This window comes from Nitrincola alkalisediminis (genome assembly GCF_009821115.1).
GTDB lineage: Bacteria > Pseudomonadota > Gammaproteobacteria > Pseudomonadales > Balneatricaceae > Nitrincola > Nitrincola alkalisediminis.
Genome location: NZ_VYTY01000004.1, coordinates 57672 through 114753, shown reverse-complemented (window position 1 = coordinate 114753; position 57082 = coordinate 57672). Strand labels below are relative to the sequence as shown.

Annotated in this window: 57 protein-coding genes (2 of these 57 only partly in view); 16 read left to right on the top strand and 41 right to left on the bottom strand. The window is 50.0% G+C overall.

The features are described 5' to 3' along the window. The 3 genes in view from F5971_RS08235 to F5971_RS08225 are tightly spaced (each overlapping or abutting the next) and all read right to left on the bottom strand, a layout consistent with a single transcriptional unit that may run on beyond the window. Positions 1–760: the 5' portion of an ABC transporter permease gene (locus F5971_RS08235; RefSeq protein ID WP_193494695.1), read on the bottom strand. Its footprint begins 38 nt before the window's first position; the window shows 760 of its 798 coding nt (coding positions 1–760); its start codon is at positions 758–760; its stop codon lies beyond the left edge, outside the window. After that, positions 757–1692 carry an ABC transporter permease gene (locus F5971_RS08230; protein WP_036511045.1) on the bottom strand — a complete coding sequence of 312 codons (936 nt, stop codon included), beginning with the start codon at positions 1690–1692 and terminating at the stop codon, positions 757–759. The genes F5971_RS08235 and F5971_RS08230 overlap by 4 nt, the downstream gene beginning before the upstream one ends. Further along, positions 1692–3248: an ABC transporter substrate-binding protein gene (locus F5971_RS08225; protein ID WP_193494694.1), complete on the bottom strand. Its 1557-nt coding sequence runs from the start codon at positions 3246–3248 to the stop codon at positions 1692–1694. The genes F5971_RS08230 and F5971_RS08225 overlap by 1 nt, the downstream gene beginning before the upstream one ends. 193 nt (positions 3249–3441) lie before the next feature. On the opposite strand from F5971_RS08225, the gene F5971_RS08220 reads away from it, so the two are divergent. Next, the gene (locus F5971_RS08220; protein ID WP_036511043.1) at positions 3442–4749 is read left to right on the top strand and encodes an NAD(P)/FAD-dependent oxidoreductase; all 1308 of its coding nucleotides are present in this window, start codon (positions 3442–3444) and stop codon (positions 4747–4749) included. Position 4750: 1 nt separating this feature from the next. Here the strand turns inward: F5971_RS08220 and fdxB are convergent, their stop codons facing one another. The 15 genes from fdxB to nifH all read right to left on the bottom strand — a co-directional run bounded on the left by fdxB (position 4751) and on the right by nifH (position 16487). Next, positions 4751–5026 (bottom strand): ferredoxin III, nif-specific, encoded by a 276-nt coding sequence (gene fdxB, locus F5971_RS08215; RefSeq protein WP_193494693.1) that lies wholly within the window; start codon positions 5024–5026, stop codon positions 4751–4753. Beyond that, on the bottom strand, positions 5023–5247 hold the full coding sequence (locus F5971_RS08210; protein WP_193494692.1) for a CCE_0567 family metalloprotein: 225 nt from the start codon (positions 5245–5247) through the stop codon (positions 5023–5025). The genes fdxB and F5971_RS08210 overlap by 4 nt, the downstream gene beginning before the upstream one ends. Before the next feature lie 24 nt (positions 5248–5271). After that, entirely contained in the window at positions 5272–5730 is a 459-nt protein-coding gene (locus F5971_RS08205; RefSeq protein ID WP_193494691.1) for a NifX-associated nitrogen fixation protein, read from the bottom strand. Then, on the bottom strand, positions 5727–6269 hold the full coding sequence (locus F5971_RS08200) for a SoxR reducing system RseC family protein (RefSeq protein ID WP_193494690.1): 543 nt from the start codon (positions 6267–6269) through the stop codon (positions 5727–5729). The genes F5971_RS08205 and F5971_RS08200 overlap by 4 nt, the downstream gene beginning before the upstream one ends. After that, positions 6263–6757 (bottom strand): NifB/NifX family molybdenum-iron cluster-binding protein, encoded by a 495-nt coding sequence (locus F5971_RS08195; protein ID WP_193494689.1) that lies wholly within the window; start codon positions 6755–6757, stop codon positions 6263–6265. The genes F5971_RS08200 and F5971_RS08195 overlap by 7 nt, the downstream gene beginning before the upstream one ends. Then, positions 6735–8174, bottom strand: a complete 1440-nt coding sequence (gene nifN, locus F5971_RS08190; RefSeq protein ID WP_193494688.1) for a nitrogenase iron-molybdenum cofactor biosynthesis protein NifN — start codon at positions 8172–8174, stop codon at positions 6735–6737. Before nifN ends, F5971_RS08195 begins: the two co-directional genes overlap by 23 nt. Then, a complete protein-coding gene (nifE, locus tag F5971_RS08185) occupies positions 8167–9567 on the bottom strand; it encodes a nitrogenase iron-molybdenum cofactor biosynthesis protein NifE (protein ID WP_193494687.1) in 1401 nt (466 codons plus the stop codon). The genes nifN and nifE overlap by 8 nt, the downstream gene beginning before the upstream one ends. A gap of 293 nt (positions 9568–9860) precedes the next feature. Beyond that, a complete protein-coding gene (locus tag F5971_RS08180; protein ID WP_193494686.1) occupies positions 9861–10835 on the bottom strand; it encodes a hypothetical protein in 975 nt (324 codons plus the stop codon). Positions 10836–10861: 26 nt separating this feature from the next. After that, complete coding sequence (locus tag F5971_RS08175; protein ID WP_193494685.1) at positions 10862–11137, bottom strand: DUF6129 family protein; 276 nt, start codon at positions 11135–11137, stop codon at positions 10862–10864. Then, positions 11134–11841 carry a dinitrogenase iron-molybdenum cofactor biosynthesis protein gene (locus F5971_RS08170; RefSeq protein WP_193494684.1) on the bottom strand — a complete coding sequence of 236 codons (708 nt, stop codon included), beginning with the start codon at positions 11839–11841 and terminating at the stop codon, positions 11134–11136. The genes F5971_RS08175 and F5971_RS08170 overlap by 4 nt, the downstream gene beginning before the upstream one ends. A 78-nt stretch (positions 11842–11919) precedes the next feature. Further along, positions 11920–12111 carry a 4Fe-4S binding protein gene (locus F5971_RS08165; protein ID WP_193494683.1) on the bottom strand — a complete coding sequence of 64 codons (192 nt, stop codon included), beginning with the start codon at positions 12109–12111 and terminating at the stop codon, positions 11920–11922. A gap of 39 nt (positions 12112–12150) precedes the next feature. Next, complete coding sequence (nifT, locus tag F5971_RS08160; protein ID WP_193494682.1) at positions 12151–12366, bottom strand: putative nitrogen fixation protein NifT; 216 nt, start codon at positions 12364–12366, stop codon at positions 12151–12153. Positions 12367–12393: 27 nt separating this feature from the next. Then, positions 12394–13965, bottom strand: coding sequence for a nitrogenase molybdenum-iron protein subunit beta (gene nifK / locus F5971_RS08155; RefSeq protein WP_193494681.1), 1572 nt, complete (start codon positions 13963–13965; stop codon positions 12394–12396). 59 nt (positions 13966–14024) lie between these two features. After that, the gene (gene nifD, locus F5971_RS08150; protein WP_193494680.1) at positions 14025–15494 is read right to left on the bottom strand and encodes a nitrogenase molybdenum-iron protein alpha chain; all 1470 of its coding nucleotides are present in this window, start codon (positions 15492–15494) and stop codon (positions 14025–14027) included. A 117-nt stretch (positions 15495–15611) separates the two neighbouring features. Beyond that, positions 15612–16487, bottom strand: coding sequence for a nitrogenase iron protein (nifH, locus tag F5971_RS08145; protein ID WP_193494679.1), 876 nt, complete (start codon positions 16485–16487; stop codon positions 15612–15614). 355 nt (positions 16488–16842) lie between these two features. Between nifH and F5971_RS08140 the strand changes: the two genes are divergently transcribed. The 5 genes from F5971_RS08140 to modC all read left to right on the top strand — a co-directional run bounded on the left by F5971_RS08140 (position 16843) and on the right by modC (position 20820). Then, positions 16843–17703, top strand: a complete 861-nt coding sequence (locus F5971_RS08140; RefSeq protein WP_193494678.1) for an SIR2 family protein — start codon at positions 16843–16845, stop codon at positions 17701–17703. A gap of 15 nt (positions 17704–17718) precedes the next feature. Further along, positions 17719–18162 carry a bacteriohemerythrin gene (locus F5971_RS08135; protein WP_193494677.1) on the top strand — a complete coding sequence of 148 codons (444 nt, stop codon included), beginning with the start codon at positions 17719–17721 and terminating at the stop codon, positions 18160–18162. A gap of 114 nt (positions 18163–18276) precedes the next feature. Further along, positions 18277–19023 (top strand): molybdate ABC transporter substrate-binding protein, encoded by a 747-nt coding sequence (gene modA, locus F5971_RS08130; RefSeq protein ID WP_193494676.1) that lies wholly within the window; start codon positions 18277–18279, stop codon positions 19021–19023. 3 nt (positions 19024–19026) lie between these two features. Next, positions 19027–19713, top strand: coding sequence for a molybdate ABC transporter permease subunit (gene modB / locus F5971_RS08125; protein ID WP_193494675.1), 687 nt, complete (start codon positions 19027–19029; stop codon positions 19711–19713). A gap of 12 nt (positions 19714–19725) precedes the next feature. Next, positions 19726–20820, top strand: coding sequence for a molybdenum ABC transporter ATP-binding protein (modC, locus tag F5971_RS08120; protein ID WP_193494674.1), 1095 nt, complete (start codon positions 19726–19728; stop codon positions 20818–20820). 22 nt (positions 20821–20842) lie between these two features. On the opposite strand, the gene F5971_RS08115 is transcribed toward modC, so the two are convergent. The 4 genes from F5971_RS08115 to nifL form a co-directional block, all read right to left on the bottom strand. Then, complete coding sequence (locus F5971_RS08115) at positions 20843–21094, bottom strand: 4Fe-4S binding protein (RefSeq protein WP_193494673.1); 252 nt, start codon at positions 21092–21094, stop codon at positions 20843–20845. A gap of 27 nt (positions 21095–21121) precedes the next feature. Further along, on the bottom strand, positions 21122–22606 hold the full coding sequence (gene nifB / locus F5971_RS08110) for a nitrogenase cofactor biosynthesis protein NifB (protein ID WP_193494672.1): 1485 nt from the start codon (positions 22604–22606) through the stop codon (positions 21122–21124). A 168-nt stretch (positions 22607–22774) separates the two neighbouring features. After that, a complete protein-coding gene (gene nifA / locus F5971_RS08105; protein ID WP_223116292.1) occupies positions 22775–24346 on the bottom strand; it encodes a nif-specific transcriptional activator NifA in 1572 nt (523 codons plus the stop codon). Continuing rightward, positions 24339–25877, bottom strand: coding sequence for a nitrogen fixation negative regulator NifL (nifL, locus tag F5971_RS08100; protein WP_193494671.1), 1539 nt, complete (start codon positions 25875–25877; stop codon positions 24339–24341). Before nifL ends, nifA begins: the two co-directional genes overlap by 8 nt. 274 nt (positions 25878–26151) lie before the next feature. Between nifL and rsxA the strand changes: the two genes are divergently transcribed. Genes rsxA through F5971_RS08065 form a run of 7 tightly spaced genes read left to right on the top strand, consistent with a single transcriptional unit; the run spans position 26152 to position 31497 of the window. After that, positions 26152–26727, top strand: a complete 576-nt coding sequence (rsxA, locus tag F5971_RS08095; protein WP_193494670.1) for an electron transport complex subunit RsxA — start codon at positions 26152–26154, stop codon at positions 26725–26727. A gap of 19 nt (positions 26728–26746) precedes the next feature. Then, positions 26747–27271: an RnfABCDGE type electron transport complex subunit B gene (locus F5971_RS08090; RefSeq protein ID WP_193494669.1), complete on the top strand. Its 525-nt coding sequence runs from the start codon at positions 26747–26749 to the stop codon at positions 27269–27271. Between the two features lie 12 nt (positions 27272–27283). Then, complete coding sequence (gene rsxC / locus F5971_RS08085; RefSeq protein WP_193494668.1) at positions 27284–28768, top strand: electron transport complex subunit RsxC; 1485 nt, start codon at positions 27284–27286, stop codon at positions 28766–28768. Continuing rightward, a complete protein-coding gene (locus F5971_RS08080) occupies positions 28765–29850 on the top strand; it encodes an RnfABCDGE type electron transport complex subunit D (protein ID WP_193494667.1) in 1086 nt (361 codons plus the stop codon). The genes rsxC and F5971_RS08080 overlap by 4 nt, the downstream gene beginning before the upstream one ends. Beyond that, the gene (gene rsxG / locus F5971_RS08075; RefSeq protein ID WP_193494666.1) at positions 29847–30518 is read left to right on the top strand and encodes an electron transport complex subunit RsxG; all 672 of its coding nucleotides are present in this window, start codon (positions 29847–29849) and stop codon (positions 30516–30518) included. The genes F5971_RS08080 and rsxG overlap by 4 nt, the downstream gene beginning before the upstream one ends. Continuing rightward, on the top strand, positions 30511–31203 hold the full coding sequence (locus F5971_RS08070; protein WP_193494665.1) for an electron transport complex subunit E: 693 nt from the start codon (positions 30511–30513) through the stop codon (positions 31201–31203). Before rsxG ends, F5971_RS08070 begins: the two co-directional genes overlap by 8 nt. A 15-nt stretch (positions 31204–31218) precedes the next feature. Further along, entirely contained in the window at positions 31219–31497 is a 279-nt protein-coding gene (locus F5971_RS08065) for an RnfH family protein (protein WP_193494664.1), read from the top strand. A gap of 124 nt (positions 31498–31621) precedes the next feature. Here the strand turns inward: F5971_RS08065 and nifM are convergent, their stop codons facing one another. From nifM to F5971_RS08025, 8 genes are all read right to left on the bottom strand, one after another. Then, entirely contained in the window at positions 31622–32461 is an 840-nt protein-coding gene (gene nifM / locus F5971_RS08060; protein ID WP_193494663.1) for a nitrogen fixation protein NifM, read from the bottom strand. Next, positions 32451–32912 (bottom strand): nitrogen fixation protein NifZ, encoded by a 462-nt coding sequence (locus tag F5971_RS08055; RefSeq protein ID WP_193494662.1) that lies wholly within the window; start codon positions 32910–32912, stop codon positions 32451–32453. The genes nifM and F5971_RS08055 overlap by 11 nt, the downstream gene beginning before the upstream one ends. Beyond that, complete coding sequence (nifW, locus tag F5971_RS08050; RefSeq protein ID WP_193494661.1) at positions 32909–33271, bottom strand: nitrogenase-stabilizing/protective protein NifW; 363 nt, start codon at positions 33269–33271, stop codon at positions 32909–32911. The genes F5971_RS08055 and nifW overlap by 4 nt, the downstream gene beginning before the upstream one ends. Positions 33272–33286: 15 nt before the next feature. Beyond that, entirely contained in the window at positions 33287–34465 is a 1179-nt protein-coding gene (nifV, locus tag F5971_RS08045; RefSeq protein ID WP_193494660.1) for a homocitrate synthase, read from the bottom strand. 8 nt (positions 34466–34473) lie between these two features. After that, complete coding sequence (gene nifS, locus F5971_RS08040; protein ID WP_193494659.1) at positions 34474–35673, bottom strand: cysteine desulfurase NifS; 1200 nt, start codon at positions 35671–35673, stop codon at positions 34474–34476. A 12-nt stretch (positions 35674–35685) separates the two neighbouring features. Beyond that, the gene (nifU, locus tag F5971_RS08035) at positions 35686–36621 is read right to left on the bottom strand and encodes a Fe-S cluster assembly protein NifU (protein ID WP_193494658.1); all 936 of its coding nucleotides are present in this window, start codon (positions 36619–36621) and stop codon (positions 35686–35688) included. A gap of 11 nt (positions 36622–36632) precedes the next feature. Continuing rightward, positions 36633–36956, bottom strand: coding sequence for a HesB/IscA family protein (locus F5971_RS08030; RefSeq protein WP_193494657.1), 324 nt, complete (start codon positions 36954–36956; stop codon positions 36633–36635). 220 nt (positions 36957–37176) lie between these two features. Next, positions 37177–37575, bottom strand: a complete 399-nt coding sequence (locus F5971_RS08025) for a GFA family protein (protein WP_036511040.1) — start codon at positions 37573–37575, stop codon at positions 37177–37179. Between the two features lie 59 nt (positions 37576–37634). On the opposite strand from F5971_RS08025, the gene F5971_RS18660 reads away from it, so the two are divergent. Next, complete coding sequence (locus F5971_RS18660) at positions 37635–37763, top strand: hypothetical protein (RefSeq protein ID WP_272944832.1); 129 nt, start codon at positions 37635–37637, stop codon at positions 37761–37763. A gap of 18 nt (positions 37764–37781) precedes the next feature. Here F5971_RS18660 and F5971_RS18500 read toward each other — a convergent pair whose 3' ends face one another. The 8 genes from F5971_RS18500 to F5971_RS07985 all read right to left on the bottom strand — a co-directional run bounded on the left by F5971_RS18500 (position 37782) and on the right by F5971_RS07985 (position 48885). Then, the gene (locus F5971_RS18500) at positions 37782–37916 is read right to left on the bottom strand and encodes a DUF4411 family protein (protein WP_081763821.1); all 135 of its coding nucleotides are present in this window, start codon (positions 37914–37916) and stop codon (positions 37782–37784) included. Then, the gene (locus F5971_RS08015) at positions 37913–39055 is read right to left on the bottom strand and encodes an ImmA/IrrE family metallo-endopeptidase (protein ID WP_237748589.1); all 1143 of its coding nucleotides are present in this window, start codon (positions 39053–39055) and stop codon (positions 37913–37915) included. Before F5971_RS08015 ends, F5971_RS18500 begins: the two co-directional genes overlap by 4 nt. 73 nt (positions 39056–39128) lie before the next feature. Then, on the bottom strand, positions 39129–44060 hold the full coding sequence (locus tag F5971_RS08010) for a DNA repair ATPase (protein WP_193494656.1): 4932 nt from the start codon (positions 44058–44060) through the stop codon (positions 39129–39131). An 81-nt stretch (positions 44061–44141) separates the two neighbouring features. After that, positions 44142–46181: a hypothetical protein gene (locus F5971_RS08005; protein WP_193494655.1), complete on the bottom strand. Its 2040-nt coding sequence runs from the start codon at positions 46179–46181 to the stop codon at positions 44142–44144. A 17-nt stretch (positions 46182–46198) separates the two neighbouring features. Beyond that, the gene (locus F5971_RS08000) at positions 46199–46831 is read right to left on the bottom strand and encodes a hypothetical protein (protein WP_193494654.1); all 633 of its coding nucleotides are present in this window, start codon (positions 46829–46831) and stop codon (positions 46199–46201) included. Between the two features lie 36 nt (positions 46832–46867). Then, positions 46868–47563 (bottom strand): PspA/IM30 family protein, encoded by a 696-nt coding sequence (locus F5971_RS07995; RefSeq protein WP_193494653.1) that lies wholly within the window; start codon positions 47561–47563, stop codon positions 46868–46870. Between the two features lies 1 nt (position 47564). Then, a complete protein-coding gene (locus F5971_RS07990) occupies positions 47565–48008 on the bottom strand; it encodes a YjfI family protein (RefSeq protein WP_036511027.1) in 444 nt (147 codons plus the stop codon). A gap of 301 nt (positions 48009–48309) precedes the next feature. Continuing rightward, complete coding sequence (locus F5971_RS07985) at positions 48310–48885, bottom strand: DNA-3-methyladenine glycosylase I (RefSeq protein ID WP_193494652.1); 576 nt, start codon at positions 48883–48885, stop codon at positions 48310–48312. Between the two features lie 284 nt (positions 48886–49169). Between F5971_RS07985 and F5971_RS07980 the strand changes: the two genes are divergently transcribed. Beyond that, positions 49170–51791: a DUF2339 domain-containing protein gene (locus tag F5971_RS07980; protein WP_193494651.1), complete on the top strand. Its 2622-nt coding sequence runs from the start codon at positions 49170–49172 to the stop codon at positions 51789–51791. A gap of 26 nt (positions 51792–51817) precedes the next feature. On the opposite strand, the gene F5971_RS07975 is transcribed toward F5971_RS07980, so the two are convergent. Both F5971_RS07975 and F5971_RS07970 read right to left on the bottom strand, forming a co-directional pair. Continuing rightward, entirely contained in the window at positions 51818–53869 is a 2052-nt protein-coding gene (locus tag F5971_RS07975) for a hypothetical protein (RefSeq protein WP_193494650.1), read from the bottom strand. Positions 53870–54012: 143 nt separating this feature from the next. Then, positions 54013–54450: a protein tyrosine phosphatase family protein gene (locus F5971_RS07970; RefSeq protein ID WP_193494649.1), complete on the bottom strand. Its 438-nt coding sequence runs from the start codon at positions 54448–54450 to the stop codon at positions 54013–54015. Between the two features lie 222 nt (positions 54451–54672). Between F5971_RS07970 and F5971_RS07965 the strand changes: the two genes are divergently transcribed. After that, entirely contained in the window at positions 54673–55299 is a 627-nt protein-coding gene (locus F5971_RS07965; RefSeq protein WP_193494648.1) for a peroxiredoxin, read from the top strand. Between the two features lie 44 nt (positions 55300–55343). On the opposite strand, the gene F5971_RS07960 is transcribed toward F5971_RS07965, so the two are convergent. Continuing rightward, on the bottom strand, positions 55344–57082 hold the 3' portion of the coding sequence (locus F5971_RS07960; protein ID WP_193494647.1) for a sensor domain-containing phosphodiesterase. 1555 nt of this gene lie beyond the right edge of the window; only the last 1739 of its 3294 coding nucleotides appear in the window; its start codon lies beyond the right edge, outside the window; it ends in the stop codon at positions 55344–55346.

Genomic DNA, 57082 nt, shown 5'->3' with positions numbered 1-57082 from the left:
CCAACATAAAAATGGCGACAAGGGGCTGAGCAATAATCCAAGGCGCTTCATCGAAGTAAGGTAAGAGCTCGACCACCATCAAACCCAACTCCGCCACCGGCGGTTGTAAACCGACATAGACAAAGCCAATCGATGCCAAGGCAAGAATCGAGTTAGCCGCTCCAAATGCAGCAAGGGTGAGTACAGAGGATTGGACACTTGGCCAAATATGGCGCTTAAACAGATAAAAACGCCCAAAACCCAATTGCCGCGAAGCCTCCATTTGCGGACTGCTCACCGCGACTCGGGTAAGCGCTCTCACCACTCGGTAGTATTCGAGCCATAGCACCAAGGAAATGGCAAAATACAGCATCACAAACGAACCCGGCATGATGGCGGCCAGCAACAGGACTAAAATCAACCCCGGCAAGGCCATTAGGATATTCACAACCCAATTTAATAGGCTATCCACCCAGCCCCCGTACCAGCCCGCCAACACCCCCAAGAAAGAGCCGAGCAACACCGATGTCAGCACACAAAAGAAGCTCAATAAAAAGGACAAACGTATCGCCGAGCCCATGCGAGCCATCATGCTACGTCCAAACTGATCGGTACCCAACCATTCTTGAGCATTCGGCATCATCAAATAATTGGCAAGATTTTGGGTTGCATAATGACCTGAGTGCAGCCACCCTTCCAATACCGCAAAGATCAAGAGGCTGAGTATCAGCGCCAATCCCAACCATTGAGAGGAGCGTAAACGAAGCGTAACAGGACTCATTGTAAACGCCCTCTTGGATCCAATTGATAACAGGCAATATCAATCACCGTGTTTAAACACACAAAAATCAGCCCCATCATTAACGCCGTGCCTTGAATCATCGGTACATCGCGCGAAAAAATAGCATGAGCCAAGCCATGCCCAATACCCGGCCACGAAAACAACGACTCGACCATCACAATTCCTTCAATCAACCCCACCAACTGAATCCCCATAAACGCCACTACAGGAACTGACAGGTTACGCAAACCATGTCGAGTAAAGGTTTGGGATGCAGACAAGCCCTTCACCCGAGCGAAGGTATAAAAAGAGGAGTGGATAACACGATGCGTACTGTCGCGAATCACACGACTGGAAACCGAGGCTAAAACCAAGGCCAATGCCAGAGCCGGCAAGACTATGTGAGCGGGTGTGCCAAAGCCTGCAACCGGAAAAATTCGCCAATTCACCGCAAACAGCAAAATTAATAACAAGCCGATAACAAACACAGGTTGTGCACGCAACACAGCAGACAGAATCAAGAGGCATCGATCAAACAGCCCCCCCACTCGCATACCCGACAGAATGCCCAAGGGCAACGCAATCATCGCCGACACGAGAATCGCGACGAAGGCCAGGCCTAACGAGTGTCCAAGCTGATGTTGTACTTCATGTATCACAGGTGCTCCGCTGATCAGCGAGGTTCCCAGATTCAACTGCACTAAATCCCAAAGCCAATTCACATAGGCCAACCAAGGTGATGACTCTAGATTCAGCTCTTGCCGAACCAACTCAGCGGCCTCAGCCGTCACATTGTCCTGACCGTAGCGGCCCGCCGCGATACGATATGCCATATCACCCGGCAGGGTTCGCATAAAAATAAAGGTTAGGGTCCCTACACCCCAAGCCACCATCACCGCCTGAATCAGGCGGTTGAGGAGAATTGACTTCATTACTTAGACAGCTCCATCTCGTTCACGTAATAATTACGCTCAAAGGGATCAAAGCGAAAGTGTTTAACTCGCGTATTCACCGCTGTCTGCTGAGTGTAAAACGTCACAGGGATTAGAGGTAATTCCTGAGCTAACACCTCAGCGACACGTTGCGATTTCTGCAGATACGCGTCCGTATCCTGTTCAACTTTTAAAGAAGTGATCAACTCAACCACTTCAGGGTTTTGCCAGTTCATCGCTCCCCAATCACCGCCACCAAGCTGACCAAAATCCGCAATCATCACCCCCAATGGATCTGCAATAAATCCGTAGTTACGTGCAATCAACGCCATTTCTAAACTGCCATCTTGATGGCCAGATGGAATTGCACTGGAGTTTGTTACTTCAACCTTCACTTCTACACCCAGCTCGGCTAACTGCGCTTGAATGGCCGTTGCCACCGTGGTTAACTCGGGACGGTCAGCATAGGTAATGAGCTTAAGACTAAAGCGCTCTCCCTCGCGCACCAACACGCCATCGGCACCGGCCTGCCAACCTAACTCAGTCAATAATGCTTTTGCCCTTTGTAAATCGCGCGCGGCTGGCGGTAAGTCTTGGCGATGCCAAGCGGCCAGTGATGAGGGCACCAATTGATTGGCCTCAGAGCCCGGCACACGTAAAATCGCATTGGCGATACCCGTTCGATCTAAGGCTAAACTTAATGCCTGACGGGCATCTATATGATCAAGAAACGGATGACCGCTGTTCAGTTTAATCAGAATGCTGCGCGGAATAAGATCCGAGTGCAGGGTTAAATGACGCTCACGATTCAGGCTATTCATGCTTGCAGGATCGAGTGTGAGCGTGATATCGGCTTGGCCACTGCGTGCTTGCAAGCTTCGGCTCTCGCCGCGATGCCCTGTCAAATACTCTGCGTACTCAATTGACGCCACCTGCCCCCAATAGCCATCAAAACGCTTTACAACAACTTTATGGGGGGGCTGAACGGTGTCTATTTGATACGGACCCGTCGCGAGCAATTGGTCAACGTGCCCCTCACTGTTATAAGCCTTGGGTGAAATAATCATTGTCGAGTAATGCGCCAATACCGCTGGGAGAAGGTTGTAAGGCTGCTCTAAGGTGATCTGCAGCGTTTGATCTGAGAGAGCCGATAACGACGCGATTGGCACTTGAGACAAAGGTCCATGTTTTTTTAACGCCTGCTCGATGCTGTTCAACACCGCGCTTGCATCCAGAGACTGTCCATCATGAAACACAACACCGTCACGCACCTTAAATTGCCAAATCAGACCGCTAGTATCAACGTCCCAAGACTCGGCCAGTCCTGGCAATAAGCGCCCATCCGGAGCGACATCGACTAGGGTTTCTGCAACTTGCATTCGTGTGAATAAATACCCCTGCTGCGAAGGCTCTTGGCTGGTAAATTCAAAGGGACCGCCAATCGACAGAGTATTCGCCTTCGTTGGACCTTGTGCAAAGGTATGTGCCGATACAAAAACAGCGCCAGACACGAGTAACGCAAGGCAACTTTTAACCAAAAAGCGTTGAGTTTTCATGCAGTTTTCCTTATTTAAAGAAACAAGAATCATTAATAATTGATATAATATAACATTCTAAAGACTCGAGTCGATGTCTCTTTTACCGCAGTCGCAAAAAACTAACCGCAAGTCGCATTAAATGAATACCGATCGACAGTGTTATTCCTGATAAAGAAGAGGATAATGTTTTTATTTTGAAGAGAGGTTAGCCATGTCTGATCGTCGAATCTTCGATAAACATGTCGTGATTGTTGGCGGTGGTGCAGGTGGATTGGAACTTGCCACCCGCTTGGGCCGTAAATACGCCCGCAAGGGATTACTGGTCACGCTTGTCGATGAAGACCCCACCCATATTTGGAAACCCTTATTGCATGAGGTTGCCACAGGCTCACTTGATCCGGGCATTGATGAACTCAGCTATCGAGCCCAAGCCCGCAGTGCACGTTTCAAATTCCAGATAGGCCGCTTAGAAAGTATCGACCGCTCACAAAAAACACTCAACCTAGCGGCCGTCAAAGGGATTGATGGCGAAGTTGTCCTCCCCGTTCGCACCCTTAACTATGACTACCTTGTGCTTGCCGTGGGCAGTCAGACTCATGACTTTGGTATCGACGGGGTTCGTGATCACTGTGCATTCCTGGACAATCGTTATCAGGCTGAGCGCTTTCACCATCATCTTCTGGAGGCATGGCTTCGCGCCAGCTCCGAATCCGAGGGACATTTACGCATCGCCATCGTGGGGGCCGGTGCGACGGGCGTGGAGCTTTCTGCCGAGATTTTTAACACGGCCAAAGAACTGAGCGCCTATGGTTTATCCAAGCTGAATCGCAGCCAATTGGAAGTCACGCTGATTGAAGCAGGGCCTCGCATTCTTGTTGCATTGCCTGAACGTCTTTCAAGCGCTGCACATTTTGAGTTGGAAAAACTGGGAGTCAAAATCAAAACCAGCACACAAGTTGCCTCAGTCACGGCCACTCACCTCATTACGCAATCCGGTGAGGAAATTCAAGCCGATCTAAAAGTCTGGGCCGCTGGCATCAAGGCACCTGACTTGTTAAAAACGCTCGATGGCTTAGAGGTGAATGGCCGCAATCAATTGCTTGTCCACCCCGATTTGCGCACAACACTCGACCCAAGTATTTTCGCGATCGGTGACTGTGCCGCGTGCTTGATGCCGGACGGAAAAAGCCTTGTGCCCCCTCGTGCTCAAGCAGCGCATCAAATGGCCAGTTTTGTCTTTAAACACTTTCGAAAAGTGCTTGAAGGTACAGAGGTTCCGGCCTACCAATACAAAGATTACGGATCAATGGTCTCCCTAAGTCAATACTCCACAGTGGGGAGCTTGATGGGGAACCTGAGTAAAGGCAGCATGATGGTCGAAGGACGTATTGCACGTATTGTGTATGTATCCTTGTATCGACTTCATCAATTGGCCCTCTATGGCTTCTTTAAAACGGCCTTAGTGACCTTGGTGGATCGTATTAATCGTGTGATACGGCCACGTTTAAAGCTGCATTAATTTAATCTAAGGCTCTGGCTTCATGGGTATGGCATTTTTTGGGGCATACCCTGGCGCAGGAGCCACAACCAATACAATCAGCGGCATTGGCAATCACCATGATGCTGACCACATCATCTGCATCATCATCGGGTTCGCGCTCGTCTAGCGTGAACACATCACGTGGGCAGACTTTGTAGCAGCGTCCACAGCCAATGCAGGTCTCTTCGTTCAGATGAATGACAAACTCAGGTATCCAAGTGCTGCCACCACGGGTTAAGCCCGTAATCGGATTCATGACCGGAGCTCCTCTGCTTGCTGGGCTTGCTCCAGGGTTTGACGAAGCAGATCCCACTCTTCACAGGCAACATAGGTTGCTGCAGCAAGCGTGGGTAATTTAGCATAGGCAGCGGGCAGCCCATCTTCGACCAAATCGTGCAGCTCCATTGCCTGTTCACCAGCGATACGTCGTGCTCGGCGCAGTTGTTTTTCCAGTGCTTTGATCTCTTTATCGTTCATTGTCAGGTGTCCTCTTTGCTCGTTTCAGGCGGCGGCCGCGTCTGGGTGCTGTCGGATAATACTCAAGGCTGCGTTAACCAAGGTATCGGCTTGTTCACATAACCCGTCCATCGATTCAAACCCGAAACGATGAACATCACGCAGAGAGCGATCCAGCACAAGGAGCTTGCCAACGCTGATGATGACACGGCCAAAGCCTTCGTGTGACAGACTGAACAGTGGAGTCGCCATGCTGCCGCAACCCGCCTCGATCCGCATGGCAATCGCGCTGTAATAGGCTTTCAAACGTGCGAGTATCTCTTCATCTGGATCGCCGATGATTGGCATTTCACGTCTTTGTGCTTTAGTGACGATATACGGCTGCAGCAACTCAAAAGGACTCAGCTGCTCATGGACACCATAGCTGTCAAACGCACGTGTCTGACGGATCATCTCAGCAATAAACGGGTGGTCAGGCCAGGTCGTTTCAGTCGTTGGGTTCATGGTCTTTCTCCTGCAGGTCGGGGGGTGGCATTTAAGAGGTTAGCATTTAAGGGATGAGCCTCTAAGGGATTCGCATCTAAAGGACTCGCATCTATCAGGGTATGCTTCGTCGGATCCCCCAAAGGGTTGATATTGGTATCGGGGTCTATCGGGGGTGTCATCAAGTGAACCCTTGGCGGCTTGTGTAAGGCAATCTGGCGACTGATCAGTATGCCCATGACTAGGCCCACCCCGCATCCGATGGCCGTGGCAACGTTGCCCCAAAACGATGCCAATACCGCCGTGATGATCATCATGATGCAGGGCAAACTGTAGACCAGCAAAGCGATGCGCAGCAGTTCGCCTTCTTCAATATGGGCTTGAACGCATTGCCCTTCTAGCCAGACATGTTCGGATGCTGGCAGGCTCAACAGCTGAGTGCGGCGACGTCCGGAGCAGAGTCTGTTAACGCCACACGCCTTACAGGACTCAAGGCACTCAGCCTGCATCAACAATCGACCGTCGTCTGAACGCACAATCCGGCCTTGAGAGGTCAACATGATGGCCCATCCTCTGTCCAGCCTTCGGCAAGCATGGCCGTAAAGCATTCATCAGACGGGACCGCGTTTTCCTGCTGGCGCAGAGCACGTGTTAACCAGACCGGCGCAGACAAAGGCCAAGACTCGATCAGTTGTTTAAGCAGATCTTCAATCAACACTCCCTGCTCTACTTTCAGTGGCTGTACCCCTGCGGCCAGGAGCTGTCGGATGGCAGAGGCCCCTACGGCATTGCAGTAGACGGCTGCACACCCCTGCAGGAGTTTAACTTTGGCGTCGAGCTTACCTTCCTGCTGGTCCTTTAGGGTGTCATTGCCGGAAAACTCAGCGATTTCAGCCACGCGATACTCCACAGCACTGATGCTGTAAATGACAAACGCCTCCGCTGCACCAAAATGCTGATTCACATGGCATCGATCACTACTGGCAAAAGCAATGTGCAATCGACGGGTATCGGACTTGGCTGAATCAATCAGCTTCAAATGCCGCATGGCTCACCTCCCTGGTTATGGAGTGATGTGTCTGCGTCGTTTTCTGAGTGGTATCGGCGCGATAGACTGTGCTGGCATAGATAGAGACGTAGGGCTTGATGGCGTGCTGATGCCCCTGCTCCAGCAACTCATTGGCCAGTCGCGTCAGAGTATTGCGAGTCCCTCGGTAACCGATCCAGAGCTGGTGCTGTGCCCCCAGACGATCATAGACTGGCCAGCCTGCTCGAACGAGCGGAATATGGAGTCTACTGGCAGTTTCGGCTGCATGGGCATTACTGATCAAGAGTTGTGCTTGATGCGTGCGTGCTGCGTGTTCCAGATCCTCTAAATCACCAATAAAGACTTCGTTAACGGGCAAATCCGACAACAATGGGGCATTGTGTGGGCTGACAGCCGCCACAACCTCCCCTCCCATACTGACCAACAACTGGCTGAGCGAAAGCAACAGATCTGGATCTGCCGCAACCGCATAGCGTGCAAATCCCAGCATAAAGTGGGTATCCAGCATACTGTCTTGCAGTTGACTGCGCTCGCGTTCTAATCGGCTGGACACTGCCTGCCCACTGAGCTGATGAAGCGTCTCCACCAGCCTATCCATGGCCTCTAATCCCATCAGGCTATCAAAACGGTAATCCTCAACGCCAGTCCGCTGGTGTAGCAGGTTGGCGGCTTTATGCAATGATCGACCTATAACGAGGGTGGCACGGGCCTTACCCAATGTGGCAAACGCATCGACGGGAGTGCCGCCAATGGTGACGGGTGTAAAGTCATCCTCCGTTAAGTGACCGTCCAATGCATCACCCACGTCGGGAAGTATGACGGGCTCCAGGGAGAAACGTTCGACCAGATCACGCAGATACTCCAAATCCGCGGCTGTCAGCATCGAGGACACCAGCACATTGATTTGCTTTGGGTTTTCTCCTGCATGACCTGCATCATCAGGGACGAGCCGGTCGATCAGGGCTTCAACCGCAAGTGCATAGCCACTTTCCAGACCACCGCTATAATCGGGCGTTACTATTGGAATAATCGGTGTCGAGGTGTATTCAGGGAATTGTTGATAGAAGCGTGTCACCAGCCCTTGGATATCACTGCCTTGGGTTTCCGATAAGCCCGTCGTGGGGATGCCAATTAGAGCGGGGTGGCGTTTTTCAATCAAGGTACGCAATCCCTGAAACACATTGTCATCCGCCCCCATAACGGTGGTTGTCTGGTCCATAGCGGTGGTTTGCAACGGAATAGGCTCACGAAAATGACGCACAAAAAACACCTTGGCAAACGCACTGCACCCCTGTGAACCGTGCAGCATTGGTAACGCGTGACGTATGCCCAACAAGGCCAACACAGCACCTGTTGGCTGACTCACCTTGAGTGGACTCACCGCAAGCGGTTTATGTCGCTTAATAATCTTAGCCATGTTGAACTCCTTTAGCCGACCTGTGCCAAGGGGCTGGGCTTCTCACGGACGACCAAATTGGCGATTCCAGCGTTAATGAAAGCTGACGAGCCAGCTCCAGCATGCCGTCATAACCGGCATAGCCAAACTCGCGTTCTTGGTTAATGTCTAGAAAAGGAATGCGAGCCTTCAATGCGGTATACATATTCCGGCCCCCGGCAATCAGCATATCGGCACGGTAATCGCGAAGGGTATCCAGCAAGGCACGAGGGCTGCCATCGTCCAGCATCCGAGCATTCTCTCCCATGATTTCGCGGATGCGCTGTTTGTCCTCTTCAGTGGATTTCTTTGTACCGGTTGCCACCACATCTATCCCTAAATCCTGTAAAGCCGACACAATCGACCAGGATTTCACTCCTCCGGTGTACAGCAGTACGCGCTTACCCTTTAATCTTTCCCGCCAGGGAGCTAGCAGAGTGTGGATACGTACCTCTTCCCGCGCGATAAGCGCCTCTGTGCGTTGGCTTAAATCAGAATCGTTGAGTAAGCGAGCTAGACTTCGCAGTGCCTCTGACGTGTCTTCAACCCCGTAGAAACTGCCCTCAAACCAAGGAATTCCATAACGTTCCTGCAGTTTGCGCGCAACATTTAACAGAGCCTTTGCACACACCACCATATTCACTTGAGCACGGTGCATGGTTTGCACTTGATGAAAGCGAGCATCGCCAGACAAAGTACAAAGGATGCGCAGACCCAGCTCATCAAGCAATGGCTGCACCTGCCAAAATTCGCCAGCAATGTTGTATTCACCAATCAAGTTGATGTCATGCACGCGAATACCGGGACGTTGGCTCTCTGCAGCGATGGGCTCTGGTTCAGCCGTACCGATGACATATTTAAACATGGCCTCACCGGCCAAACGATTGCCCAAGTTTTTGGTGCCGTAAAATCCAGCCGAATCCACTGGGACAACTGGCACCCCAAAATGGGTACTGGCCGCCCGACAAACGGCCTCAAAGTCATCCCCAATTAATGCTGGCACACAGGTGTTGTACACAAACACAGCAGCAGGTGAGTAATCCTTGATGGCTTGGGCAATGCTGTGAAAAAGACGCTTTTCGCCCTGCCCCATGATCACATCCTGCTCCGTTAAATCCGTGGTCATGCCAATCCGATAAAGGGTTGGGCCGGAGGAACGCGTACCGCGATTATCCCAAGAGCTGCCAGCACAGGCGATGGGACCGTGGACGATGTGCGCAACATCCGCAATAGGAAGCAAGGCGATCTGGGCTCCATCAAAAGCACACCCCCCATCAGACGCGCCAGGTTTGGGCGGTGTGCAGCCACTTTTTGCTTTGGTGTTGTGGCTGCAAGCGGGCTCATCCAGTAAGGCTGCCAGTTGTTTTGCCTGCATAGTTGCATCCTCTTTCTATTACGATGGCTGTCGCTGGCAAACTCAGTCTCTCCAGCGTAGGTACTTAGTATTTTGCAAGGCCTGTGCCATAGCCAAAAAACGCAAGACGTTTACTTTTTTAGAGTTAAAACAATTGGTTATAATTTTCAATCAAGCCTGATCTCTGTGTTGGGTCAGACCTAACCAACAAAATGTCTTAAATACGACAAAGAGGCGCAACTCAGAAACCCAATCTAGAGATAAAGAGAGGCTGAACAACCCACTAAGCGGTTGTCAGCCTCGATGGGGGGGAACTATAGGCTATAGGGTTGGTGCAGCCATTTGTGAATCCAAAGGGATTGGCGTTCAGAGATATAGCGATAATTGTTGATCCAGTCATGCTGTAAACGCTCTGCCAGTGCCTTAGGCACGAGATTGCCCGTCACCATGCAAAAATACCAAGCACCAAAAAAACCTGCTGTTTTATCAAAAGACCGTAACTGGTCGGCCATTTCCGTTGCATTGGCATTTAGATCCCAAGAGTGCTCCCTCAGTGCATCCGCTTTAATGGCCTGAGGCAGTAGACGCAGCGCTTGGACACCATAGTGGTTTTGAACTTCCTGCCGCTGAAAAAACCAGTGATGATGAAAGTCAGGCAGTCGGCTTTCTGACCATTCATTAAAAAAACGCTGTAAGGACGGCGCATTAACAGCGATGGCGAGTGCGAGATGCAGATTGATCAGACTGCCAAGTCGATACACAGGAAAGCCAACGGGCTGCCCATCCAGCGTTGCCGGATGCAATGGATCTGTCAGGTCAGACACATCCAGCGGTTCAGTGGCGGCAGGATTGAGCAAATGTCGGTCCATCACTTCTTGTAACTCCTCCACTTCCAACTGCCAACAAGCCTCCGGTGCATTGCCGTAGCTGGCTGTAAAAAAATGGGTCACTCCGTTAAAGCGCGTCACTAAGGGTTGCAAAGCTTCAAGATCCATCAGCAACTGTTCAAAGTCACCGCTTTGCCGAAGCGATGTTTCTAGCCACGATTCGATATTCTGGCTAATCAAAGTGCCATCTTGATGTCGAACCCCTCCGCTCCTGAACCAGCCTGAGCGGGTAAACCGATGCTGAAATTGGGCTTCGGGCCAGTAAGTGCTGAGATAGCTTAACAATGTGGTGTGATGGGGACGCGGTGGAAGGCGAGCAATGCCCTCAGCCAACTCGTCAACACTGGGACCGAAGTGCTGCACTCCCTCGGATGGAACGACAGCCAATACCCTGTTTTGCATGCTGTTCTCCCTTGTTAAATTCATGCCTAATCCTCATCATCATGCCGTGCTAACACCACAGCGCTGGCAATCGTCAGGTCGTTGGTCAAACAGGCGCAGTGCGCCGTTGCATCAACCAGATACAGATCAAAACCAGCTCCCTGATACACAGGTTTGGCACGCCCGGGTATATCGTTATCGCTGCAACATGTCAGACTGACGCCCTGCAAAAAGGGTTTAAACTGCTCGATATCATCCCTTTGTGCTGGGGGTGTTTGCTCAATGGCCTGAGCCAATTGTGCCAACATACTCGCGGCAATCATTCGTCAGCCTCGTCAGCAAATCGCTGTACCAATGCATTTTCTTTACCCAAAATTTTAGCCAACCAAGGGGATGGATTGGCCAAACTGCTTTGCAAGGTACTGAGCATCTCCCGAGCCGCGCTTGGCTTTGGGAATTTAATGGGGTGCACGCCTGCACGTACGACTTTGGCCGCCGCAGGTCCGCCGATGGATTGGACATAAAGCAACTGACAATCGCCGATCAACTCAGCTCTGGCCGTATTGCGGTCATCTGCCGTCTGGGTGCCACGGGTGTCCCGTATGTCGGCTAAATAGAGTCCCTCTGTATTCACTCGGTATATCAAAAATCGCAGACAAGAACCAAAATGGCCATCCAGCTGTTCTGCTGTATTGGACGCGACGGCCACTTTAAGACTGGGTAAACCCTGCATGGCCAGTGGCATGGTTTCTATATCGGGTAACTGAGTCTGAGCATCTTGCTCCCCCCAAAGGTACTGCAAGGCATGTTTGATGCTGTCGCGACTATAGTCCTCCGGCAATTCACCGTCATCACCGCTTAAAATACGGTGTATATCTTCTACAGTCAGGCCCTTCAGTTTTTCTTCAGTGATTGGCAACCCAAGATAAGACCCCATCGCCACAACGAAAATAGCTGGGTCTTGTTCGGACAGTGCACGCGCGGCATAGGATAAGCGTCGTGCAGCGCCTTGGCTGATACTGGTCATGAATGTTCTCCCCCTCCGGAAATGAATCGATAACCGAAGCTGGCCAATTGCAGCCAGCTTCAGACATGACAGACAGGATTAAGCGGCCAGCGTGATACAGTCGACGGGGCAGACCGCAACACAGCGCGGTGCTCCCTCATCGACACACTCATCACAGGTGCTGGCATTAATGATATAGACTCCACGTTTAACGCTGATTGACACGGTAGGACACTCCACTTCACAGTCGCCACACGCCGTGCAGATATCCGGATCGATTTTCATTGACATGTTTACATCCTCCACAGTTAAACAAGAGACCTATGACCGTCAGTCCATGCGCTTGGCACGCAGCGATTTAGGAAGTGACGGCATAGTGTCCAGCGGGTCTATGTAATAACGCTGACCGTCCGCCAGAGTTAACGCACCTCCCCACTTGTGTGGTTGGTTAAACTCCAGCGATTTAACCGGGACTTCCAGATCCTTTTTTGGCATATAGAAGGTCAGTCCACCCTCTGTTGCCTGACTGATGATAATGTTGGCCATAGGTTTCTCCTGTACTGAATCGTCTGATTAACGCACCAGATCATAGTTAAAGTCTGTTTGTGCCATCAGACGGGTATCATCATCCATACGCTCCAGTACGGCATTTACCAGGGTGGTCAGTATCGTCATCGCACCCTCATAACCCATAGTGGTTGAACGATGTAGATGATGCCGGTCAAAGATCGGGAAGCCGATACGGATGAGCGGTACCTCGAACTCCTTGCCTTTATGCAGGGTGTCACGCTGGATAAACTTGCCGTAGGAGTTACCGATCATGAAGTCCGGCTTTTCAGTGAACATCAGTGAGCGGAAATGCCACAAATCATGACGTGAAAACAACTGCGTTTGGTTGTTAGCGGGTGCCGACTCCTGCAGCATTTTTTTCATGCGTTTTTCCCAACGCTTGCTCCCACTCTGACACAGCACATGTGTCGGCTCGGCCCCCAGTTCCAACAGGAATTTGGTGAGGCCAAGGGTAAAGTCTGGGTCGCCATAGAGCGCAAACTTCTTGCCATGTAACCAGGTGTGGGAGTCCGTCATCATATCCACTAAACGGCCACGCTCCTTGGCGAGACTGTCTGGAATGTCTTTACCCGTTAAACGCGAGACCTCCATCAAAAAGTTGTCAGTGAGCTCCAGCCCCATGGGGATATCCAACTTGGGCACATCATGCCCCCAGGTTGTACTGGCCAGTTTTTCCGTTTTAACAAGGTGTAAGGGTTGCAGTAGGATGGTGGTAATGGCATTCGGCGCATCTTTCATTTCATCCTGCGTTGTGCCACCGGAATACATGCGGTATTCACCGTCTGCGGGGGTATCCAGTACTTCGGTGGGATCAGACAAGAGACTGTAATCAACGCCCATTTCTTTCATCATACGGTGGATAACGCGGAAGTTACCCAAGTAGGTTTCAAAGCCTGGGACGAGGTTGATTTTTTGATTACTGCCCACCACCTTACCTTCCATGTGGTTGAGGGTGAAGTAACGAGCAACCCCTTCAAACATATTGTCCCAGCCCGTTACATGCGAGCCGACAAAGGACGGTGTATGTGCAAAAGGAGTGGGGAAGTCTTCAGCAACCGCACCCGCTTTTTTAGCATTGCCAATAAAGGCATTCAGGTCATCACCAATTACCTCGGCCATGCAGGTCGTGGAAACGGCGATCATCTCCGGTTTGTAGAGCGCCTTAGCATTCTCCAATCCGTCGATCATGTTTTTCTGTCCCCCGAACACTGCTGCATCTTCTGTCATGGAATCGGAAACACAGGCAATAGGCTCTTTGAAATGGCGGTTAAAATAGGTCCGGAAATAGGCCACACAACCTTGCGATCCATGCACATAGGGCAGCGTTTTCTCAAATCCCAAGGCGCAGAGTACGGCGCCTAGAGGTTGGCAGGCTTTAGCCGGATTGACCGTGAGCGCTTCGCGAGCAAAGTTTAGCTCTTTGTATTCCACCGATGTCGTCCATAGGAAGGTCTCATCGACAGTATCGGTTGCATGACCGTTTTCATAGTCACCCTTTTTGCGTGCGAGCACATCTTTGTATTCTTCATTTCTGAATAAAGGAAAGCTCTGTTTGATATTTTCAATGTCTTGCATGACCGTCTCCTTGCCTGGCCGCTAATCTGCGGACGCAGGCGTGAGTAGTAATAAGGGAATCAGGCAACTGCCTTCTGTTCGGCTTCTGGACGTTGTTTCCAGGGCGGTGTCAGTTTTGACCAGCAGGGATTGTTCAGGGTCATGTCCATATCCTTGGCAAAAATAGCGAAGCCATCGTAGCCATGGTAAGGGCCGGAATAATCCCAGGAGTGCATCTGACGGAAAGGCACACCCATTTTCTGGAAAATGTACTTTTCTTTCACGCCAGATCCGACCAGGTCGGGCTTGACGCGCTTGACGAACTCTTCGAATTCAAAGCCAGTCACGTCGTCATATATCAACGTGGCATTGCCGACATCGTTACGTGTACGGTCATAGTCATCGTTATGGCCGAATTCATAGCCAGTACCCACTACTTCCATGCCAAGATCTTCATAGGCACCAATGACATGACGAGGGCGCAAGCCACCGACATACAGCATCACTTTTTTGCCTTCAAGACGTGGGCGGTATTTGGCAATAATCTCATCACACATCGCCTGGTATTTAGCGATCACTTTTTCGGCCCCTTCTTTGATGCTGTCATCAAAGTAGGACGCAATTTTACGCAAGCTTTCCGCTATCTTGGTGGGTCCAAAGAAGTTGTACTCAACCCAGGGGATGCCGTACTTTTCTTCCATATGACGTGAGATGTAGTTCATGGAACGGTAGCAGTGGAGCAGATTGAGCTTCACCTTTGGTGTCTGCTCCATCTCGGCCAGGGTACCGTCACCGGACCACTGAGCAACGACGCGCAAGCCCATTTCTTCAAGCAAAATGCGTGAAGACCAGGCATCACCGCCAATATTGTAGTCACCCAGAATAGCGACATCGTACTGACCCGGCTCGATACCCTCGCTGCCACCTTCGCGGTCAAACACATGATCACGAATCGCATCGTTGGCAATGTGGTGGCCCAGCGACTGGGACACACCGCGGAAGCCCTCACAGCGCACCGGGATGACCGGTTTGCCAATCTCTTTACTGCTGGCTTTGGAGACCGCTTCGATATCGTCACCAATCAGTCCAATCGGGCATTCAGACTGCACACTGATGCCGCGATTGAGCGGGAAGAGTTGCTCAATTTCCGTGATCAACTTGCTGAGCTTTTTATCGCCACCGAAGACGATGTCTTTTTCCTGGAAGTCCGAGGTAAAGTTCATCGTACCGAAACTGTCCACACCGGTGGTGCCGACATAGTAGTTACGCCGCCCTGCCCGAGAGTACTGGCCGCAGCCAACCGGACCATGGGAAATGTGGATCATGTCCTTAATGGGTCCCCAAACCACACCTTTGGAGCCAGCATAGGCGCAACCACGGATGGTCATGACACCGGGCAAAGATTTACGGTTAGAGGTCACACAGGTTTTTGCCTCAGCGGTATCATTCACCGCTAAATGTTTGGCACGATCCTTTTTCGCCTTCTCTGGATAGACTTCCAGCACTTCCTGAATCAGCGCTTGCGCCTCTTCTTTGTTTAACTTAGCCATAACAGGTTTCCTCCAGCAGCGCCTGCCCATCCGCAGGAACGCCATCGAGAATAAGTTAGCGAGCATGCTCTGCTCATATTGATCCCAACGCGGGATCTATCGCTTGATGTTCGGGTGTTAAGCCACGGCTTCTGCACGCTGACCGACAATGCTCTCGTCTTCTTCTTCCAGAATACCGAACTCCATCAGCAAGTCTTCGAGATCGTCCATTTCCAGCGGCGTCGGAACAATGAACAGCTTGTTCTCCACAATCTTGCGGGCCAAAGCACGGTATTCATCAGCTTGCTTCGCGCTGGGATCGTATTCGATCACGGTCATACGACGGATTTCAGCGTGCTGCACCACGTTGTCACGCGGTACAAAGTGAATCATCTGGGTGCCCAGACGTGCCGCCAGCGCTTCGATCAGCTCGTCTTCACGGTCCGTATTACGGCTGTTGCAGATCAGACCGGCCAGACGCACGCTACCTGAGGTGGCGTACTTCACAATGCCCTTGGCAATGTTATTGGCAGCAAACATCGCCATCATTTCGCCGGAGCAAACGATGTAGATTTCCTGTGCTTTGTTTTCACGGATTGGCATGGCGAAACCACCACAGACCACATCACCCAGTACGTCATAGAACACAAAATCCAGGTCTTCATCGTAGGCGCCTTCTTCTTCCAGGAAGTTGATGGCGGTGATTACACCACGACCCGCACAACCGACTCCTGGCTCAGGGCCACCTGACTCAACACACTTGATGTCGCCATAGCCCACCGCCATTACATCTTCCAGTTCCAGATCTTCAACAGAGCCAGCTTCAGCAGCCAGATGCATCACCGTGGTCTGGGCCTTGGAGTGCAGAATCAAACGCGTGGAGTCCGCTTTGGGATCACAGCCCACGATCATGACTTTCTTACCCATTTCTGCCAGCGCAGCAACCAGGTTCTGAGTTGTGGTGGATTTCCCGATACCGCCTTTGCCGTAAATAGCAGCTTGACGTAATGCCATTGTCATTCTCCTCAAGTTGGATCATTTGGTGAACAACATTGCCCACCGCTGTAAGTCATAGGGCAAGGGCTGTGCCAAGTTGCAAAAAAACATCTAAGTCACTGTTATATATACAAACCAAAAATAACCGCTCATTTTGCATGGTCGTTATGGAGCCGACAAAAATAAACGACTTGTCGGACTGGCGACAAGAAAACAGCAGGGAGTCCACATCACCTGTGTCTCAGAACATCCCTGATAACGGGCGTTCAGGGCGCCGTTGTGATCATGGCATGTGAATTGCTGTTATGAATGTAAACGCGCTTTTAGAGGTGCTTTAAAAAATACTCCGACTGAATGACAAGGGGCGAGCCTGATGATGAATAAGAGACTTCCTGAAAGCCTGCTGGAGGCGATGCACTCTGGACAGTGTGTACCCGTGATCGGATCGGATGCACTCAACGATGTGGTCGATGCAGAAGGCCAACCGATACCTGCTGGAAGTGACAGCTTGATCATCGCCATGAATCAAGGACGACCCATGGCACCTAAATTGATGTATGAGTTTCCTCGCGCAGCGATGAACATTGAACTAAAAAAAGGGCGCAAAGCCGTCACACGATTTCTGGATAAGATCTACCGGGATACAACTTGGAGTGTTTCCAACGCCCATCAGACATTGGCCGCATTAAATCTGGATTACATTATCGATATGAATCGTGATACCCAGATGCAAACCTTATGGCAAGACACTCCACATATTTTGGTCGTAGGAGTGGCGCGGATTGGCGGTGGAACTGAACGTTATCGCCTGTTTTATTACAACGGCAATCAATATCTGGCCACTCTTGCCTCTTGGCTGGATACAGATCTACCCATACTGTTTAAGCCCGTCGGCACCCCCTTGCCTGAGTCACTGTATATTGCTTCCGATGCCGATTATGTCGATTACCTGACAGAGCTGATGGGCGGGTTTGGAATGCCTCCCTTTTTAAAGCAAAAGCGCATCGGTAAGCAGTATCTACTGCTGGGCCTACGCCTGAATCGAGATACACCACGGATGCTGCTGAATGACATTACCTATGGAGCTGGAATGCCTGCTGGCTGGGCGTGTTTGCCCAATCCAACCCCCAATGAAGAAAAGTTTCTGAGCCGCAAAGGGTTTCAAATTTTGCCGATGACACACGAAGAGTGTCTGGCCGCACTGCTTGAAACTACCCACCCCTGCTATGCCTGAATGAGGACGTTTATCATGACTGATATGACCGCGACACTGCGTTTGCAACATTACAACTTACCCGCCATGGATCGTGCCCACCACCACTTTATGGCACTGCTAGGCACCCTACCGATGGTGTCAAAAACGGCACTGCCTTGCCTGCTCAATAGTTTGATATTGAATGCGCGCGAGCATTTTGATCAGGAAGAGCGCTTTATGCAGGTGACGGGGTATCCTGGCTATGAGTCACACCGCCAACAGCATCAGGCGTTGTTGAAGATCTTGGATGACTATCATCAAGAGTTACAGCATCAGACACCACTGGATGCGCTCACGCTGCATAGCCAATTATGTCTATGGCAGGATGAGCACCAGCAAGGTTGGGATGGGCCACTAGCAGACTATCTGCGCTTTACACAAAACTGGCAGCCCCGTGAGCAGGTCGTACTCGACCTAGCCGTAGCTGGCGGATGTTAGTAACGAGCATAGATGTATGCGCGATCACACAAATGATTTGAGATGCACTTAAGTCTCTGCGGGTGGTTGCGTGATGTGACGGAATGCCGTTGATCAAAAAACAGGAGTGACATTATGAAAAACCTCTGGATCTATTGCCTTGCCTTCGTGTTCAGCAATCATTTGGCCGCCAGCGAGCTACGGGTGGCGGTGGCGGCTAATTTTCTGGGTACGCTGAACCAATTAGTGCCTCTGTATGAGGCGCACTCCGGTCAGACGCTGCTCATCAGCTCTGGATCAACGGGACGCCACTATGCTCAAATCCAGAATGGCGCCCCTTTTGATGTATTCCTATCTGCCGATGTCGAACGGCCTCAGTTATTGGTGGAGGAAGGACTGGCCTTGGCTGACTCACGCTTTACCTATGCACGGGGTGTGCTGGTGCTCTGGAGCGATCAACAGGATCTGCCATTGCAGGATGGAGCGTTTTTACACAGTGAGTCGTTGCAGCACTTGGCCTTGGTCAACCCCCGCACGGCACCTTATGGTGCGGCAGGTGTTGAGGTCATGCAACAACTGGGGGTGTATGAACGCTTGCAAGCAGGGCATATCGCTCAGGCGGAAAACCTAACCCAAGCCATGCAATACATTACAAGCAGCACCGCGCAAGCAGGCTTTCTGGCACTGTCTCAAGTGGTCGAAGCGGATGGCAGCATCCGAGGCAATGCTTGGTTACCTGCCAGCGATAGTTATGTCTCACTTGAGCAGCAGGCCGTTGTATTGAGCGCCTCGCCACAACTGGAGGCTGGCCTAGCGTTTCTTGATTGGCTAAAAAGTGATGAGGCGCGCAGCGTGATTGCATCCGCAGGATACGGGTTCTAAACGATGGAGCTCAGCCATGCAGATCTGATAGCACTCTGGATCACGCTCAAACTCGCCTTGATTAGCACCTTGGCACTACTCATTCTCTGCGCCCCCCTCGCGTGGTGGTTGGCGCACACCCCCTGCCGAGCAAAGGTACTGGTTGAAGCGCTAGTGGCGTTGCCGCTGGTACTGCCTCCCACGGTGATGGGATTCTACCTGCTGGTGTTATTAGGGCCACGCGGTGTGGTCGGTGGTTTTCTGGAGTCAGTGGGCATTGGGCATCTGGCATTTAGCTTTACCGGGTTGGTGATCGGCTCGATGCTGTTCTCTCTGCCATTTGTGGTACAACCCCTGCAGAATGCGTTTACGATTGCAGGCGGGCGTGTATTAGAAGTCGCGGCAACGCTTAAAGCCTCTCCATTTGACCGCTTTGTCAGCATTGTGTTGCCACTGTCCCGGCGAGGCTTTTTAACCGCCGCGGTCCTCTCCTTTGCCCACAGTTTGGGGGAGTTTGGCATGATTCTGATGATCGGTGGCAATATTCCAGGTCGTACCCAGGTTGCCTCCATTGCCATTTATAATCATGTTGAAGCGATGGACTATAGTGCAGCACATCAACTGTCGATTATTCTCGTTGGTGCCTCCTTTATTTTACTTTTGCTCGTGTTTGCACTGAACCGACGCTTCAAAGTTGTGAGTGTCGTTTAGGCTGGAGGAAGTATGTCGCTCAAAATGCACTTTCAGGTTACGCGCTCGGCGTTCCAGTTACAGGTTTCCTTGACGCTACCCGATCAAGGGGTAACGGCACTCTTCGGGCGCTCAGGGTCAGGTAAAACCACCTTGTTGCGTTGCATTGCGGGCTTAGAGCGGCTACCGGATAGCTCACTAACCTTTCAGGATCAGGTTTGGCAGTCTTCAGACCGATTTGTGCCTGTGCATCTACGCCCTATTGGCTATGTGTTTCAAGAGGCCAGCTTGTTCCCTCATCTAACCATCGAGCAAAACCTTCACTACGGCTTTAAACGTATTCGCGCTGCGGATCGCCGCATTGGCTTTGATGAAGTTGTTGAACTCTTGTCTTTGCAAGACTATCTCAAACGTTATCCAGACCAGTTGTCCGGTGGACAACGCCAGCGCGTTTCGATTGGCCGTGCCTTGCTAACCAGCCCTAAATTGTTGTTGATGGATGAACCGATGGCATCGCTGGACACAACCAGCAAACAGGAAATACTGCCGTATCTAGAGCGTCTGACCGAGGAGCTGCAACTGCCAATCATCTATGTCAGTCATTCGGTTGAAGAAGTCATGCGCCTAGCGGACCATATGGTGCTGCTGGAGCAGGGAGTGGTACGTGCTCAAGGAGAGCTTCAAACGGTCTTAACGGACCATCAGCTGCCCTTTTCGCATAGTGAGCACGCAGTGAGTCTGCTGAAAGCTCAGGTGTTCGAGACGGATGCCGGTGATGGTCTGGCCAAGCTGCAATTAGAGCAGCAACATTTATTGATCAGTCAGACACACCTGTCGCCTGGACGTCTATCACCGATCACCAAAGGGGACAGTGTCAGAGTGAGTATTATGGCCCGCGATGTGGTTCTTGCCAGGCAATTACCTGAATCCATCAGCCTACTGAATACGCTGGACGTCAGAGTGATTGGGTTGGATCCGGATACAGATAAAAGCCAAATGCGAGTGCGCCTGCAATTGGGAAAACAGACATTGCTGGCGCGTATTTCAAAACGGTCTGCCGAGCAATTACAACTCCAACCCGGACAGACCGTCTATGCACTGATCAAAGGCGTTGCGGTGAACAGCTAACAGGCTTAATCAACGCGCTTGATCAGGCGGCAACGCCGACAATAATTCCCGTGAGTGATCCGGGAGGATTCAGTGGTTCTCCAACACTATCAACGATAGCGCCTTCTATAGGGCAGATGCTGGCACACTGAGGGTCCGGGAAGGATTCGGCACATTCCGTGCACAAATCCGGATCGATAGCGAACTGAACCTTCTGATCCGTGATCGCATCATTCGGGCAAACAGACTCACAGGCCGTACAGCTCACACAGCTGGCAACAATTTCAAAAGCCATAAAAAGCACCTCCTCAGGTGTATCGGATTAGGCTGATTTAAGATCAACCGCATCGGGTAGTTGCAATAGTCCTTTTGTTAACATTTCTTGGTAAACCGCCAGAATGGCATCCTCTATTGGCTCCATGGCGTGCTCTCCGTTCGGTTGTATACCAGCCTGCTCCAACGCACTCCAAGGCTCATAGCCCACTTTGGAGCACAGCAGCACTTCGCAGCCCTGTAGAGCCTTCAGCAAGGTATCTAACAAATTTTCTGCCTCATCACCGCAGTTGCTGTTGCCCTCACAATAGGGCTTGGCGACTTGGCGATGACCAATAAAACGCACGCCATCACGACTGGCTTCATAGACCAGAAACTCAGTGGCATGACCAAAATGCTGATTGATGACACCGCCACCCTTCGTTGCAACGGCCATCAATACAGCGCGACCTTGCACGCGTATAACGGGTTTTGAGGCGGATTCTCGCTGCGCATAGAGCTGTTCAAGCAATTGATCATGCACCTCGGCACGCTTCACCATGGCCGCTTCATAATCGATGTCCATGGCCTCAATCTTGTCGAGAGTAAACTCCGCGCCGCGATCTTCGCCCAACAGGCCAACAGCATCGGCACGGCACTGACGACAGTGACGCATCATATTCATATCCCCAGCACAAGCATCCTGTACGGCCTGCAGCTCAGCGGCTGTTGGTTCTGCTTGCCCGGTTAGGCCAAAATACGTGCCATGCTCTGGCTCTGAGATAATGGGCATAACGTTGTGCAAAAATGCACCTTTTTCTTTGACGATACGGGATACTTCAATCAGATGTTGATCATTGATGCCTGGAATCAGAACAGAATTCACTTTCACTAGAATGCCGCGATCAATCAACATCTGCAGCCCTTTCTGCTGCTGTTCAATCAGAATACTGGCCGCTTCGACACCGCGAATACGCTTGTTTTTCCAAAAAATCCATGGATAAATCTTGGCGCCTATCTCTGGGTCTACGCAGTTGATAGTGACCGTGACATGATCAATATTGTGCTGACAGAGTTCATCGACACATTCAGGCAGCGTTAGGCCATTGGTGGACACACACAGCTTGATATCCGGCGTTTCAGCGCTCAAGCGACGAAAGGTTTCAAAGGTTTTTTGTGGGTTCGCCAGTGGATCGCCAGGTCCTGCAATGCCCAAAACAGACATCTGTGGAATCGCTGCCGCTACGGCCTTCACTTTCTTAACCGCCTGCTGCGGTGTTAACACTTCCGACACCACGCCGGGTCGCGATTCGTTGCTGCAATCGTACTTGCGGTTGCAGTAGTTGCATTGAATATTGCATGCCGGCGCAACCGCCACATGCATCCGGGCGAAGAAGTGGTGAGCTTGCTCTGAAAAACAAGGATGATCAGCCACCTTGGCTCGAATGGATTCAGGCAGGTTCTGAACAGAGGCATCACTGCTACCGCAGGAGCCGGAAGCGCAGCCACCGGCTTCGCTGGTTGCAATCGTGTTATTGAGAACGGGCAGTTTCACGGTCAGATCCTCATGTTGGGTTCACAGGGTCTGTCGCAAATTCCATGCCTACTTAGAAAAGCTCGATAAGTTATTGATTATTAATCATATAAAATCAAGTTTTGATAGGTTTGTCTCAAAGCTGACAGGTACATAAAGACGCTATGTCAGCTTTAAGACAGTCTCGGCTTACAGCTGTTTAACCCGAATATTCAAGGTCTGGATACGGTAAGAAATCTGACGTGGTGTCATGCCCAGCAATCGAGCCGCCTTGGCTTGAACCCAGCCCGCCTGCTCTAGCGCCGCAATCACCCGCTCACGCTCATCTAAATTGTCATCGTCTAGATCAATCCGTCCTCCATGACTCCCCATGACCTGCTCGTCAATCCCTGTGAGCAAGACTTGATCGCGGTCGATAATCCCATCATGCGACATCACCGCCGCCCGCTCTAAACAGTTTTCCAACTCACGGACATTCCCCGGCCAGCGATGATGCATAAGTACACGCAAAGCATTGTCGGTGATGCTCAGTGAACGCTCCTGCGCGGTGGCTATTTTAGTCAGCAAGAAGTTAGCAATGTCGGGAATATCCTCCAAACGCTCACGCAATGTCGGCATAAAGATTGGCATGACATTCAAGCGGTAATAGAGATCCTCTCTGAAGAGTCCTTGTTCCACATCAGCCTCCAGATCCCGATGGGTCGCGGCCACGACTCGAACATTGATTTTAATGGTGCGGGTTCCTCCCACCCGCTCCAACTCACCTTCTTGCAACACGCGCAGCAATTTAGCCTGAAACCCGGCAGACACCTCCCCGATTTCATCCAAAAACAGCGTGCCTTTGTCAGCCTGCTCAAATCGTCCTTGACGTTGACTGACAGCCCCAGTAAATGCGCCCTTCTCATGACCAAAGAGTTCCGACTCCAATAAGTTTTCAGGTAAGGCGGCACAGTTAAGTTTGACGAACGGCCCCCGAGCTCTGGGTGAGTTGTAATGAATGGCATTGGCAATCAACTCTTTACCTGTGCCGGTTTCTCCACGAATCAGTACCGTGGTATTCCACTTCGCCACTTGACGCACCTGCTCAAATACCTGGCGCATGGGGAAAGAGTGACCAATAATGTTGTCGAAACCAAACTGTCCGCGCACAGTGCATTTAAGCGCATCGCGCTCATCTCTAAGTGCTTTACGCTCTCGCTCCACCTCTCGCGATAATCGCACACTTTGACCGATGAGGTTCGCGACCATCTCCAGAAATCGTGCTCGCTCTTCCAAGAGTTCTTTATGGGCGCTACTGGGTTGAGCGGCAAAGACTCCCAGAACTTCATCACCACTGAGAATCGGCACTCCGATAAACGGACGCTGAGGGTCATAGACACCAAGACGCCCCAGAAAACGCGGATCGTCCGTAATTCGATTCAGTATCAAGCTGCTGCCACGGCGCATAACCTCACCAACCACCCCCTCACCTGGCTGGTAACGTATATCCCCCGGAGCCAAATCTGGCACGCCACATAGCGCGTAAATGACTAACTCACCCTGCTCTGGCGATACCAATCCGACCAGCCCGCGCTCCAACCCCACGCGATCATCCAGCACTTCCATCACCTTACTCAGGGTTTCCTGTAGATTAAGGGATTTAGACAGTACCTGACTTACCAAAAACAGGGTTTCCAGCTCACCGACAAGAATTGCCTGAAGCATTTCAGGACTCAATCGATCGTCATTGTCGTCATACAGACTTGCAGGTGATTTATTCATAGGGAATGTGAACCTTAATGCAGCAGCCAGTGGTGACATCAGCGTCTATTTCTAGCAAACCGTTATGGCGATTAACGATATCCTGAGCAAGCGTCAGCCCCATGCCTAAATGACCTTTGCTTTGATCACGTGTTGTGTAAAAAGGCTCAAACACTCTTAACTGGTCAGCGGGTAAAATGCCTGCACCTGTGTCTTCAATCCTGACCTCCACGACCTTGTTGAGCGTGCGGGTGCTTAAACGCAATTCACGCAGGCGTTGTTTGGTGTCATTCATGGCATCAATGGCATTGTCGATCAACTGCTTAAAGAGCGTGACCAGCGCTGTCGGCTGACCAAGCACACGCTGTAAATTGCACTCAGGCTGCCAATCCACCGTAATTCCCAACGCCAGCAGCCGAGGCGTTAACAGGCTCAGGGTGTTTTTTAACAGCTCATTGATATTCACCACTTCCATGGTCTCATCACCACGTGACGGTACACAGGCGTTCAACATCGAGATTGCCTGCTGGCCAGCCTTTTGCACTTCTGTTAGCAGCTTCAACATCTCGGCCGTGTCGATACGGTTACGGCGCATGGCTAACCGAGAAACCGCATTAATCAAATTCAAAGGGCGTTCGAGTTGGTAAATGGCACCGGATAGCGCTTCACGAACACTTTGCACCCTCTCCTGCTCGGCGAGTAAGGCTTGCAAACTGTTCAGGCGTAGCTGCGCTTGTTGCTGTTTAAGCCCAGTAATGTCTTGCAAGGTCACCAGAAGATAGCGGCTCAAGCGTGTTTGGTAAAAGGCATCCGCACTGGTGTCTTTTTCCTCAATTAACGACCCAGTGCAGCTAAACCAAAGAGGCTCTTCACGACTGGACAATAATACGGCGACTTCCAGTGCAATAAAGCCTTCATGCAATGCTTTCTCCCGATTGAACAGATCCGGCCACTCCTGCTCCAACGCATCAAAAATGATTTCGAGTGGCTCCGTACCCAGTCGGGCTTCCAGCGTTTTATAACTGCGATTGCGCAGAATCGGTTGCAACTTAGTGTCCACTAGCACCATGGCCACCTGTGTCGAGTCGACGGCCTTTTCAATCAACGCTCGCTGATTCAGCACCTGATGCTCCAACTGATGCACCTCGGTCACATCACGCTGCAGCCCAAGATAATGGGTTGTTTCTCCGGCACCATTGAGAACGGGTGTAATAGTCAGGTCGGCCAAATAACGGCTGCCATCTTTGCGTCGGTTCACTAGCAGACCGTTCCAAGGACTCTGACGCTCCAGTTGGCTCCAAAGGCTGTCATAGACCAGCCGAGGCGTCACCTTATACGACAGGATGGACTGATTCTTGCCCAGCAGTTCTTCACAGGTGTAGCCCGTCATCTTTTCAAAACACGGGTTGGCATACACGATTCGTGCCTTGGCATCGGTGATAGAGATGGCGACAGCCGCCTGCTCTACCGCTAATCTGAAAACCTCAGGCGGGAGGGTTTCTGCCGCTTTCTTTAGCTCACACAGCACAACATTATCTGCCGGTTCAGTCATAACCTTAGGTTCCTGTGACAGTCGATCCATAAAGAACGCATGCAATAGACGTACCATTTGAAGGGATATAGTCTCAGCCCTGATCGGGTGGGGATAGTGGCTTGATTTCAGACTGAATGTTTTGTCAGGTTCCGAACAAACTGTCATTTTGTCGCATTTCCTTCACGAAAATGTCGGGTGCTCCTGCACAGAAACAAGGCATAACCGGGCACTTCAAGTGTATGGCACAGACTTTGCTCAATGCCTTTCAGCATCGACCTGAGTGGAGAAGCACATGTCTGATTACATTTTATTACTGGTTTCCACGGCCTTGGTGAACAACGTGATCCTGATCAAGTTTCTGGGCTTGTGTCCGTTGATGGGTGTCTCCACCAAAATGGATGGCGCACTCGGGATGGGATTGGCGACAACCTTTGTGTTGAGTCTGGCGGCCGCCGCGAGTTGGATGCTGGAAAACTGGCTGTTGAACCCTATGGGTCTGCAGTATCTCAGGATCTTGGCCTTTATTTTGGTGATTGCTTCCGTCGTACAGTTTACCGAGATGCTCATTCGCAAAATAAGCCCGCCGCTTTATCAAATTTTGGGTATCTACCTACCTTTAATTACCACCAATTGTGCGGTACTGGGAGTGGCCTTACTCAATGTGCAAAACCAACACAGCTTTATTCAGAGTCTGATGTTCGGGTTTGGTTCGGCCATGGGCTTTACCCTGGTATTGGTACTCTTTGCCGGTTTACGTGAGCGTTTAGCGGTGTTGCAAGTGCCTGAGCTTTATAAGGGTGCTCCAATTGCGTTTATTGTGGCTGGCCTTTTGTCGGTGGCCTTTATGGGGTTTGCCGGACTGGCCTGAATTCTGGAGGAAACAAACCATGCTGATATCCGTCATGCCGTTAACGTTTTTAGGGCTGATACTGGGCTTATTGTTGGGTATTGCCTCACGCATTTTAAAAGTTGAACGCAGCAGTATCGTAGAAGACATTGAACAGCTGCTGCCCGGCACACAATGCGGACAATGCGGCAATCCAAGTTGTGCCGCCGCGGCACAGGCCGTTGTCGATGGTGAATTAAAGGCCACCTTCTGTCCTCCCGGTGGTCGCGCTGTGGCCGAAGCCATCGCGATAAAACTGGGCATTCCTCTCGACTTAAACACCTTATGTGACGAAGGCCCCAAAGTCGCTCGTATTAACGAAGCACTGTGTATCGGCTGTACTCGGTGTTTCAAAATTTGTCCAACCGATGCCATTTTGGGTTCAGCCAAACATATGCATGTGGTGTTTGCCGATGCCTGCACGGCCTGCGGCAAATGTGAAGCGGTGTGTCCAACTGAATGCATTTCCTTGGAACCGGTGCAACCCACTCTGCAAACCTGGGTGTGGAGTCAGCCAGCCCTGTAACTGGAGATGATTATGTTGTGGAAATCTTTACGCGGCGGTGTTCACCCTACGGATTATAAGTCGCTGAGCAATACCACCCCTATCCAGCGTTTTCCGATGATGGAGCGCCTGTATGTCTCACTGCAGCAACACTTGGGTGCACCTGCCACTCCAGTGGTGAACGTGGGTGACAGGGTGCTTAAAGGGCAAGTGTTAGCGGACGCTCAAGGACTCATTTCAGCCCCAGTTCACGCGCCCACATCTGGGCGAATCGCATCCCTTGCTGAGCACAGGGCGCCGCACCCTTCCGGTTTACCGGTATTGGTGATCACACTGGAGGCCGATGGCCGGGATCAGTGGATTCTTCGTGACCCAATCGCCAATCCATTCAGCCTGCCTCCAGAATCCATTTGCGAACGCATCGGGACCGCAGGTATTGTCGGATTGGGAGGGGCCACCTTTCCTGCCGCAGTCAAACTGAATCTAAGTTTACAGAAGGGTATCGACACACTGATTCTAAACGGTGGTGAATGTGAACCCTACTTAAGCTGCGATGACCGCCTAATGCGTGAATCGGCCAAAACGATTTTGCGCGGTGCGCAGCTCATCTGCCACGCGGTACAAGCCAAGCATGCAATTCTGGGAATTGAAGACAATAAACCCGAAGCACTCGCCATCATGACTGAGGCCGCAAACGGCACGGGTATTTCAGTTAAAGCCGTACCCAGCGGCTATCCCATGGGCTCGGAGAAACAGTTAATTCAGCAATTGACGGGCATTGAAATACCCGCACATAGCCGTGCCGCTGACAGTGGCATTCTGGTACACAATGTCGCAACCGCCTATGCCGTAGCCATGGCGATTGATCAGGGTCAGCCACTGATTTCACGCATCGTCACCCTAAGTGGAGGGGCGGTGACTCATCCGGGTAACTGGGAGGTACCTCTGGGTACTCTGGCCAGCGAGTTTCTTAACCATGCCAGTGGATTTGATATGAAGCCTGCACGTTTGCTGATGGGTGGGCCAATGATGGGGATAGAGCTGCCGGACTTGCATGTACCGATCATCAAGGGGAGCAGTGCTATCCTCGCGTTGACGGAGCCGGAAATCAGTCATCAACAAAGCAGCCCCTGTGTGCGCTGCAGTCGCTGTGTGCGTGCCTGTCCCATGGGGCTGATGCCGCTGGAGATGGCGGCTAATATACGCTCAGGGGACTTGAAACGTGCCAATACGCTGGGGTTGAGTGACTGTGTGGGGTGTGGTGCCTGCAGCTATATCTGCCCATCCTCCATTCCACTGACTCACTTGTTTAATTACGCCAAGGGAGAGTTGATTCTACAAAAGAAGGCACAGCAGAAGCTGGAGGCCACCAAAATACTGGCACAACGACGAGAAGCGCGTATGGAGCGCCAAGCACGCGATCGAGAAGCACTGATGGCCGCACGTCGTGCAGCGGCAGCCAAAAAAGCCGCCGAAACCACAGACTCAGACCCCATCACACAGGAGGCCTCTGCATGAAAGCACCCATTCATGGCCCCCATGCACATAGCGAATCACACTTGCCAGTGATGATGTATCAGGTGTTGCTAGCACTGACACCCGCCACCCTCTATGGCTTCTGGCTATACGGCTGGCCTGCATTCAATCTTTGGCTTGTGTGTCTCAGCAGTGCATTGGTCTGGGAGGCGGTGTTTCTGCGACTCTTCAATAAACCGGTCAAGACACACCTGTTTGATGGCTCGGCCCTGGTCACTGGCTGGTTACTGGCGCTGTGTCTGCCCCCATGGGCTCCCTGGTGGATTGCGGTCACAGGAACGTTTCTGGCGGTTGCCATGCTCAAACAAATCTTTGGTGGGCTGGGCCAGAATGTGTTTAATCCGGCCATGGCGGCACGGGTGATGCTGTTGATTGCATTTCCGGTGGAAATGACCCAGTGGGTGACACCGGCGCAACAAATGGCACAACGCCCCGCATTCAGCGCCAGTCTACAGCAGAGTGGCGGGCAGTCCGACCTGTTGGACAGCTATAGCGGCGCAACCTTACTGGACAGTGTTAAGCAGCGTTTAGCCATGGACGAGCCACTGTCCGAGATACTGCAAGGATATGACGACACCTGGCTCACCACTTTGCTGGGTTCGCATGCGGGCAGTTTTGGTGAAAGCAGTGCACTGCTGTTAATGCTGGGTGGGTTGTTCTTGTTATGGCGAGGCGTGATTACCTGGCAAGCCCCAGTCGGCTTGATGTTGGGGTTGGTACTACCCGCGTTGGTCTTAAACCGCTTATACCCCGATGCTTATCCCGGTGCCCTGTTTCATCTGTTCACAGGTGGAGCCATGCTGGCGGCCTGGTTTATTGTCACCGATCCTGTCACTGCCCCAGCAACCGCCAGTGGCCGCTTTATCTTCGGACTGGGTTGCGGCTTGTTGGCGTATCTGATTCGCACCTTTGGCAGCTATCCTGAAGGCATCGCCTTTGCTGTGATGTTAATGAACAGCGCTGTACCCGTGATTGATCGCTATATCCGTCCGCGTATTTATGGTCGCTCCAGTAAGGGACAGCCATTGCCTGTGCAGAAAATCAAAACAGGAGAGCAGCCATGAATCTGGCGTTGATGCGCGAGCGCTTGGAGTATCAGTCGCTGTTGTTGGGGCTGGTGGTGATGGTGACCTGTGCGCTGCTGGCAGTGGCCTATCAATGGACGCGGGAGCCGATACAGCAAGCGCTGGCAAACGACATGCGCCAGAGTTTTTCTCAGGTATTACCGGAGCACCTGTATGACAATGATCTGCTGGATTATGCTGGTCAGATCGAAGCCCCCTGGGGTCACCTGACCTACTATCAGGCCAGTCTGGCGGGAGACATCAGTGCCGTAGTGTTTCCAATGCAAGCCAGCGGCTATGCCGGGAAAATTGACATGCTGGTTGCAATTAAAGCCAATGGCGAGTTATCGGGCGTCAGAGTTCTGGTGCATCAGGAAACACCGGGTCTCGGCGATAAAATTGAAGTGGCAAGAGATCCCTGGATTACCTACTTTACCGGCAAGTCGCTGCACAACCCGCTGCCGACCAGCTGGGCGGTCAAAAAAGACGGTGGCGAATTTGACCAGTTTACAGGTGCCACCATTACCCCTCGCGCCATCGTCGCCGAAATTAAACGCGCATTGCTGTTCTTTGAAGCCGAGCAAGCAACGCTGTTGTATCCAGTTAAGCTGCCAGGCGAAACCATCGGGGTGACCACCCAAATGCAAGGAGTTGAAAAACATGACTGACTATCGGCGTTTAGCCCAAGATGGACTCTGGAGCAATAATATGGTGTTTGCCCAGATGTTGGCGCTGTGCCCGGTGATGGCGGTGACCAGTACTGCCACCAATGGATTAGGTATGGGCCTGGCCACCCTGTTTGTTCTCTTGGGTGCCAACATGATTATCTCCACAATTCGGCACTTCATCAGCCCGGCGATACGTATCCCTGTGTACATTGTCATCATTGCGACACTGGTTACCCTCACGGATATGCTGATCAATGCCTTTGCCTATGAATTGTACAAGGTGCTGGGGTTGTTCATTGCCTTGATCGTGGTCAACTGCGCCATTCTGGGTCGTGCAGAAGCCTTTGCCTCGCGAAATACCCTGTGGGACTCCATTGTTGACTCACTAATGATGGGGATCGGCTTGACCTGGGCCTTGGTGATGATTGGCGGGGTGCGTGAAGTTATTGGTAGCGGCACACTTTTCGCCAACGCACACCTGCTGCTGGGCGCCCCTTTCGCTTTTCTGGAGATAACCGTCATTCCAGATTATCGCGGCTTCCTGATTATGGTGCTGCCACCTGGCGGTTTTATTGCTGTGGGTTTTCTGCTGGTCGCGAAACGCTGGATAGATCGGCGGGGGGAGCAGCGCCAACGTAGGTTGGCAAGCGAACCAGACTCACAACAACACCAGCCAAGTCATTAATTAAAGGAGACTAGAATGCACGTCAGTGTCGCGTATAGCAGTGTCAGTGGTGAACAGAGTTGGGTCGACTTGGAGGTGGCCGTCGGCACCAGCGCCCTAGCGGCGATTGAAGCCTCCGGTCTGCTGGAGCGTTTTCCCGATATTGATCTGTCAAAGCAAAAAATCGGTGTGTTTGGCAAGCTGGTAAAGCCAGATCAACCCTTGGCTGAGTATGATCGGGTGGAAATTTATCGACCGATTACGGCGGATCCTGCACAGGTTCCTCGGCGGAAGATCGAAGAGGAGGATTGCTAGCCGCTTGTCGGACTTAGCACTGATCTACTGCATGAAATTCGATGTTAGTAATACCTTTCGATTATAATGATTGCTTGTGTTCATTTTCGTTAAATAAAACCACTTGTATCATGAGCACCGCGAACTAATGCCCCAAATGGCGTACCCAGTCTTTCTGGTACTTGAGTTTTTGACGCTCAGTCAGTAACTCGAGAATAGCACTACAAACCTCAGCAAACGGCTGTCGGGTAGCAGGGTACAGAGCCTCAAAACGTAACAGATGGTAACCCATAGGTGAGCGAATCGGTTCACTGATTTTACCCAGCTGCATTTTGAACAGCGCGTTATCCAAGGCTTCGTAAAGCAGGCCCGGTGCCACCAAACCTAAATGGCCGCCATTCATTGCGGTGGGACACTCCGAATAGCGCAGTACCAGCTTGTCAAAACGTGTCGGTTTTTGTTTGATCTTCTCTAATAGGGCACAGAGTTTACGGTATACCCGCAAGTCAGAGTCTGGCTGGTCATCATCCACGGTAATCAATAAATGACTGGCTTGACGCCTTTCCGGTAACTGAAAGCGTTCCAGATGCGTGTAGTAATACAGCTCGGCTTCATCCTGAGTGATCGGCTCAACATGACTTGAGACACGTTCCAGTATCGCCTCTACGCGCATCTCTTGACTCAGCGCGGCTTTAAAACCCGATGGTGTGAGGGCAGCGTTAGACAAGGCTTCGGCAAACAGCGCGTCTGTTTCATAGCGGCTTTGAATGCGCTGATAGGCCTCTTCAAGTGTTGCATCAGGCAAAAACACCTGTTGCGCTTCATCGCTGGCCAAAATTTTCTGCTCCAGTCGAAACTGACGCCTTGCCAACAACGACACCTGTGCACGCGTTTCGGCAGCGAGCTGGTCGGGCGTGCTGGACAATTGAGATTCGGCAATTTTCAACTCAAGGTAAGCCAGTGTTTCAGATGCTTCAGGTTGCATGAGTCCGCTCCTCAATTGGGTTGAAAGGCTTCAGAGCGGCTTCCGGTACAATCAACAAATGCCCTGGAAACTGCACATGGTAGCGAACCGCATCCTCATCACTAAGCACCTTGAATACTTCACCGAGGGTATCCAGCGGCACAATCACTTCACCGCGAAGAGATAAAGCCAGCGCAGCCATAACCTTGTCACGGTTTTCATAGCGGCTGTTAACCCAGGGCTCACTCGCAGGGATGAGTTCCTCTTCGCGACAGCCTACCTGGATGTCGGCCTGAATAAAGTGCACGGTATAGATAATCTGGTCCTGTAAAAAAGTACCCAGATTACGTACATGCCCGGTTTCGCCACGGCGCACCAAGAGTTGGCCTTTGTCTACGCCCGGAAAACTGCCATCATTGCGCAGATTTCGTATCACTCGAACTTCATCGCCGTAGTTATAGACTGGGATCATTTTGGCCCTCCAGCCACTGGAGCAATGGCACTAAGGGATACAAACCCCTTACCCGGTGCCGCGCGGTTAAAAACCTTAAGTACCTTTTCCTGCTGGGCATTGGAGTGAATAAAGCTCTGATACGCCTGATCCAGCAGATGACGATAGGCGTTATAGAGGGCATTTGGCTGATCAGGCAGGTTCGCGTGTTCAGCATGAATATGGTTATGAAAGCGTTGCAGTATATGCAGGCGATTTACCTGCACGACTGTGGGAACAAAATCGATCTCAAAAAATTCCAGAAAGTCTTCGGCACTTTCCAGATCCTGCATTTCATCTTTCAACTCAGCGATGCTGGTGAACCGGGTGGCCGTTTTCATGATGTTTACCTCATCTCAACAAAGCGCGGTTGTGTGTTCAGTCAATTGATGCGAAGGCGCTGCACACACAATCAACTGCTGATGCAACGCCACTAACTGGCTGTCGGTCAGCGGCTGTTTGCTGCGCAACATCTGTTCACGAATCTCCGTTAATAAGGCTTGAGCCTGAGCGGCATTAATGGACAACCCCAACCTTTTATAGCGTGCTTGAACGGCCTTACTGCCAGAGTGCTTACCCAATACCATCTCGTGCTGACGTCCAAGGAGGGCCGGATCAATTCCTTGATAAATCAAGGGGTCCTTGAGCAAGCCGTCAACATGAATACCCGCCTCGTGGGTAAATACCCCCGCTCCTACTAGGCTCTTTTGCCAGCTCACGGGACGACCCGAGGCGTCAGCCACAAGAGACGATAGCGCTGGAAAATCCTGTAGATTGATACCCGTTGATAAGCCATAGAGTTGGCTTAGCCCTAAGACCACCTCCTCCAATGCCGCATTGCCCGCGCGTTCGCCCAATCCGTTGACCGTGGTATTAATATGACTGGCACCGGCTTTGGCGGCGGAGAGGCTATTGGCCGTCGCCAACCCCAAATCATCGTGTGCGTGCATCTCGACTTGCAGATCCGTGGCGGCGACCAAACGACTGATGATCGAAAACACACCGAAAGGCTCCATAATGCCCAGCGTATCCGCAAAGCGCAGCCGGAGCGCGCCACTGTGTTGAGCGACTTCAGCGACCTGCAGCAAAAACTCCGGGTCAGCGCGGGAGGCATCTTCACAACCGACGATCACCTCGAAACCTTGATCAACAGCCGCTGGCACAAGTGTTTTAATCTGTTGAAGTACCCAGAGGCGCGATTTTCCGAGCTTTTTTTGAATATGAAGATCGGAGACAGCCACCGACAGATCAAGCCGTTGAACAGGCAACCCTCGACAGGTTTGCAGGTCATCGGCACGCATACGACACCACGCAATCAAACTGGCTGACAATTTCAGGTCTGCCAATGCCCGGATATCCTCGCGCTCGGTTTCTCCCATAGGCGGAATTCCGACTTCCAGTTCCGGGACCCCGAGCGCATCCAGATGCTGCGCAATCTGCAACTTTTCAGCACGAGAAAAGGCCACCCCTGCGGTTTGTTCACCATCACGCAGGGTGGTGTCATCAATCACGATATCCAGGCCGCTATCAGACATAAGACACCTCACGCATAGGCCGGATCAAAGGCTTCCTGAACCGGCGCATTATTTTTCCAGTAAGGAGACAAGCTGCGTAATTGTGCAATGATGCCCGGCATCACCTCGATCACACGATCAATCTCCGCCTCGGTGGTGTAACGTGACAGCGAGAAGCGCACCGTGCCATGAGCTGCGGTATAGGGCAGCCCCATCGCTCGCATCACATGGGAGGGTTCAAGTGAACCCGACGTGCAAGCCGAACCACTGGAGGCCGCAATGCCATGCTTGTTCAGCAACAACAGAATCGACTCCCCTTCAATATACTCAAAGGCGATATTGCAAGTGTTGGGCAGGCGGTTATCCGGGTCACCCGTAACAAACGCATGTTGAATCTGCGCAAGAATGCCTTGCTCTAAGCGATCACGGAGCACTTTCACGACGGTGTTTTCATGTTTCATGGAATGCAGAGCCAATTCGGCCGCCTTACCTAAAGCCACAATAGAAGCCGAATTTTCAGTCCCAGCACGACGACCGCGCTCCTGATGCCCTCCTCGTAGCAGCGGGCGAAAACGTGTACCGCGACGCAGATATAAGACACCAATTCCTTTAGGCGCATGGAGTTTGTGACCCGATAACGACAGCATGTCAATTTTGCTGTTTTTCAGATCAATCGGTACTTTGCCAACCGCTTGCACCGCATCGGTATGAAACATCACGCCTGCCTGAGACGCCATTTCAGCCATCTCCAGCACTGGAAAAAATGTACCGGTTTCATTGTTTGCCCACATGACACTGACAATAGCGGTCTGATCACTCAGGAGCGCTTGGTAATGCTCCAGATCCAATCGCCCTTTGCCATCGACCGTCAAGTAATGCACGGTGTAGCCATCTTTCTCTAGATACTCACACAAAGACAAAATGGCAGGATGTTCCACAACCGTGGTAATAATCTCGCGCCGCTCTGGTTGGGCTTTTAATGCCGACAAGATGGCGGTCGAATCACTTTCAGTGCCGCATGACGTGAAGACAATTTCAGTGTCATGCTCAGCCCCCAGAAGAGTCTGAATCTGTTGACGTGCGTGCTTCAGCGCCAGCCCAACACGGTTTCCATACTGGTGTAAGGAGGATGGGTTACCAAACTGCTCAGTAAAATACGGCAGCATGGCTTGGACCACAAGCGGGTCAACTTGCGTGGTTGCATTGTTATCCAGGTAGATGGTATCCATGATTCAGGCTCCTTAAGCTGTGGGTGACTTAGTGACAGGCAACAAATGGATAAACTCACCCAAGGATTCAATCAGCTGCTGCTGAACACCACTCAACGTGACACTGGCCAACTGACAGCCCGTGCAGGCTCCGGTCAAGCGGACATACACGGCTTTACCCACCACATCAATGAGCTCGATATCCCCCTTGTCGCGTTGCAATTGTGGCCGAACGGCCTCAATAACCGCTTCAATCTTGCGAATGCGTTGCAAGGTGCTCAAACCACTGACAGCCGCCTCTGTCACCTGGGGTGTGCTAAGCGGTGGCATCTCGATTTGTGTCAGAGCCTGTTCGGCATCGGCCTGCACCCGAGCAACATTTGACTGAAACGCCTGCCCCTTCTCTGCCAATACCTTATTCAGAATATCCTCAATGCCTTCATGGCACGCTGAACAACCACCTCCCGCCTTGGTATAAAAGCTTACATCCTGAACAGTGGTCAGGTTATTGGCGCGAATGGTTTCTTCAATAAGCACCGCGTCCACGGCAAAACACTTGCAAACCAGTGCTCCTTCCTCATGATCGTCACTCCATACTTCGCCACGGTAGTTGGCCACAGCGGCTTGCAGCGCTTCGCGCCCCATCACCGAACAGTGCATCTTTTCAGGCGGCAGGCCATCAAGGAAGTCGGCAATCTCCTGGTTGCTCACTTGAAGTGCTTCATCCAGTGTTTTTCCTTTAATAATTTCGGTTAAAGCCGATGAAGAGGCAATGGCAGATCCGCAACCAAAGGTCTGGAAACGTGCATCCAAAATCACTTCGGTGTCTGGATCAACATGGATCATCAGGCGCAAGGCATCCCCACAAGACAGCGAACCTACATCACCGATGCCATTTGCCCCCTCAAGCTCACCCGCGTTGCGAGGATTAAAGAAATGTTCCTGTACTTTTTCAGAATAATTCCACATGACATCACCTCTCAAGCCGCAAAGGATTTACCGCAGTTACACGCGGCCTTAGCATTTGGGTTCTCAAATTTGAAACCGCTTTCATCCAGCGATTCGACGAAATCGATCACGCACCCCTCTAGCAACGGCAAGGATTCGGGGTCGATCAACAGACAGACTTCACCAAAAGACAAACAGGTGTCCTGCTCTGAGAGGGTGGTTTCCAGTTGTAGCCCATATTTGTAGCCAGAGCAGCCGCCATCGGATACCGAGACGCGCAAACCAGCCACAGGGGAACCGGCGTTTTCAATGAAGCGACTAATCGCGAGTTGTGCAGCAGGTGTTAACGTGACCATTTCCGACCTCCAGAAGACAGATTGACAACGCAGGAACGACGCTGACGTTATATCTGTTATATGGCAAACCCTGTGCCAGCTGGATGTGTCCTGTCTAAATGGTTGAAAGATATGGATTGTGTTACAAATCCGACAACGAAATGGATGTATTGAATGGCACTTGAACAGGGTTTTGTCGGATTTGTGACAGGGCGGGATGCCTAGCTTGTCTCACACAGGCTCATGAGGGCGGAGCAAATTGTTCAAAGACTTCCTGTCCGGTCATTTTGTGGGTTTCATTCTTGAGCTCATAGTAGTCGGGCTTCTCATCAATAAAGACTTCGCTGGTTAGCTTAAAGGCCTGATCCTGAAACAGCCCGGCTGGTAAAATGTATTCATGACTGGGTAATAGATGGTAGAACAAGTGTGTACCGCAGGATGGGCAAAAACCACGCTCAGCCCATTCCGATGAACGATAGGTCGAGGGTGTTACCCCACTGAACTGCACATCCGACCCGCAGTGAACCGCAAACATCGGACCACCCGACCAACGTCTGCACATTGAGCAGTGGCACAGTCCTATTTTTTCGTGTTTTGGCGCGATCACTTCGATTGAACCGCAAAGACATTTAGCTTTCATAGTACGTCTCCTTGTGTATCAATAACGTCTGGTGCTTAGTTTAGTTGGTGCATTGCCGTATGACGAAAATAATCTTTATTATGCTGCTATCCTTCGTTATCCAGATTAACTATGCGATGCTAGCAGCGCATGCACGAACTGTATTGTTACAAGCCAGTATCGCATATAACCCAGTTACTCCAGAATAAACCGTGGTTTGAGTTCGTTTAATAGGTCAAATGTGCTGATGCAGCGGACATCGAATTGTTGGCAGATAAATCCCAATACCCAGGACAAAAATCCATTCCGTAATATTGGTTTTTTGCCTGAATGTAGGTATTTGAATCAAGCAGATACTTCAAAGGCGTACCTCATCAGCAAACTTCTTTAACTTCGCTGGGTTAATTCCCAGTAACTGACCAGCCTCACGTAACAATATCTGCCCATTAAACGCTTGAGAGAGAACAGCTTTGGAAAAGCGTTTACTGATTTGGGCATTTTTAGTCTTATGAAATGACGGTCCACCATCACTTTTCTTTTTACGAGCCTCCCATAGGGCTTTTTGCTCTGCAATAAACTGTCGGTATTGATATATATTGATAAAACCAAGTGTCAGTGCACGGCGGACAAGAACCCATTGGCTCACGTGAAAATATGCCTCAAGAGACGCTAGATTACCTTTCCAATCATCTTTGTCGTTCCATAAAGGACGGAACTCTGATTCTGGAACGAGGAATTCTGCTGCGACAGCATTACATTTTACTTCGCTCTCACGCTCAGAGGACTCGCTACCATCAGAAACACCTGAAATACCCATCCATATATGACACAGCTCATGAATAAGGGTAAATAGTCTGGCTCCTGGCGCATCTGCATGATTAACGAAAATAGTCGGTGCATATTCATCAGAAATTGCGAAGCCACGGAACTCTTCAACACTCAAAGGTCTGGTATGGTGGCCAAGACTTGCTTCACGCATAACCAGTATCCCTAGTGTCTCGATACGCTGCACCAAGTCTCGATAATACTCCTCCCAACTACCGCGTTGCGGATGTGCAGGCACACCAAGAAGTTCTCTCATATCGTTGACAATGGCTGGAACAGCCGTTTCAGTCCTTACACGTCCAACGACTTCACATGGACTTGCCAATTCCTTAGAAAGATACTCTCGATACCATTGTTGGCGATGCAGAGTCAGCTTAATCAGGTCAAGTAGCTCAGCACTGGGACGATTCACACCCTGATTGCCAAGAGTTCTCAAATCGGGGAGTGGCAACTCCTCAACAGGCGGCTCTCTAAGAAACAAATAGCCGAAAGGGACATGCGCTTTGTCTGCAAACATTTGTGCCTGATGAAATGTTAGTGCTTGTTTTCCTTCTTCCCACAGACGCAGGCGCTCTTCATTAATTCCGCACTTTACAGCAAAATCATGGACAGCTGTCCCCGAACGTTCGCGCGCCCAAGTCAGCATTCGGTTATTTATCTTTGCGGTCGTTGCCACGGTCGTTAATTCCTATTTATCCCTAAATTATAGAATTTGAAACACCCTGTTACTATAGCATTCATATAAATCACTACCGAAACGTCCTCTTAATACCAAAGAGAATGTAACGATTGGTTTTTTTCATCGCACTGGCGATATCCGCGAGTTGCGCTACGGCCTGTTGGCTTGAGTCAGTACCGGGTCCACCCATGGCTTTGTTGCGCATATAATCGTCTTTAATTTGACGCCAACGCTTCGCCTGCTCATCCGTTAAGGTACCGCGCAGCTCCGCTAATTTGAGCAGGTTCTCCTCTGCACCTGTGGTCAAGAGCTGGGCCTCACCAAGGTAGAGGTCATCAATCACTTGCTGCAACTCTTGATCGGTCATGACAGCTGACACCTTCTCGGCCAGTTTATTCATGTTGCGATAAGACCCTTGCAACCGGAAAGGCGGCTCTGTTCGATACTCATCCGCTTGCGCTGCACTGGCAATATACTGTTGATTAACTTTTAAAATTATTTCCTGAGCACTTCTTAGCCGTTTCAGCACCGCAATCATTTCATTGAGTTCAGCGTTTGAATAACTATGCTGCAACTCCGTATTCGCAACTTGCTCGCCTCTCGACATGGCTTCAATTTTGTAAAAATCACTGAGTTCGCGGGTTGCCAAAGGCGCCAACACAGGATTCGAGGTTAAGCAGTTTTCAATATACGACAACTCAAAGGCACCCTGCATACCGCCAAGAATATCACCCAGGTTATAGATATCCGCTCGGTTGGCTAGCATGTCCGGGATTTTGAACACTTCACCTGACTCAGTATAAGGGTTACCGGCCATCACCACACAAAAGCGCTTACTGCGCATGTTGTAGGTGCGTGTGCGACCCCGCCAAACCCCCTCAATGCGTCGACTGCCATCACAGAGCGAAATGAATTTTTGTAAGAACTCAGGATGCGTGTGCTGAATATCGTCCAAATAAAGCATGACATTGTTGCCCATCTCCAGCGCTAGGTTCAGTTTATTCAGCTCTTGCCTTGCGGTGGCATTCGGCGCTTGCTCGGGGTCTAAGGACAACACCTCATGCCCCAAAGATGGACAATTGATTTTCATAAAAATGAGGCCCAATCGATTTGCCACGTACTCAACCAGAGTGGTTTTTCCATATCCTGGGGGCGAAATCATCATTAACAAGCCCATTAAATCGGTACGGCGATTATCACCCACTGTACCCATCTGTTTCGCAAGGTTATCGCCAATAATAGGTAAGTAAGCTTCATTGATGAGTTTATTTCGGACAAACGAACTGAGTGGCTGCGCTTTAAATTCATCCAACCTGATGGATTGACGTGCTTGGCGCACCACTTCTGCTCGGTTTTCAAGATACTGTCGATAGCCCGGTAACCAATGGTGTTTAAAGCCGTGCAATCGTGCCTCAAAGTCATCTAATCGCAGCTGCATGCATTGATTGACAATGCGTGGATGCTCGCCTAACAACCCTGAAACCTGAAAAGACACATCGACTTGTAATGCACTAACGGGTTCTTTTTCATGGTTAAGCATGAGAAGAACCGCATCTGGGATATAGGCGTTCAGCTCCAGCTCTTCTGTGTGTTGCACCAAGGCACTGAACCATGCAGCCACCAAGGCCCACTGTCCGCCGAGATCATCTTTTAACTCCGACAAGGCTCCTTGAAAGTCCTGCCACGTTTGATCATCCACACTCGTTTTAAGCTGCTTAACCAGCTGATCCCCATATTTACTCACCACATACTCAATGTGCTCATGACTTAACAAAGCGACCAGAAATGCAGCCCCCTGCTTAATACCCTGCTGACTAAGCGGCAAACCATGCACTTCAACAAATGAAGACAGTTGCTGTGACACGTCAGATTCAAGAATATCAACGGCTTTTGAGGTATTGAAAATACGCTGCATCTGACTCGCAGAACGGGCATATTGCGGCCAGCGGCGTTGCTCCGGTTTTTCTTGCGTTTGCCACCAAAACAATAAGGCAATAGAGCGCGCATCAGATGGAAAGGATAATAAGCCCGCCGCTTCACGCACCGGGATCAAAGCGTGCAATATACGCGCAGCATCATGATCATGAATGCCGCGCTCATAACCTTCTTTGTAGCGAGCGCCACTAAAGCGACGTACGGTTTCCAACAATAGTTCAAATTGCGAACTGGCACTCACCAAGGACGTCCAATCTAACCCTTCGGACTGCGTGCGGGCCGCTTGCAATAGACTGTCGGCTAGAAACTCTGCTCGATAGACGTGATCATTTTCGGACTCTAGGGCTTGCTGCCAGTACTGACGGGCATCGTTAAGGCGAGCATCTTCTATCACTTCGTAGTAATCCGTTCCCGTTAAGTGAAGAACTAACGCATCCCCACGCGGTATCAGGGTTAACTCAGGCTCTTGTGTATTGATACTAAAACGATGACGAGGACCCAGCTTGATCACTGTGCCATTGTCTTCATATAAATCCACTTGGTCACGTAACGAGCGAACCGCCTGTTCTTTCGCCATTTTCAAGCGCGATTCAAGATCATCCGCCTTCACAGAATCATCAAGGTCTCGAAGGTCCTGTACAAGACTGCTCAGTTTTAAGACCATCGCATCCGAGGCAAAATACGTATTCAGCTCATCAGGATGCTTAAACCGAGAGGATCGGCGCGCGAGATTGGCAAGAATGCGACTGCCCGCATCAAAGATAGATTGTGCTCGCTGTGTTCTTGCATCGGCTAAGCGTTGTCGATGCGCTTCAAAGCTGTCTTGAATGTCCTCACGCTTACTTAGAATATCAACCAGGAACTCGTCGTATTCCGAAAACTGGCCTTCTAGCTCTTCTAACTGAACCAGCAATCGGGATAATTGCTCATCACATTGAACAGGGGTTGTGGCTAAGGCGAGTGCATTATTAATCGATTGATTAAACAATTTAAACTGAGCTGCAAACTGCGCACGTGCCTCATCACTGCCAAACCCTTGTGCTCTCTGCCTTGCGCGAGCGCGTAACTGATTGCTTTGTGCGTAAATCTCACTAATGTTATCAATTATTTGAGTGTGCTGATTCGCATCAGCAATGGTCAAACCAGTTGTCAGTTCTGACAGCAAATCGAGACTTTCAGACAGGCCTTCTAACTGCGTTAGTATGGGTTGTAATTCAAGGCTCGAATTTGCTTGATCAACGGCCTGTGCAATGCTTTTAATCTGAAGGTAATAGGGTTCAAATGCGCGGGCTTCTCCTAAAAACTCGGCAATAGCAGAGGTTATTAACGCCTCTGTCTCGATCACTTGTGTTTCCATTTCATCAACACTCGCCACATCCATGTAGCGTAGCTCACGAATCGTTAACAAATGACCGCGCTGCTGCCGTAACGCAAAGAGAGCATCGACAAAAGGTTCAAGGGTTTCCCAGGCATCCGGACGCGCATTTGCAATCAGCGCTTGCTGCTTTTCTTTCGCATCCGATAAGGTTGTCTGTGCATGTAGTTTGATACTTTTTGCTTTTTCATACTCATCCAACACCAGCTCGGCTGTTTCTGAAACCGCTTTGAGCAACTGGGCGATGGATTCGAGTTCGGGGGCGGATAGCCAATAAAAACTGTCGAATAAACGCGCCGCGGCTTGAATCAGCAAATTGTAATGGCTCGTACTGGCGTCTTCTTGCTCAACCAAACGCGTAATCGAATAGAGCTCTGAGATCCCTCTCACCAGCTCAGGATTGCCAATACGACCATAGAATGACTGACTGCTGGGCTGCTGGCTAGCAAAATACTCCGAGAAAAAGGGCGTCCGCCAGACTTGCATAGGGTGTGTTCGAGATGGCTCTCCCTCTGCTGTAAATACAATCAACCGCCCATCTTCAGCCAAGGCATACCCATGACTGATAATCGGGTTACTTAGGGCTTTATTAATCAAGTTATAGGGATACAACGCCACAGTGCCATGAGTGGCTTCATAAAAGACATAGAGCATGTCCTCGCCATTAGGTGAGCGCACCGCGCGCTGAAACACCAATCCTTCCAAGTCATTATTAAAATAGCGCAGACCGCCCTGCACTAAATAACAGCCGCCCGGAAAAATAAGACCGTGATCCTCCGGTAACTGAATACAGGCCTCGCCTATGGCATCGATACGCTTAATATCTTGATTAAATCGATTGAAGACGAAATAGCGCACCTGTGTTTCACGGTAAGGTAACACCCGAAGCAAAATCAGCTCACCTAACAAGGCATAACGCAGATCAATATCATTTAAGGACTGATTTGTTTCGGTAACGGGTTCGGAGTAGATGCCTTGACCCGCCTCAGTGTTGTTTTCAACTTTGATCGTTAAGTCACCGCCAAGGGTATCCACGAAAATATGATCCACAATCGAATAATGTGGATGCTTTCCGTTGATCATCTGTTCACGACCCACGGTCACCCACTCAAAGTCCTGTGAAGGCGGAAGCTGAATGTCCCGTTCACCTCGATTGTCTATATAGGTAACGGTTTGTCCGTCTGCACTGATCTGCCAACGGAAGACTCGAATATCCTGGCTTCTTTCTCCAATTTGAAACGAGGCCAACAAACGATTATTGCGGACTTGTAGCTGAAGTAAACGCGTATTTTTATAGTAGGTATACAGCTCGGTGAAATCATTTACGAATGCCGTTGCAGAGAGAAAACTATCCTTTAACGGGACCTCCGTCATTTCAAAGGACTCAGCCTCTGGGTTGTGCGTATAGAGTGAAAACACATCGTTAACGGCCGTTGTGTTTTTTAACCCAATAAACACATTGTAACCAAACAACAAATACTCACCGACTTGAACGATGTCACGGGCTGTGCAGTTGTTCTCCGTTCGAACTCGGAAACGATGAACAACCGACAAATCTGTTTGACCAAACTCTGATAATCGAGCTTGGTTTAGCAACTCAACTTCAGACTTTAGCTGCCCCCCTTGGGTCAATAATCGTCTACGAATGACTTCGTAAGTCGCATTTTCACTAACACTCGGGGAGTCTGCCATCTTCACTGTCCTTATGGAGTTTAGTTTGAGCAACGCTTAGCCTGGCTAAGCGTTGTGTATGGGTGAGGAACGAGGTATTCCTCAGCTATCAACAGAGTTTTTAGCTGAACTACCTGCAGATAATTGGCCGGATAAAAACTTGTTTAACAAGGCCTGGACATTTGGACTTTTGCCAGCAACACCTTCAATTGCTTTGCCTAGTGACAAGGATTTTGCAAAGGTATCAAAGTAATCACCCTGCCCACCCACGATATCAATTTTCGCATTGCCCAACGCAGATGCGAGAACTTTTGCTTGATCCGCTGCAATATCTTTATTGGCAGCAATCGATGCCAACGCCTGCTCAAAGTCTTTCTCCAACTTCATGCGGAACTCTTCATGCTCGCGTGCAGCATCTGTCATTGCATTCATTGCATTGAACTTCTCAACAAGCCCTTCGGCTTCGGCTTTGAAGCGCTCACGAATGACGGTTGCTTCCGCCAAGCCTTTCTCTTTCTCAGCTTTTGCACGCGCAAGACCCAGTTGCTCTTCACCCTGCGCTTCAGCACTCAATTTTTCTTCCATGACACGCGCTTCCACCAGGCCTTCTTTTTCACAGGCTTCGGCATTCGCCGTTTTAATTCGTGCCTCAACCATTCCTTTTTGCTCTAGACCTTGAGCTTCTGCCAAGGCTTTTAGCTCTAATACACGCGCTTCAGCAGAACCTTCTTTTTCAAGGGCTTGGGCATTGGCAATTTTAACTTTCGCCTGAGCCAAACCACTGGCCGCTTCTTCAGCTTCAATCCCTTCAGCCAGTTTCTTTTTCGCTTCCGCTGTTTTGCTAGCAGACTCCAACTCAGCCTGTGCCAAGATATTGATCTCTTGACCACGATGCTTAGCGGTTGTTTCGGCGGCTTCTGCAGCTTTAATCTGCATGATTAAGTCTTCTTCAGCCGCGGCCGTGGCTTGCAACACTTTCACGTCTTTTTGACGCTCAGCCTCCGAAAGAACACGAACCGCCTTGGTTCTTTCTTCCTCTTCAGCCACGGTTTTCTCAACCGCCACACGCTCTCGGACCACTGCGGCAATATTTTTGCGCTCAATCTCTAAGGCTTTCTCTTTTTCAATGCGCTGTAAGGCCACTTCTTTTTCACGAGCGACCTGCTCTAGGTCTCGCGCACGCTTAACTTTTTCTTCCTCTATAGCGACCGCACGCACTCGGTTTTGTTGGGCCACTTCAATCTCGCGCTGCTTGTTTTCTTCCTGGATGCTTAAACGCAAATCTGTTTCGATCCGAGCGGTTTCGGATCTGAGTCGTTCTTCTTCAACTATTTTTTGCGTTTCGGCCACTTCGCGCGCTTGAATCGTGTCTATTTCACGCTTTTGCCGTGCCTCTGCATCCGCTTGCTGACGCTCTAAAGCCAGCATCGCCTCACGCGTTTCAACATCTTTTTTAGTGATGGCTAGCTGCTTGTTGCGTTCGAGCTCATTGGTAACAATATTTTGCCTAGCCGTCAGCTCCGTAATTTTGCGAATACCCTCAGCATCCAGAATATTATTGGGATCCAACGCTTCTCGCGGGGTCTGCTCTAGATAATCGATGGCGACGTCTTCAAGCACATAACCATTCAAATCATTGCCAATGGTTTCGATGATTTTATCGCGAAAGAACTGGCGGTCCTCGAACAATTTGACGAACTCGATCTGTTTACCCACCGTTTTCAGTGCTTCCGAAAACTTAGCGGCAAATAGCTCATTCACAGCATCACGATCTGAAGCTCGCTCAACGCCAATGGCTTTCGCAACTTTTAAAACATCTTCCGCTGTTTCATTCACGCGCAGATAAAAATTAACATTAATATCTGCTCGCATGTTATCTGCACAAATAAGGCCTTCTTTACCGCGTCTGTCCACCTCAAGGGTGATTAACGAGATTTTCATGCCTTCTTTTTTATGGATAACAGGCAATACCATGCCACCGGTAAAATACACTTTAGGCGTCGATGACATGTCATTAATAATCAAGGCCCAACCCTGATTCACCTTGACATAAAAGGCCTTAAATAACGCCAGTAGCCCAAGGACCGCAATGACAAAAATCACAGCACCTGTGAGTAATGGCATCAAAATTGATAAATCCATTCTAATTCTCCGATTGTTTAATAAAAGTCCCTTTCTGGGATCACAAAATACGCATGGTCTTCTTTACTATATTCCAGCAAAACCACTCGATCGCCCTTTTTGAGTTGGTTCGGCGTCTTTGCCCGTATATTCAGAATAAGGTCTACCCCTGCGTCTTTAAATTCTGCCTGTCCAAAACGCTCGTCCACCCATGAACTTCGTATTTCAACAGCCTGACCTAAAAGACTTTTTTTACTTCTGGCCGTGTTTTTGATAAAGAGTGGTCGAAGGGGAATAATCGCTACCCAGGTCACTAAAAAAGCCACAATCAAGGAGGTTGCAAGAATGGCTGTACCTAAGATGAAGTGCCAAATACCAACAGCACTAAAGGGTAAAAGCCAAATACTGAAGTAAGCACTCCACCAACCAAAAAGGGCGACAAGACTCAATACAACCGTCATTGGCACCCCAGTGAAACCCAACTTGGTTAGCAGGCCTGCAAGTCCACCTAAGCTGTCTAAATCAGAACCACCGTCGATATCTGAAAAATCCAGTACATCAATGTCAATCATGCCTAGAATTGTTATTAACCAATAAATCGTTACAACAATTAGCAAAAACGTATAAATGGCAACGGGATAGCTAGCGATGATTGCAAAGAAAACATCCACTGTTAAAGACTCCTGATTAACGGCTTCTACTGTCGCTTAGTTAGACTGCTGTTTAGCCTTCAAGCGAGCCAACACATTTGCAGCACTTGTTTTTTCAGGCGTAATGCCAGCTGCTCGCAACTTTTCATCAAGGGCATCGCCCTGACTTTCCGCCGCTAATTCTTGCGCCGCCGCCATTTTTGCAGCATTTTCAGCCTGCTTGGTTTTAATGCGTTCAAGCGAGTCCATCGCCGTTTGCAGTTTGGCATTGCTACCTGCATAACGGCTGACAACAGCCGCTTGCGCCCGTTGAACAGACTCTGTCGCTTTGACCGTATCGGCTTGCTGGCGTAACCGCTTTAAATTACCTTCAGCCGATTGAACAGCGTAGCGCAAGTCCTGTTCACTTTTCGCATAGTGATTGACCGTCTCTTGCTGCTGTTGGATTTCAATTTCAATATTGGCAATTTTGAGTGCAACCTCTTGGGCCAGCCCCTCTTCGCCTTTCTCTAAGGCTTCCAGCGCATAGCCTTCGTACTGAGTCAAAGAGGCGTTTAACTCACTCAACTTAGACGCGGCAAGACGATGTTTAGCCATAATGTCAGCCAACGCATGCTTTGCACTGTTAAGATCAGCGCCAGCACTTCGAATCTCTTGATCCAAAATCACCATGGCTTGACTATCAACAATCGCTTCGCCCAGCATGTTTGCATTGCCACGCAAGGCAGTCATTAACTTACTCCATACGGCCATTTTACACGCCCTCACTTATAAACGTTGAATAGGCATCCGCCGCCTTTATCACATTGTCGGCCAAAAGCTCTATCTCAAAGAGTACGTCGTCCAACGACGAAAATGCACTCAAGGCACCAAACATCGTGTAGTAACGTTCGCCGTTGGCCAGCGTATCTAAGCTGATCGTCGATAGGGGGAATACTTTATGCGTCGCCAACACTTCATCGTTAAAAGCGGCAACATCCTTGACCATGGCTTGCGGCCACAAGAGACTCTCAACCAAGACTTGTTCACCTTCCGCTGTGATAAAAACAGGAAGGTCGCCCATGGAGTGAAGCGTTAAATGAAGGGTTGCATGTATCCCTTCTTCAAGCTCAATGCTGGCTTGATTGGACACTACGAGTGTTGACCTGGAGAGCGCATTAAACAACGCGTGTGTCGTCCATGCATGTTTATCGTTCATACTGACCTCTATTTCCTTAGATTACATTTCCCTAGCAAACCAAATACAACCAAACGATTGATTCAGCTCATTTTTTCTTGTATACAATAGAAGGTGTTTATAATGATGCATACCTCCTTGTATGAATGAAACTTGATCATGTGAGTCGCGAAGTTGCCAGCGAACTCAATAGTAGAATACTTTGCTGACCTGCATTATTCATTTTCATTCAGCATGAGTCAATACACATGTCTAGACCACTTAAGTCCTATACGAAAGGGACAAGAACCATGCGCGGCGAGGACTAGTGCTTCAGCAAAACTCAGTGGGAACCATCCCCCACATCCCCATACTTAAAGCAATCTACCGTATGGTCATTGACCATGCCCACCGCTTGCATAAACGCATAGCAAATGGTCGGGCCCACGAAATTGAAGCCTCGCTTTTTTAAATCACGACTCATGGCTTGAGATTCAGGTGTTTGCGCAGGCACTTCAGACAAGGTTTTCCAAGCATTTTGAAGGGTTTTGCCATCCACAAAACGCCACAAATAGGCATCTAAACTACCAAACTCCGCTTGAACACTGAGCGCTGCTCGCGCATTTTTAATGACTGATGTGATTTTCAAACGATTGCGGACGATACCCGGATTGAGCATCAAACGCTCAATATCCGCATCATCAAAATCAGCAACCAATGGAAGCGTAAAATTCGCAAAGGCTTCACGATAGGACTCGCGCTTTTTCAAAATGGTGATCCAACTGAGTCCAGCTTGCGCCCCCTCTAGGGTGAGCATTTCAAACAAATGACGATCATCATGCACAGGCACTCCCCACTCGTCATCGTGATAGGCTTGATATAAAGGATCATCACTGCACCATGCACAACGTATTATCATATAAAACCCTTTTGACTAATGATTAAATTATTAGAACAACGATAAGAAAAAACGATTAAACACATTAAAATCAAATAATTATCAGATTTAAAACAGGTATTGTTGACTATACGGGCTTTCACTTAAGCGCTTAGGTAAGTAGGATAGAAGCATAGCCCAGTGCTTGACCAAAGGGGAGGAAAATAGACATCAGAGACCAAGCGACTTAACCGCATTGCAGCTACAATCAAAGCACTAACCCTAAACAAAGAATACACACCAAAAAGCAAGGATACGACACGAAGATGATGGATGCATGGTTTTTATTGGGTGCTGTTTTTTTACTTCTCTTGATTTCCAGCATTATTTTGAGTTGGACCAATTTTTTTACGCTGCAAAAACTCAAGCGCACGGTTGCAGAACTTGAGCAACTTAAAGCAACGACGGCGTCGTCAGTTGAAAGGCCCCACCGGCAAATCCTGTCCGAACGCCCCTCAAACGAGGCCGCACAATCAACGAGTGCCTCCGAATCGACGCCTAAACCCACTCCCCTTGACGCGCGGCCTATTGAGGCTGCAGCGGTACCCGTCGTCGACCCTTGGGATAGTAAGGACACTAAACACCCTAAACCCGAAAGTGTTGCTACGACGGAACGCCAGACCCCCTCACCAAAATCTGGGAACTGGATGGTTTGGGTGGGTGGACTCTGTGTTGCCCTATCCGGTGTTTTTCTCGCGCGGTATTCCATTGAACAGGGTTTGCTTGGTCCCACCGCCCGCATTTCCCTTGGCATTATGACAGGCTTAGCGCTTTTAGTGGCAGCCGAGTGGCTTAGGCGAAAAACACAAGTGGCCTACTCCGCCGTTGCGGCGTTGGCAGGCGGCGCCAGTGTCATGCTTTACAGCGTTATCTTAGCGTCGCTGCATTTATATCAACTCTGGCCACCTCTTCTGGTATTTGCATTACTCGCGCTTGTGTCACTCGCAAGCATGTTATTGGCGTTATGGCACGGCCCCACACTTGCCCTCATCGGCATTACAGGCGGTTATTTGGTGCCTTTATTGCTTGGTGGCAGTGGAGGTGAACCCTTATTGGTACTTGTCTACATTCTCATTATCAGCAGCGCTGCATTGTTCCTGCAACGCTATGTGCAACGTACTTGGCTTTTTGCTCTAACCCTCGCGGGTATTTTGGGCTGGTGGTGGCTGATGCAACTCGCCAACTATGGTGTTGAGTGGACTGGGCTCTACCTTACGCTGGCAGGCTACGCCTTAATCAGCATACCGCACGCGAACTTTCGCCTGAAAAAAGTCTTCGTTGATCAGCCATTAAAGCGATCCTTCAGCGCGTTCTTTCGACTAAAGCAACAGGATCAACAACAACTCACCCTTGGCTTAGCCCTATTATTACTCGCACAGGCCATTGGCTTTCTGCTTAACCCCGCATGGGAACATGCAATTCTGTCTTGGACACCCTTGCTGCTGCTCATTCTTGTCGCCAGCCTCCGCAATGAACACTTAAAGCTTCTGCCTTGGCTCAGCGTTCTAGTCATGTCCCTAGCTATCATACTGGTCCATTTAGGCTTCAGCTGGACGAATACCACCGAACACTCGCTCGCTTTACAGCAACTCTTACTTGTTTGGACATGCATCTATTGTGGCTTTGCCTTTTTTTCGTTACAGAAGACTCGCTACCCGGCCCTCGCGTTATCCTTAGGCACTCTGTTCCCCTTAATCGCACTAGCGCTCATCTGGCAATACACCGAACTTCCGCTGCATAAGGGTTTTGTCAGTGCGTTATCGTTAATCTTAGGCTTGGCCTATATCGGACGAGGACACCTTCGCCAACAAAAAGACTTTGGCAAAACCTGGTTGATCTTTGCAGGGCATCTTGGCTATTCATTGGCCGTGATCATTTTACTCGATACGGCCACACTCACACTCGCACTCGCAGCACAAGTCGTTTCACTTGCTTGGCTTCATACAGAAAACCCGCATCCTTTATTAAGGGGGTTGATGAAAGTCATCCTAATGCTGATTCTTACACGACTCACTATTTTGCCTTGGATTTTGCCAAGATTTGAAACGTCCTTGCTTATCTATGCGGGTTGTTTCGCCCTTACGCTGATCGCCTCAAGACTCAACCAAGATCTCAGCCTGCGCCGCTGGCTAGAGGGCGTCAGTCTGCACTTGGCTGTACTCTTCTGTGCAATGGCACTGCGTTACTGGCTCTACGCTGGGAATATGTTTAAACATGAATACGGTTTTACGGAAGCCGCGCTCAATGGTGTACTGTGGGGCGCGCTCGGGTTGGTTTACTACTACCGAGGCTTCTTATCAGAGCAGTTGACGCCCTTTTACCATAAAGCCGCTCAGTTGTTATTGCTGGCACTCGTGCTCAATTACGGCTTGCTCTTAACCTGGTTTAACCCGCTATTTCACGCAAATGAGGTGATCAGCAGCCGCCCCATCGCCAACCTTCTATTGCTGGCTTACGGCGCGCCTGTTTTACTCTTTGGGTTGGCCGCCAAGTTTTATAAGCCCGCTTTGCAAACGCACTTTTATGCACTGGCAGGCATCGGCACGTGGATCTTTCTGAATCTGGAAATTCGACATCTTTGGCAGGGAGAACTCTCGCTAGTACCTCGAGCTGAAGGGGGTGAGCTGTACACCTACTCTTTGGTTTGGCTGATGATGGCCGTCGCCAGCTTGCTCTATGGCACCCTGCGCCAACAAGCTCGACTGTATCAAGCCGGAATGGCGCTATTAATGATCACGATAGGAAAAATCTTCCTGATCGACATGTCTGGGCTCACCGGATTACTGCGGGTGGTGTCGTTCATGGGGCTTGGCTTGTGTTTATTAGGCTTAGCCTTCACTCATCAATATATTGAACGTTCGCAGTCGGCCAAACGCACTGATGTGTAAGACTTTAGTGCGTTTTAAAAGGTGAACTACAAACCGGCAATGTAATCTTCAAAAGTGCTGCGTGCTTTCTGAACATCACTTTGTGCCGTCAGCAACTGAGCTTCAAGCTGTTCCAGTTGATTTTCTTGCAGATTAAGACGATCCACTAAACGAACGTACAGCGATGATCCTGCTTCCAATACTTCAAGATTGGCTCTGATACGCGCCTGTTCTTCATAAATACGCGCAATCGGGTGCTCTACATCGGCTAGCACCTGCTCCGCGCGTGACCAAGCTTGGCGTAATGCGGCGGCTTCCGCCAGCTTCGCTTTAGTGTCAGCCGCAATCGCCCCTTGTGTTGACCAATAGAGCAGCTGCGCTTCATTTAAGGGGCCTAACTGAATACGCTCCCAATCAACGCGTGTTTCCTTAACAATCAGACGTTGCTCAGATTGCGCCTCAAGATCTAGAGTCACGCGATAATGCTGTTCGGTTTCGTCCAAGGCATACGCTTGATTCGCCAACTGCCAATCCGCGTGTCGCGGGTGAAGCACCATCAAATCACGTTGTTGCGCCGATTCATTCGTCGCATGATAAATCGTCTCGCGTTGGCGAGTTTTCTGTAAGATCAACATTCCTTTTTCAACCCGCCCTTGTGTTAGCTGGGTGTCGTATTGTTGACCATCACGCTGAACTTGAACGTCTAAATCCACCGCATAACTGATCATTCGCTCCGCACCAGCAGGGATATGATCAATGCGAGCATCTCCGACATAACTCTGCCCCATCATGACCGTCATCGGCCCCTCAGGTAAGGGCTTATCCGACAGGTTACGCACACGCGCACCTCGTAATGGATGCTTTGCGTGCACTTGAGCGTCATAAATGGACACAGGTGTAATTTCAACCTGAGCATTCAGTATGGGCAACATCGCGGATTGCTGCCGAGGTAAGGTTACGTTATCAAGTCGATACTCAAAATGCGTCCCCACATCCGCTCCTCCAACATTATCAATTCCTCCGGCTTTTGGACTGGGGCTTGAACTAGGTGCAGGTGCTGGCGCAGGACTCGGTGCATACATGGCTAACGGCATCACCCCTTCAGCAATCACCGTGTCTGCAGCCGCTCCTCGGGCCAAAGCATAGGTCTGGGGCACTATTGACTGGAAAGCAACTGACTCATGCACAGGCCGCTCGATAAAACGCGATTGATAAAGGTCCTCGATAAAGCTTAACGGACGCCCACTGATTAGGGCTAGGCTGATCTCATGCCAATCCTGATCGCTAGTGTTCTCAACCAAGGCCCAGGTTTGTAGACTAGCAGCCTCTTGTGTATTCCCTTCCGAAAGCAATAAACGATAACTGGTTTTCCAAATAGGGGCTTCCGCTATATAGGTGATCGCTACCTCCCGCTCCCCCTCGCCAGCCAAATACAGACTCACGCGTTTACGCTCGGACTGACGATCTTGCGCTAAAGCACTCAAGGCTCGACTCAGATCAGACTGCAAACGCACATCCGTCAATTCAAAACGACGAATTTGATCCAATTGGATACTTTCCAAACCTGTATCTGAGACCAAGTTCAGATAATCCAACTCAAGCCACTGATCCCCTATCCGAACCGTTCGACGATCCGCCCCTAGCACGCGGGCCGTTAAGGTCGCACCGGAGGTCTGTTCAAGTGTGATCTCTTGCCCTCGCAGCTGGGTAAGAATGTCAACCCAACCTGGGTTATTCGACAAATCCAGCGCTAACCCCGACAGAATACGCTCCAACGCCGATTGCCCCGGATAACGGACCCCGACTATACGTCCTTGCCCCTGATCCCAATAGACCAAGGACTTGAGCAAATCATTCATTTCGGATGTATTGGCCTGCAATTGCACTTCGACCTGCCCATCGACCTTTCCGCCTTGTTGAAACAACGCCACTCCAGAGGTTGAAAGCACAACGCGTTCAATCGGCAAGACAGCAGGTACAAAGCGCTCCGGCATCTCGGTCGCGAAAGCCGTATGAAACCCTAAGCACAAGCCCAAGGCGACTGAGGGGATAATTTTCTTATCTAGGGCAAAGCGGAAAATATAGGTATTTGTTATCATTTCAAAACAGCTCCTTGTTATGCGTAGATTACCCGTAACGTTCGGCGAATTGATCGTCAGACATCGAACAGACCGACACGCCTTATTCACTGCAATTATACACCTATCTCAAGGCAGCGCTCATACAGATAACAGCACCGCATTTACGCTTTATTCGCCATGCGTTTCTCTAACGCGGGACGACTGTCTTGTAAGTCATGGCCTGCGGCATGAGCCGCATTGAGCAAAGCGCCTAAGTCACAATCTTGCAACTTAACTTGGTTATGAACCCATAAAGAAACCGCTCTGCGTCCCGTCCTACAAAAAGCAAGGATAGGCGTCGGAAGCACCTCAATCGCATGCCCAAAGGCTTCAATTGCTTCTTCTGTATACTCACCCGGTACGACTGGAATCTCTTTCCAGAGCAGCCCTTCTGCCTCTATGGCTTGGCGAAGACTCGAATCATGTTGATAGTCATCAGCTTCTCCGGGCACTCTATTGCAAATAACACTTTTAAAACCCAATGCTTTAATACGGCTGACATCGGATATCTGAATGGCATGACAAATACTGAAGCCTGGCTCTAACGCTTTAATGTCCATTGTTCTTCTCTTTAAAGTACTGTGATTGAAATGGATGCGAACCTTCGCGACTGAAACAACTCTAGCGACAGTTAATATTAAATTATTTTCAATTAGACTTCTCTTATGTTAGATTGATTTTCACTATTATATTCATTAATAGAATATACTTATTACAATTAGATATATTTGATGATCTAGCGTCACTAAATGAATGCACAACAATCTAAGAGGAAATATCACATGTCATTACGTTTAGGCGATATCGCACCGAACTTCAAAATCGATACAACTCAAGGTGAAATTGACTTTCACGAATGGAGCGGTGATTCATGGGTCTTCTTTTTCAGCCACCCCGCTGACTTCACTCCAGTTTGTACAACAGAAATGGGACGCACGGCTCAATTAGCCAGTGAGTTTGCGGCACGCAATACTAAATCTCTAGGCCTTTCAACCGACACGGTTGAAGAACACAACAAATGGATTGAAGATGTCAATGACACCCAAAATACAACCTTAGAGTTCCCTATCGTTGCCGATGAAGACTATAAAATCTCTGAGCTATACGGCATGATTCACCCAGGGGAAAGCGAGACAGCGGCCGTCAGAAGCGTATTCATTATCGATCCGAATAAGAAAATTCGTCTTACCATGACTTATCCTATGTCATGTGGACGTAATTTTGATGAGATTCTTCGCGTCATCGACGCGCTGCAGTTGAGTGATGCTAAACGCATTGCGACACCTGCTGATTGGAAAAAAGGCGATGAAGTCATCATCCCACCCTCTATCAGCAACGAAACGGCAAGCGATATTTTTCCACAAGGCTGGAATGAACTGCGTCCTTACTTACGCTTAACCAAGGTCTAAGGTAAGCCGACTCTGCGCTCGGGGAACATCCTGAGCGCAGCCTTTCAATGCACTGATTGTGAATATGAGGCCAACCAAGGCAACACCTCTTCAGCGGGCATGGGTTTGGCAATGGCGTAGCCTTGCCCCAAGATACATCCCATTTCAATGAGTAACTGAGCATGGGCCTCGGTCTCAACGCCCTCGGCAATCACTTGGCGGTTAAAGGCTTCAGCCAGCCCCACAATTCCCTGCAAGATACTCCGATCGTCTGCATCATCTAGCATATCCCTGACGAATGCTTGATCAATTTTGATCACATCGACGGGTAAGCGTTTCAAATACGAGAGTGATGAGTAACCTGTACCAAAATCATCCAAAGCTATCCGAACCCCTAGCTGCTTACAACTCTTCAGTAATGCGGACACATGCGCCATATCCTCTATCGCACTTGTTTCAAGAACCTCCAGCTCCAAGCTCTGAGGTTCTAATGTGGGATAGTGGAGTAACAAGTGTTTCAACTTTTCAACAAAATCAGGCTGAACCATCTGCATTGGGTCAACATTTACACTGACAATAACACTCACTCCCAGCTCAAGCCATTTAGACATTTGAGCTAAAGCCGTGTTTAACACCCAATCCCCCAAACGTACCATTAACGGATGATGGTGCAATTCAGAAAGGAAATAGCCCGGTGATAGAATCCCTTTTTTTGGATGACGCCAACGAATCAATGCCTCAAGCCCAATGATTTCATGTGTTTGCATGTTCACTTTCGGCTGATAAAACAACTCAAACTCGTTATGATTCAGCGCCTGTTCTAGTCGTTGTACCGACTGGTGACGGTCACGCTCAAAACGGTCCTGTTCGGCATCGAAGATATGATAGCGGTTTTTCCCGCTCATTTTTGCTTGATACATGGCATGATCCGCTTGGCGCAACAACTGTTCAGCATCAATGGCTTCCACTTGAGGAAAAAATGTCACGCCTAAACTGGCCGATACTTTTAACGCTCGATCCTGTATTTGCACACTTTCGGACGACGCACTCAGTAACCGTGACAACAAAGGAAAGCAAGAATCTGTGCTGGATAAGTCGGTCATAATAACCACAAACTCATCGCCTCCCAGACGTGCCAAGGAGTCACTACTGCGAAGCGTAGATTTCATATTGGCCGACAGCATGATTAAAAATCGATCGCCTACACTATGGCCGTACGCATCATTGATCTCTTTAAACCCATCTAAATCCAAATACACAACTGCCATTTTTTCACCACGACGCAAAGCTTGAGACATGGCCTGCTGCATACGATCTGCCAATAAAACGCGATTAGGCAACCCAGTTAATGCATCATAATGCGCAATGTATTCGAGTTGTTCTTGATGTGCTTTAAGTGCACTGATATCCGAAAAAAGGGCAACGTAACGTTTTACTTCGCCCTCGTCATCAAGGACCGCACTAATCGTTTGCCTTTCGGCGTAGACCTCTCCATTCTTACGACGATTCCATATTTCCCCTGTCCATGAACGCTCCGTTAACAGCGCTTTCCACATGGTCTCGTAAGCGGCTTTATCCTGTTTTCCTGATTTCAAGATACGTGGGTTTTGTCCGATGGCTTCGTCGGCGGTATAACCCGTTATTCGTGTAAAGGCTTCGTTGACATCGACAATCGTACCATCAGACTCCGTAATCATGATACCTTCGTTTGCGTGCTGGAATACACTCGCGGCCTCTTTCAATTGCTCTTCCGCTTTTTTACGCTCGACATTTAACAGTAACTGCGTGGCTATTGCAGCCACGG

What these genes read in the sequence shown, in the direction of transcription:
- F5971_RS08165 (WP_193494683.1), bottom strand. Translation starts at nt 12,111, where the DNA reads ATGTCAATGAAAATCGATCCGGATATCTGCACGGCGTGTGGCGACTGT.
- nifW (WP_193494661.1), bottom strand. Translation starts at nt 33,271, where the DNA reads ATGAAAACGGCCACCCGGTTCACCAGCATCGCTGAGTTGAAAGATGAA.
- F5971_RS08115 (WP_193494673.1), bottom strand. Translation starts at nt 21,094, where the DNA reads ATGGCTTTTGAAATTGTTGCCAGCTGTGTGAGCTGTACGGCCTGTGAG.
- F5971_RS07985 (WP_193494652.1), bottom strand. Translation starts at nt 48,885, where the DNA reads ATGATAATACGTTGTGCATGGTGCAGTGATGATCCTTTATATCAAGCC.
- F5971_RS08180 (WP_193494686.1), bottom strand. Translation starts at nt 10,835, where the DNA reads ATGCAAAACAGGGTATTGGCTGTCGTTCCATCCGAGGGAGTGCAGCAC.
- F5971_RS08220 (WP_036511043.1), top strand. Translation starts at nt 3,442, where the DNA reads ATGTCTGATCGTCGAATCTTCGATAAACATGTCGTGATTGTTGGCGGT.
- F5971_RS18660 (WP_272944832.1), top strand. Translation starts at nt 37,635, where the DNA reads ATGACGAAAATAATCTTTATTATGCTGCTATCCTTCGTTATCCAGATT.
- F5971_RS08195 (WP_193494689.1), bottom strand. Translation starts at nt 6,757, where the DNA reads ATGCGGCATTTGAAGCTGATTGATTCAGCCAAGTCCGATACCCGTCGA.
- F5971_RS07965 (WP_193494648.1), top strand. Translation starts at nt 54,673, where the DNA reads ATGTCATTACGTTTAGGCGATATCGCACCGAACTTCAAAATCGATACA.
- nifA (WP_223116292.1), bottom strand. Translation starts at nt 24,346, where the DNA reads ATGAATAAATCACCTGCAAGTCTGTATGACGACAATGACGATCGATTG.
- rsxA (WP_193494670.1), top strand. Translation starts at nt 26,152, where the DNA reads ATGTCTGATTACATTTTATTACTGGTTTCCACGGCCTTGGTGAACAAC.
- nifS (WP_193494659.1), bottom strand. Translation starts at nt 35,673, where the DNA reads ATGGATACCATCTACCTGGATAACAATGCAACCACGCAAGTTGACCCG.
- rsxC (WP_193494668.1), top strand. Translation starts at nt 27,284, where the DNA reads ATGTTGTGGAAATCTTTACGCGGCGGTGTTCACCCTACGGATTATAAG.
- rsxG (WP_193494666.1), top strand. Translation starts at nt 29,847, where the DNA reads ATGAATCTGGCGTTGATGCGCGAGCGCTTGGAGTATCAGTCGCTGTTG.
- F5971_RS08205 (WP_193494691.1), bottom strand. Translation starts at nt 5,730, where the DNA reads ATGAACCCAACGACTGAAACGACCTGGCCTGACCACCCGTTTATTGCT.
- F5971_RS07980 (WP_193494651.1), top strand. Translation starts at nt 49,170, where the DNA reads ATGATGGATGCATGGTTTTTATTGGGTGCTGTTTTTTTACTTCTCTTG.
- nifV (WP_193494660.1), bottom strand. Translation starts at nt 34,465, where the DNA reads ATGTCTGATAGCGGCCTGGATATCGTGATTGATGACACCACCCTGCGT.
- nifN (WP_193494688.1), bottom strand. Translation starts at nt 8,174, where the DNA reads ATGGCTAAGATTATTAAGCGACATAAACCGCTTGCGGTGAGTCCACTC.
- F5971_RS08170 (WP_193494684.1), bottom strand. Translation starts at nt 11,841, where the DNA reads ATGACCAGTATCAGCCAAGGCGCTGCACGACGCTTATCCTATGCCGCG.
- F5971_RS08005 (WP_193494655.1), bottom strand. Translation starts at nt 46,181, where the DNA reads ATGGATTTATCAATTTTGATGCCATTACTCACAGGTGCTGTGATTTTT.
- F5971_RS08200 (WP_193494690.1), bottom strand. Translation starts at nt 6,269, where the DNA reads ATGTTGACCTCTCAAGGCCGGATTGTGCGTTCAGACGACGGTCGATTG.
- nifK (WP_193494681.1), bottom strand. Translation starts at nt 13,965, where the DNA reads ATGCAAGACATTGAAAATATCAAACAGAGCTTTCCTTTATTCAGAAAT.
- fdxB (WP_193494693.1), bottom strand. Translation starts at nt 5,026, where the DNA reads ATGAATCCGATTACGGGCTTAACCCGTGGTGGCAGCACTTGGATACCT.
- F5971_RS08210 (WP_193494692.1), bottom strand. Translation starts at nt 5,247, where the DNA reads ATGAACGATAAAGAGATCAAAGCACTGGAAAAACAACTGCGCCGAGCA.
- nifD (WP_193494680.1), bottom strand. Translation starts at nt 15,494, where the DNA reads ATGGCTAAGTTAAACAAAGAAGAGGCGCAAGCGCTGATTCAGGAAGTG.
- modC (WP_193494674.1), top strand. Translation starts at nt 19,726, where the DNA reads ATGTCGCTCAAAATGCACTTTCAGGTTACGCGCTCGGCGTTCCAGTTA.
- F5971_RS07990 (WP_036511027.1), bottom strand. Translation starts at nt 48,008, where the DNA reads ATGAACGATAAACATGCATGGACGACACACGCGTTGTTTAATGCGCTC.
- F5971_RS08070 (WP_193494665.1), top strand. Translation starts at nt 30,511, where the DNA reads ATGACTGACTATCGGCGTTTAGCCCAAGATGGACTCTGGAGCAATAAT.
- nifU (WP_193494658.1), bottom strand. Translation starts at nt 36,621, where the DNA reads ATGTGGAATTATTCTGAAAAAGTACAGGAACATTTCTTTAATCCTCGC.
- nifM (WP_193494663.1), bottom strand. Translation starts at nt 32,461, where the DNA reads ATGCAACCTGAAGCATCTGAAACACTGGCTTACCTTGAGTTGAAAATT.
- F5971_RS07970 (WP_193494649.1), bottom strand. Translation starts at nt 54,450, where the DNA reads ATGGACATTAAAGCGTTAGAGCCAGGCTTCAGTATTTGTCATGCCATT.
- F5971_RS08230 (WP_036511045.1), bottom strand. Translation starts at nt 1,692, where the DNA reads ATGAAGTCAATTCTCCTCAACCGCCTGATTCAGGCGGTGATGGTGGCT.
- modA (WP_193494676.1), top strand. Translation starts at nt 18,277, where the DNA reads ATGAAAAACCTCTGGATCTATTGCCTTGCCTTCGTGTTCAGCAATCAT.
- F5971_RS07975 (WP_193494650.1), bottom strand. Translation starts at nt 53,869, where the DNA reads ATGATAACAAATACCTATATTTTCCGCTTTGCCCTAGATAAGAAAATT.
- modB (WP_193494675.1), top strand. Translation starts at nt 19,027, where the DNA reads ATGGAGCTCAGCCATGCAGATCTGATAGCACTCTGGATCACGCTCAAA.
- F5971_RS08080 (WP_193494667.1), top strand. Translation starts at nt 28,765, where the DNA reads ATGAAAGCACCCATTCATGGCCCCCATGCACATAGCGAATCACACTTG.
- nifH (WP_193494679.1), bottom strand. Translation starts at nt 16,487, where the DNA reads ATGGCATTACGTCAAGCTGCTATTTACGGCAAAGGCGGTATCGGGAAA.
- F5971_RS08025 (WP_036511040.1), bottom strand. Translation starts at nt 37,575, where the DNA reads ATGAAAGCTAAATGTCTTTGCGGTTCAATCGAAGTGATCGCGCCAAAA.
- F5971_RS08030 (WP_193494657.1), bottom strand. Translation starts at nt 36,956, where the DNA reads ATGGTCACGTTAACACCTGCTGCACAACTCGCGATTAGTCGCTTCATT.
- nifT (WP_193494682.1), bottom strand. Translation starts at nt 12,366, where the DNA reads ATGGCCAACATTATCATCAGTCAGGCAACAGAGGGTGGACTGACCTTC.
- F5971_RS08010 (WP_193494656.1), bottom strand. Translation starts at nt 44,060, where the DNA reads ATGGCAGACTCCCCGAGTGTTAGTGAAAATGCGACTTACGAAGTCATT.
- F5971_RS08175 (WP_193494685.1), bottom strand. Translation starts at nt 11,137, where the DNA reads ATGATTGCCGCGAGTATGTTGGCACAATTGGCTCAGGCCATTGAGCAA.
- F5971_RS08140 (WP_193494678.1), top strand. Translation starts at nt 16,843, where the DNA reads ATGATGAATAAGAGACTTCCTGAAAGCCTGCTGGAGGCGATGCACTCT.
- F5971_RS08055 (WP_193494662.1), bottom strand. Translation starts at nt 32,912, where the DNA reads ATGATCCCAGTCTATAACTACGGCGATGAAGTTCGAGTGATACGAAAT.
- F5971_RS08135 (WP_193494677.1), top strand. Translation starts at nt 17,719, where the DNA reads ATGACTGATATGACCGCGACACTGCGTTTGCAACATTACAACTTACCC.
- F5971_RS08225 (WP_193494694.1), bottom strand. Translation starts at nt 3,248, where the DNA reads ATGAAAACTCAACGCTTTTTGGTTAAAAGTTGCCTTGCGTTACTCGTG.
- F5971_RS08065 (WP_193494664.1), top strand. Translation starts at nt 31,219, where the DNA reads ATGCACGTCAGTGTCGCGTATAGCAGTGTCAGTGGTGAACAGAGTTGG.
- nifL (WP_193494671.1), bottom strand. Translation starts at nt 25,877, where the DNA reads ATGACTGAACCGGCAGATAATGTTGTGCTGTGTGAGCTAAAGAAAGCG.
- nifE (WP_193494687.1), bottom strand. Translation starts at nt 9,567, where the DNA reads ATGCAGGCAAAACAACTGGCAGCCTTACTGGATGAGCCCGCTTGCAGC.
- F5971_RS07995 (WP_193494653.1), bottom strand. Translation starts at nt 47,563, where the DNA reads ATGGCCGTATGGAGTAAGTTAATGACTGCCTTGCGTGGCAATGCAAAC.
- F5971_RS08090 (WP_193494669.1), top strand. Translation starts at nt 26,747, where the DNA reads ATGCTGATATCCGTCATGCCGTTAACGTTTTTAGGGCTGATACTGGGC.